The sequence below is a fragment of the Mesorhizobium hunchu genome, assembly GCF_040081975.1.
GTDB classification, from domain to species: Bacteria; Pseudomonadota; Alphaproteobacteria; order Rhizobiales; family Rhizobiaceae; genus Mesorhizobium; species Mesorhizobium hunchu.
Window position 1 is genome coordinate 53,218 of the sequence record NZ_JBEBMG010000003.1, and the last position, 56,350, is coordinate 109,567.

Sequence of the window (56,350 nt, forward strand, 5' to 3'; positions counted from 1 at the left end):
ACTTCCCGCCGATCAGCAGTCGCCCGGACGCCCGTACCGCATCGACTGCGGCCCGGTATTCGTCCATCAGTCTTTCGGCCCTGGGCGGCGGCTTGCGCTGGCCAGAGCGTCGCGCCGCCATATAGGCGAATTCGAAACGCACGGTGCGGATGCCCTGTCCAGCCAAGTGCCCGGCCACGGCCTGCATCCAGTTCGAGTCCATCGGCGCGCCGGCGCCGTGGGCAAGCAGGAGGGTGGTTTCGGCGTCGCTAGGGCCTGAAAGGAGAAAATCGGGCATTATGGCTCCCCTTTCGTCTCCCCCGAAGGGAGAGGCGAAAGCCGCGTCACCGCCGCAGCACCGCGCTCAGCACGTCCCGCACCCCGATCGCGCCGACGAAACCGGAGTGGTCGTCGAACAACGCCACCGGCGCCGTCTGCGAGCGATGGATCGCCAGCATCACGGTCTTCAGCGACGTGCCGGGCGTCGCCCAGAACACCTGCCCGCCGTCGGCGGGCCGCTGCTCGATATCGTCGCACGACACCCAGTCGACCGGCTTGCCGTCGCGCTCGGCCGCGATCACCAGGCCATGACCGTCGAGCTTGAAGCGCGTCGTCTGGCGCCGGTCGAGCCAGATCCAGCCGTCGCCGTCCTTCTTCAGTTCGTGCAGGGCGCGCATCACGTTCCATGCCGTCAGCACCGAAAGCGGGTTCACGTTGGAGATGAACTCGCGCACATAGTCGTTGGCCGGCTGCAGCACGATGTCCTCGGGCGTGCCGGTCTGGACGATGCGGCCGCCTTCCATGATGGTGATGTGGCTGCCGATCTTGAGCGCTTCCTCGAGATCGTGGCTGACGAAGACGATCGTCTTCTTCAACTCCGCCTGGAGTTGCAGCAGCTCGTCCTGCAGCTTGGTGCGGATCAGCGGATCGAGCGCCGAGAACGGCTCGTCCATCAGAAGGATCGGCGCCTCGGTGGCGAAGGCGCGCGCGAGGCCGACGCGCTGCTGCATGCCGCCGGATAGCTCGTGCGCGTATTTCTTCGCCCACGGATCGAGATTGACCAGCTTGAGCTGCTTGGCGACTCGCTCCCGGCGCTCGGCCTCCGGCACGCCGGCAAGCTCGAGGCCGAAGCCGACATTCTCCTCCACCGTGCGCCACGGCAGCAGGCCGAACTGCTGGAACACCATCGCCACCTGCTTCTGGCGCAGGCGGCGTAGCGTGGCGTCGTCGCAGGTCACGACGTCGACCATGCGCTCGCCGTCCCTGACCAGCACCTCGCCGCGCGAGACCACATTGAGGCGGTTGACGGCGCGCAGCAGGGTGGACTTGCCCGAGCCGGACAATCCCATCAGCACCGAGATCTCGCCCTCGTTCACCGTCAGGTTGGCACCGGCGCAGCCCAGCACGTTGCCGGTCCTTTCCAGGATTTCGGCGCGCGAGGCGCCGGCATCGACCATTTTAAGCGCTTCGCGCGTGTCGGACCCGAAGACGATGTCGACATTCTTGAAATCGACCGCGACGCTCATTTCTTGCCTCCCACGCCGATACGGGTCATGCGGTCGAGCACGATGGCGAGCACGACGATGGCGAGGCCGGCTTCAAGCCCGAGGTCGATCTTGCGCGAACCGAGCGCGCGGTTGATTTCGGTGCCCAGCCCGCCGGCGCCGATCAACGCCGCGAACACCACCATCGACAGCGACAGCATGATCGACTGCGTCAGCCCCGCCATGATGGTCGGCAGGGCGGAAGGCAGCTCTACCTTCCACAGGAGCTGGCGCCTTGTGGCGCCGAAAGCCTCGCCCGCCTCGATGATGGCCTTCGGCACCGACGTGATGCCGAGATGGGTCAACCTGACCGCGGTCGGAATGACGAAGATGATGGTGACGATCAGGCCCGGAGCGTTGCCGAGGCCGAAAAGCGTCAGCACCGGAATGAGATAGACGAAGGTCGGCAGCGTCTGCATCAGGTCGAGGATCGGCTGCATGATCCTGTAGACCTTGGGCTTGTGGCCGGCCCAGATGCCGAGCGGCACGCCGATCAGCATCGAGAAGAAGGTGGCGGCCACCACCAGCACCAGCGTCTGCACCGTCTGCTTCCAGAGCCCCTGGTTGAGGATGAAGACCAGGCCGATGAAAACGCCGAATGCCAGCGTCTTCGATTTCTGCAACCACCAGGCAAGCAGCGCGATCAGCGCGGCGAGCAGCACCGGCGGCACGACGAGAAGTCCGCTGACCGCACCGTCGAGCACCGCGTTGAGGCCGCTCGAAATGCCTCGGAAAAACGTATCGAAATGGTCCGTCAGAAAATTGAAGAAGTCCTTGCCCCAAGTCCCGATCGGGATCTTCCAGGCGGCCAGGAATTTTGAAACCGGATCCATTACGCCCCTCTCCACCGCTTGCTGCGGTCGTCTTGTTCAGGTCCGTCATCCATTCGACGGACAAAGGGCGGCCCGCGACGGAGCCGCCCTTGCTTCGATCTCATGCAGCCGGCATCCGACTCAGCTTCCGAGCGCGGTCTTGATCGCCGCAGCGGCATCGCCACCGTCGAAGGTGGTCACGCCCTGGAGCCACGGCCCGACGACGTCGGGGTGCTTCTTAAGATAGTCGGTGGCGGCCGTGTTGGCGTCGGCGCCGTCGAGGATCGCCTTCATCATCTCGCCTTCCATTTCGAGATTGAACTTCAGGTTCTTGATGAAGGCGCCGGCATTCGGGCATTCCTGCAGATAGCCCTTGCGTACGTTGGTGTGGACGGTGGCGGCGCCGAAGCCGGAATCGCCCATGCCGTCGAGATAGGTGATCTTCATGGCGCCCATCACCGGGTGCGGCGTCCAGCCGAGGAAGGCGATCCACTCCTTGTCCTTCATCGACTGCTCGGCCTGGGTCAGCATGCCGGCCTCTGAGGACTCGACCAGTTCGAAGCCGGAGAGGTTGTCGGCCGGGTTCTTGATCATGTCCAGGATGATGCGGTTGCCGTCATTGCCGGCCTCGATGCCGTAGATCTTGTGATCGAACTTGTCGGCGAACTTGCCGATGTCGGTCAGCGTCTTGACGCCGGCGTCCGCCACATAAGTCGGCACGACGATGCCGTAGCCGGCGCCCGACAGGTTCTCGCTGATCGTCTCGACCGAGCCGTCGGCGGTGTAGTCCTTGATGTCGTTGGTCATCGACGGCATCCAATTGCCGAGGAAGACGTCGAGATCCTTGTTCTTCAGCGAGGCGTAGGTCACCGGCACGGAAAGCTGGATGACCTGCGGATCGTAGCCCAGCGCCGTCAACAGCACGGAGGCGACGCCGGTGGTGGCCTGGATGTCGGTCCAGCCGACGTCGGAAAGGCGCACCGTCTTGCAGCTTTCGGCATCGCCCGCGAAGGCGCTTCCCGTAGCCAGTCCTGAAGCCAGGAACGTCGCCACGCCCAGGCCGGCGACGAAAGTCTTGAAACTCGACATCGATTGTTCTCCCATTGTGATGGCTCCGCAGCGGGGCCGCTGCGCGATTCTTCTCAGGCTGTCCGCCTTCGTCTTCAGCCAAACACCATTTTGGTGCTCTTTCAAGAAGCGCAACTGCACGAGCGGCGGCGCCGGCTGGCCGAACAGCGACACGCCTCTTCCTTTTTGGTGGATGGCCTGGGCGTGCCTCTCCCCGCCGCCGTCCGCTTGCGCTTAAAAGGACGGATGGCCAAGCTCTACTTCCATTACGCGACGATGAACGCCGGCAAGACCACCATGCTTCTGCAGGCGTCCTACAATTACCGCGAGAGCGGCATGGCCACCATGCTGTTCGTCGCCGGGCACTACCGCAAGGGAGACCGCGGCCTGATCTCCTCGCGCATCGGCCTGGAGGCGGAGGCGGAAATGTTCCGCGATGGCGACGACCTCTTTGCCCGTATCGCCGAGCATCATGAGCACACAAGCATCCACTGCGTCTTCGTCGACGAGGCGCAGTTCCTCGAGGAAAACCAGGTATGGCAGCTCGCCCGTATCGCCGACCGCCTCGGCATTCCCGTCATGTGCTACGGCCTGCGCACCGATTTCCAAGGCAATCTGTTCTCGGGTTCGCGCGCGCTGCTGGCGATCGCCGACGATTTGCGCGAGGTGCGAACCATCTGCCGCTGCGGACGCAAGGCGACGATGGTCGTGCGGCTCGGCCCCGACGGCAAGGTCGCCAGGCAAGGCGAGCAGGTGGCGATCGGCAAGGATATCTACGTGTCGCTTTGCCGCCGCCATTGGGAAGACGAGATGGGCAGGTCGCGCCCGGAAGATATGATCGGATTCGCCAGGCCTTAGCAGGGATTTCCTATAACCTGCTGTGAACGCTAGGAAAATCCGTCAAGACGTGAAAGTTGGCTAACGTTAGCCTATATAACCCGCAGGGTGACGATGGCCGCTTTCGCGGCCTGTTTTGTTTGCACCCAATCAACCGAGAAGGAGAACGAGAGCATTGCGGGTACTGGTACGCGATAACAACGTCGAGCAGGCCATCAGGGCGCTGAAGAAGAAGATGCAGCGCGAAGGCATATTCCGTGAAATGAAGGCGCGCCGCGCCTATGAGAAGCCGTCCGAGAAGCGCGCCCGCGAGAAGGGGGAAGCGGTGCGGCGCATGCGCAAGGCGGCGCGCAAGCTGGCCGTCCGCGAAGGACTGATCGCCGGCCCGGTCAAGAAGCCGCGCCCGGCGGCCGCTCCACGCAAGCCGCAGTCCGCGGCCTGACGAGACCTACGGCCTCTATCGGAACAAGGAAGGCTGGCGCGGTGCGTCCGGCTCCGGACGATGTCCGGGCAGAACGACGTCGTCGCACCGCCTCCCTCCGTCTGCACCCATCGTCCTGTCGGCCAGGTTTGCGCGGACAGTTCCAAGCAGGGCGCCAGGCAGCGCCGTGACCTTGCCGCGTTGAACTTTGCTTCCCTTCACCGTATGGCCTCCCTATATTCGCGGTCGCGCGCCGCGCGCGGGTGACATTCAAACGGAGGGGTGCCATGGCGACGTTGCAGAATTTCGATACCGAGATTGCCAGGACCAAAAAGGTCGTCGAGGACATGCGCTCGAAGATCGAGCAGTCCGGCACCGTGCTCGATACGCTCGCCGACGCCGACAAGGCGATCGGCAACGCCAATTTCGACATCGAGAACGCCCGCATCCAGGACGTGCTGGCCCAGCAGAAGACGATGGAGGCGAACATCGCCGACCTCATCATCGGGCTGGAGGACGCCACCAACGTGTTCGGCGCCGAATTCGAATCGATGAAGAACTACACGGGCTGGGAAAAGTTCGTGGGCATCTTTTCCAAACAGCGCCAGCAGCGCCTGCGCACCGACCGCGTGCGCAACATGAGCCTCGCCGGCAATCTCCAGGAACTGCTTTCCAAGTCCGACACCATCGTCGGCATCCTCAAGGCGCAGAAGGACATTCTCGACCAGCGCTACAAGACGTCCGAGACCAGCCTCGGCCAGGTGATCGAACGCCGCAAGGCGACCATCGAGACCCTGACGGCCACGCAGAAGCGCATCGAGGAACTCAACCCTCTGCTGCTCGACATCGAGAACAAGATCGCCTCTTCGACCAGCCAGACCGAACGCACGCAACTGGAAGGCGAGCGTTCCAAGATGGCGACCGAATACAACGAGAAGCAGGCCAAGGAGCAGGAGCTTCTGGCCGAGAGCCAGACGCTGGAACGCTACACCTCGATGTTCCAGACCTTCGTCGATTCGCTCAACAACCAGATCGCCGCGCAATCGACGCTCATCAACAAGCTGACCATCGACACCGAGCAGCGCATCGTCCTCTACAAGGCGCTGGAGGATTCGCTGAAGACCGCCGCCCAGCAGGATGTGGCGCACAAGATCAATACGCTGGGCTCCAAGGTGGATACCACGGCCGAGGAGACGATGGCCGGCATCGGCGCGGCATCGCAGAAGCACATCGGCGACCTGCTCGAACTGCACGAGAAGAACATGGTGGCTTCCGCCGACATCCAGCGCCGCAAGAAGCTGGCCGACGACGCCTTCGCCCGTCGTTTCGAGGAGGTGATGAGGAAGCACAACGCCGCCGACTATGTGAGCCAGTCGTAGTCCGTGCAAGTGCAGCAAGCGTTGCGCTCTTCCATGACCCCCGCCGACGATCCCGCCGAGCGCTATTTCGCCGCCATTACCGCGGCGCTCGCGGGCCTCGAGATCTTCATGCGCGACGACCGCTCGCCGCTCTACCGCCACGGCATCGTGGCGCGGGTCGTGGCCGAATACATCGCGCGGCTGGAAAAGTCCTTCGCCTGCTGGCGCAACCGGCTGGGGTTCATTGACACGTTCCGCATCTCGCGCGCCGAAAGCGGCTTCCCCGTCTTCCAGAACCTGCTCGAGCTGGAGAACGACCGCCGTCAGGCCGACCAGCGGCTGGCAAACATCCCCCAGCCGGCCGAGCTGCGCGCGGAGATGGCCGACTTCATCCTGCGTCACAAGGAATTCCCAGCCGCGCTCCAGAAGTCGATGGCCGAGCGCCTCTACCTGGAAGACATAAAAACCGGCGCGACCTTCGGTCCCTTCACGCTGGCGCAGACCGCCAAGGTGTCGGTCAATCCGAAGACCATGCGGCCCTACTACCTTGTCCATTGGGCGACCTTCGACGGCACCGCCAACCTGCCGCTGGTCTATATGGTGACCGTGGAGGACTCTTCCGAAGGATTGGTGGGACAACTCGTCGACGCCAACGGCAAGCTCAACGAGAAAGTGGAAATTCCCCTGCCCGTGGATGGCTTGCTCAATCCGGAGCTGGCGCATCGCTTCGACGATTTCACCGAGAAGAACTCGGCCTATTCGCTGTCGCCGCTGACGATCGCGATGAATCTCGACAAGGACTTCCCCGACCTTCACCCCAAACAGTTGCGCCGCGTCGTGCTGGGGCCTTTCTATTCGGCGGGCATCACCCAGAACAATTCGGTCGTGGCCGACGTGCTGGCGAAAGTGCGCAAGCCCGAAAACGCCTGGCTGCTCACCTGGACGATCCAGGAAGTCTATTCCAAGGCGGAGAAGCCCGGCCGCAAGGGACTGTGGTCCAGCCAGCCGGCCGAGGAGGAATTCTTCATCGACACCGACGACCTGGAAGCCACGCGTCAGGGCGTCTCATCCTACGAGAACCACGCGCTCGTGCCGCACGAAGCCTACCAGGCGCTCTATGCCGCCGGCGAGGCGCAGAAGACGTTCGCCGGCTACAAGGTGCACATCCTGTCGAATGGACAGGTGATTAGTGACGTGTGAGCAGGGAAATACCCCCTCCACCATGCTTCGCATGGTCCCCCTCCCCCGCTTCGCAGGGGCGGATCCAGCGCCGCCGAGTATCCTCCCCCGTTCACGGGGGAGGTGGCCCGAAGGGCCGGAGGGGGTATTTCGCTACTTGGGGCGGAGGAAAACATGGATACCGGCCTGACCACCATTCCCGAAGCGGCGATCGAGAAGCACCGCGCCACCGCGCAGAGCTTCATCACCCGCGTCGTCGTGCTGGAAGACCCCGCGCGCGAGTCGGGCACCGCTCTTGCCGGCACCAACCGCCGCTTCGTCTCCACCGTCTCGACCGGCTCCGTGCGCCGCACGCGCGAGGTGGAACTTTCGAAGGCCGTCCAGGCGGTTCACCCCGACGACCAGTTGCTGACCATCCCGCAACACACCCTGCTCTACCGCGCCCGCCGCGGCATCCAGGTCGCGCTTGCGGTCGCCGACACCTTCGCCGAAGGTACCGATCTCGAAAGCCTGCAGGCGAAGAACGCCCGCGCGCCCTTGCAGGGCGACGAAGCGGCCGCCTTCAAGAAGCTGCTCACCGCTTCCGGCTACATCGCCGCCTTCGCGCTGGCCGCCTATCTCTTCCAGTTGATCGATTCCGACGGAGAGGCACCCAACGATACACCCGAACCGGATTTCCTGTTCGACACGCCGCAAGACGCGGTGAAATCGCTGGTCGCCGGGCTCGACAGCGCCATTGCCGGCTCCAAGGACGACGCCGATCTCCTCACCCGTGCACGCGCTTTCGCCCGCACGGCGATCGACGGCCTGCTCCAGCGCAAGGCCCGCTTCGACGGCGCGCTCGGCGCCTTCGAGAACACCCACATCCGCATCGACGGCGACGATTTCACCCTCGACGGCTTCGACGTCGCACCGGGCAAGAAATCGAAGCCCTTGGTGATGACCTTCAAGAAGCCGGAAGAGGTCGTCGGCAATCACATCGCCAAGTACCAGTCCGTAAAACTCGCCAAGATGCTGATGGCCTACGACTTCGACCGTCAGATGAACCCGTTCGTGGAACTGGGCGGTTTCCTGTTCACCTTCATCGGCGATGGCGCGCCCGGCACAGGCAAGACGACGCTGATCCAGATGATCGCCGGCCTGCTCGACAATTACTGCAATGTGGCCGGCTACCCTTTCGTCTACGAGAATTTCGGCGTCGACCAGATCTCCTCCTACCAGGGCAAGTCCGGCCAGAACTGCCGCCAATTCATCGAGGATGTGCTCAACCCGCGCGCCATCGGCTTCGGCACCATCGACGACATCGACCAGGTGGCCGCCAAGCGCTCGGACGACCGCGCCTCCGCCGGCCAGCAGGAGATCACCGGCGTGCTGATGGACGCCTTCGCCGGCGCCTCCACCGTGGTGCGCGGCAACTGTTCCTTCGGCATGTTCTCCAACTATCCGGAAAACGTCGACGACGCGCTGCGCCAGCGCGCCGGCGCCCGCTGGCTGGTCGACGGCCCGCAGACGCTCGACGACTACATCGACATCTTCGTGCTACTCGCTGGAAAGAATCACGAAATCCCGCTCGGCGACCACAAGCTTTACGCCGCGCAGGAAATCCAGCGCGCGGTGGCCGAGGAATACGGCTCCTATGCGAAGCCGCATGAAGATGGATTGAGGAAAATCTACGACCGCTTCGTTAATGAGGTGGGAGAACCGAAGACGCTGGCCGACATCGGCAACTACCTGCACCTCATCAAGGAAGCGGAGCCGCGCTTCACCGGCCGCGCCATCAAGAACGTCACCGACGCGATAAAAATGCGGGCGATGGACATCGAACTGCCGGACGAATGGTTCGAGACGCCCGAGACGTTCATGCACAAGCCCTACGACGACAAGAAGGCGATGATCGAGGAATTGCGCGGGCCGTTCGACATGGCAATGGTCATGCAGGAGATCAACCGTTACGCCGACTCCGAGTTCCGCTACGCCGATCGCTCCGACGACACGGCGGTGGACAAGATGCTACGCGACGCCCGACTGCGGGAAAGAGCGGCCAAGGAAATGGAGGAGCTGAAGAAGAAGGGGCTGTGGAATGCATGAGGCGGTGCGACGCCTCTTGCCCCTACCCTCTCCCCGTAGAAAGCTAGGAGAGAAAGTCGCCGACGTTGGCGTTCCCCTCTCCCCGTCCTTCACGGGGAGAGGGTAAGGGTGAGGGGCAATCTTATGCGGGGACCTCGAAAAGCTCGTACCGAACGCGCTCGCTCATTGCGTAAGGCTGACAATGACGCTGAACGTGCACTGTGGTCTGATTTAAGAGGCCGGCAGGTTTGCGGCGCAAAATTCACCAGACAGCTTCCTATCGGCCCGTACTTTGCTGATTTTGCCTGCCGCGAAAACCAGTTGGTTGTCGAACTCGATGGCAGTCAACACGCCGAAAGCACATATGATCGACGCAGAGATGACTTCATGATCGCGGAAGGTTGGTCAGTGCTGCGATTCTGGAACGCCGATGCGCTGAGGGAACGCAACGCGGTCATCAATACGATCATTGCCGCCTTGGAGCGACGACTGGCGCCCGTTGAAGCGCCGGACCTGCGTTTCGTCGCCACCTCAACTTATCGGGAAGACTTCGCATTAGCCGACCGCGTTGCCCCTCACCCCTACCCTCTCCCCGTGAAGGACGGGGAGAGGGAGTCGCCGACGTTGGCGTCCTCTTCTCCCCGCGAACGGGGAGAAGGAAGATGAACCGCTTCCCCCTTCTGCGCGACAACGACCTCATCTACGGCCGCTTGCTGACCGTCGATGAGCCGCATCTCGTCGAGCGCTACAACAAGGCATTGCAGGCCTTCGGCCTGCCGGCGACGAAGCTGAAAAGCTTTGAGATCGACCGCACCGGGTTTTCCCCTCAAGTGGCCGAGGAACTGGACGACGCCAATTATCTCGATCCCAACGAGGTCAACCGCCGCTTCATCATCCTCACGCCGTCGCAGATCAGCCTGCCGGTGGTGCACACCGCTTTCTCGAATACGTCCCAGCTCATGTTCGAGTTCATGAGCGCCAACCAGCGCGCCATCGACGCGCTCACTATCAAGGACGTGATCTACGGCGAGATCGAGGATTCGGTCTCCAAAGTGGAGGACATCGAGGACCTGCTGTCCATCAACCAGGTCGAATTCAAGGTCCTGTCGGCCGAGGACGTGCTGGGCAAGGCGGCGGAACTCGCCACGCTGACCGACCGGCTGAAGCAGGAGCCGGACGCCTGGCGCGACGACGCCATGCTGAAGCGCATGGTGGAACTGGCCAAGGTCTGCGGCGACATCCGCGAGAATGCGCTGGTGCCGGACCAGGTGATCTTCCGCCACAACGCCTATTGGACGTCGCATTTCGGCGGCCTCTACGTCTTCGTCGATCCGGACATGACGACGGTGATCTCGGATCCGGCGGCGCCCGGCTTCCGCCGCTCCCGTCCTTGGCAGGTCTCGTACCTGTCGATCCGCGACGCGGACGCCGTGTTCAGGTTCCTCGCCTCGACCGGCCGCATCGAATTGCCGCGCGCCTCCTGGATCGAGCAGTCCGGCTATCTCGAGCACCGCGCCGAGATGGTGGTGCGCGGCCTGATCCGCGACGCCGAACCGAAACGCAACCTTTCCGAAGTGGACAAGGTCTGGTTGCAGACCTGGATCCATGCCCATGCCGACCTCATCGCCCGGGATGGCAACTTCCCCTTCCTCAATGCCGCCAAGCGCGAGATCAAGCAGGTCGGCCAGTTGAAGATCGACGACGTCGCGCCGGCACAGCGCTTCCTCGTCGTGCGGGCGAAGCCGGATCACCCGGATGCCTGGCTGACCAACCGTCTGATCTCCGATTTCGTGCCGTCGGACTTCGTCTCCCGCTATATCTTCAACAAGCAGGGCTTCTACCGGGACTACGAGGGTTTTTCGCAAGGCTGGCGCGCGCATGTTGTCGATGTGCTCAAAACCACATATCTCAAGGACAAGGTGGGTTTTCGCGCTCGGCTCTACGGCTTGGCAAACTGATTTGAAGAGGGGACGCGTGTGCTTGATCCGGTCGTGAACTTCTTCACCCGCCTGTTCCAGTGGATCGGCCGCGGCATCGGCTTCATCATCGGCGTCGTCCTGTGGCCGTTCATGTGGGCAGGCCGCTGGTACGGCCAGCGCGGCTGGATCCTCAAGGGCGGCATCGGCCTGGTGATCCTCATCCTCCTCGGGTTCTACGGGAGGTTCTTCTACATCACCCAGTGGTGGAACGCCTTCGATCCCGATTATCCGGCCGCCGAGGTCGCCGCCGCCGGCACCGCCGGCGCGGGCGAACCGGTTCAGCCCGAGCAGTCCGGCGATGCGCAGAACCTGACGACGGCAACGCAACCCACGAGCTGCAAGCCGTCGGCGATCGCCGCCGTCGCCGCCGACCTGATCGATTTCAACGTCAACCGCAACGCCTGGATATCCTCGACCCTGCTGTCGAAGGCCGGCCTGTTCGGACTGGACTGGCGCCGCACCCCCTTCTTCGACAACAAGGCCGCCTTCCAGCTCGGCATCAACCAGGTCCTGCGCCGCACCACCACCGAACTCGTCGATACGCTCGGGCGCGTGCGCGGCACCTCGCAGATAGACGAGAACCTGCAGAAGGCGCGCACGGCGCTGGCCTGGGACGAGACCGCCTGGTACATCGGCTGGCGCGGCCCGACCCGGCCGACGCCCAGCGTCTACCGCGAGGCCATAGCGGACCTGCGCACCTTCAACACCAGCCTCGAGCAGTGCAAGGCGACCTTCGACCCGCGCGCCGACAATCTGATGTTGTTCCTCGACCGCATCGCCTCCGACATCGGCTCGACCTCCGACATACTGCGCGCCCGCATCGAGGCGTCGGACGCCGGCTGGTTCGATCCGCGCGCCGATGACCGCTTCTGGTTCGCCTACGGCCAGCTCTACGCCTACTACGGCATCCTGACCGCCACCCAGTCCGACTTCGCCAACGTGATCGCCGAGCGCAACCTGAAGACCCTGTGGGACCGGATGGAAAGCCAGCTGCGCGCCTCGCTGGACGTTCAGCCCTGGATCATCTCCAACGGCGACGAGTCGAGCGCGTTCTTCCCCTCGCATCTGGCGACAATGGGCTTCAACCTGCTGCAGGTCCGCTCGAACATCGTCGAATTGCGATCCGTCCTCGACAGGTGAATGGTGAATGGTGAAAGGTGAATGGTGAATGGTGAATGGTGAATGGTGAATGGTGAATGGTGAATGGTGAATGGTGAATGGTGAATGGTCGGATTGCAGGGTTATCCGACCTGTAAAGCCGAATCTCCCTTCCATTCACCATTTTACCATTCACCACTCACCACCTGCCCTGTCGCTTTTCGCGCATTGCGCGCCTGTTTTGAGACGGCGGCGCATGGTGCTGTCGGGCTTCTATGCGCCACGTCGAGGGCGCCTGCCGCCCCGTCTCGCCAAAACGTCGAAAAATGGGAGCGCCGTCATGGCCGAAGTGAAATCCGACATCGCAATCGCGCGCGCGGCGAAGAAGAAGCCGATCCTGGAGATCGGCGCCAGGCTCGGCATCCCGGCCGAGCAGATGGTCCCCTACGGCCACGACAAGGCGAAGATTTCGGCCGAGTTCATCAAGTCGGTGCAGAAGAACAAGGACGGCAAGCTGATCCTCGTCACCGCCATCAACCCGACACCGGCTGGCGAAGGCAAGACCACCACCACCGTCGGTCTCGGCGACGGGCTGAACCGCATCGGCAAGAAAGCGATCATCTGCATCCGCGAGGCTTCGCTCGGACCGAACTTCGGCATGAAGGGCGGGGCCGCCGGCGGCGGCTATGCGCAAGTCGTGCCGATGGACGACATGAACCTGCATTTCACCGGCGACTTCCATGCCATCACCACAGCGCACAACCTGCTGTCGGCACTGATCGACAACCACATCTACTGGGGCAACGAACTCGGCATCGACACCCGCCGCGTCACCTGGCGCCGCGTCATGGACATGAACGACCGGGCCCTGCGCGAGATCGTCTGCTCGCTCGGCGGCGTCGCCAACGGCTACCCGCGCGAAGCCGGCTTCGACATCACCGTCGCCTCCGAGGTGATGGCGATCCTGTGCCTGGCACGCGACCTCAAGGACCTGGAAAAGCGCCTCGGCGACATCATCATCGCCTACCGCCGCGATAAATCGCCCGTCTTTGCCCGTGACGTGAAGGCCCACCGCGCCATGGCGGTGCTGCTCAAGGACGCCATCCAGCCGAACCTGGTGCAGACGCTGGAGAACAATCCCGCCTTCGTGCATGGCGGCCCGTTCGCCAACATCGCGCACGGCTGCAACTCGGTGATGGCGACCACCACGGCGCTCAAGCTCGCCGACTACGTGGTGACGGAAGCCGGCTTCGGCGCCGACCTCGGGGCGGAAAAATTCTTCGACATCAAGTGCCGCAAGGCGGGCCTCAAGCCGGCGGCGGCCGTTATCGTCGCCACAGTGCGCGCCATGAAGATGAACGGCGGCGTCAAGAAGGAGGACCTCGGCGCGGAAAACGTCGAGGCGGTGAAGAAAGGCTGCCCGAATCTCGGCCGCCATATCGAAAACGTGCACCAGTTCGGCGTACCGGTGGTGGTGGCGATCAACCACTTCCATTCCGACACCGAGGCCGAGATCAAGGCCCTGCAGGACTTCGTGAAGGAACTGGGGGCCGAGGCGGTGCTGTGCAAGCACTGGGCGCACGGCTCGGCCGGCATCGAGGAACTGGCGCACAAGGTAGTCCAGCTTGCCGAATCCGGCGCTTCGCAGTTCGCTCCCCTCTATCCCGACGACATGCCGCTGTTCGAGAAGGTCAACACTATCGTCCAGCGCATCTATCGCGGCTCGGAGGCGATCGCCGACAAGTCGGTGCGCGACCAGCTCCACACCTGGGAACAGGCGGGCTACGGCAATCTGCCGGTCTGCATGGCCAAGACGCAGTATTCCTTCTCGACCGACCCGAACCTGCGCGGCGCGCCGACCGGCCATACCGTGCCGGTGCGCGAGGTGCGCCTGTCGGCGGGCGCAGGTTTCGTCGTCGTCATCTGCGGCGAGATCATGACCATGCCAGGCCTGCCGTCCAAGCCGTCGTCGGAGAACATCTTCCTCAATGAAGACGGCAACATCGAAGGACTGAGCTGACCGTCGGGCGGCCGGCTCCGGCCGGCCTTTCGCCTTGCGCCGGCCACCAGTGTGTCCGGCGCAATGCTGCTTTGCGGTAAACACAGTTGTGGTCCGGCGCGCAAATCGCGAAGAGTGCCGCTTCAATCGATTTGTCGGACAAGACCATGCCGCTGCCCATCCTGGCGCTCGCCATCGCTTCCTTCTGCATCGGCACGACGGAATTCGTCATCATGGGCTTGCTGCCCGAGGTCGCCGCCGACCTCGGCGTCGGCATTCCCGCCGCCGGTCTGCTTGTCACCGGCTATGCGCTGGGCGTGGTCGTCGGCGCGCCGATCATCGCCGTCGCCACGGCCAACATGCCGCGCAAGCCGGTCCTGGTCGCCCTCGCCGCCCTTTTCGTTCTCGGCAACCTCTTGTGCGCCGTCGCGCCCACCTACGGGCTGCTGATGGCCGCGCGCATCGTCACCGCCTTCGGCCACGGCGCGTTTTTCGGCATCGGTTCCGTCGTGGCGGCGAGCCTGGTGCCGCCGGGAAAGCAGGCCAGCGCGATCGCCCTCATGTTCGCCGGCCTGACCCTCGCCAATATCCTCGGCGTGCCCGGCGGAACGGCGCTGGGCGAAGCCTTCGGATGGCGCTCGACCTTCTTTGCCGTGGTGCTGATCGGGCTTGCGTCGGTCGCCGCGATCGCCTGGCTGGTGCCGGCCAATGTGGCCCGCCCGAGCGGCGGCGGTCTCCTTGGCGAAGTCCGGGTGCTCGGCAAGCTCCAGGTCTGGCTCGCCATGCTGATTTCGGCGCTCGCTTCGTGCAGCCTGTTCGCCGTCTTCACCTATGTCAAACCGTTCCTGACGGACGTCTCCGGGCTTTCGACCGAGACGGTCACCTGGGTCCTGCTGCTGTTCGGAGGCGGCATGACCATCGGCAACATCATCGGCGGCCGCCTTGCGGACTGGAAATTGATGCCGACCGTGATCGGCACGCTGCTTCTGCTGGCCGCCTTGCTTGCCAGTCTCGCCCGCTTCGGCGGACATCCCGCCTATGCGGTCGCCGCCGTTTTCGTCTGGGGCATGCTGGTCTTCATCATCATTCCGCCGCTGCAACTGCGCGTGGTCGGGACGGCCTCCGAGGCGCCCAATCTCGCCGCCACCCTCAACCAGGGTGCTTTCAACGTCGGCAATGCCGTCGGCGCATGGGCGGGCGCGACAGCACTCACCGCCGGCGTCACCTATCAGGGCCTTCCTTTCGTCGGCGCGGCCATCGCGCTGATCGCCGTGGCCGTCGCGCTGTTCTCGCAGCGCCTCGACCGGCACTTGCCCGCCACGCCCCTCGCTTGCCCGGCGCAATAGGCCGCCGCGCGTCCTGACGGGCGCGCCGTAACGATCCCCTTTGCTTTACGGCACAGGACGGAAGCCGGGACGCCGGTTCCGGCCGATGCGCGGGCTGCACCGGCAAAGCCCTGCCGCTGGACCACTCGACACCACGCCGCCGAACCGGCAAGTGTTGCCTTCGCAAGATGGAGGTTCGAGATGGAAAAGACGATCGAGAAGCTGACCGGCGACACCGAAGGTGTAAGCTACGAATTTCCGGTCTTCCGCTTTGTCGGTTCGGACAGGGCGGCACCCCGCGCCTATCTGCAGGCCGCGCTCCATGCCGGCGAACTGCCGGGCACCGTCGCCATCGACGCGCTGATGCCGAAACTGGCGAAGGCGGAAGCGGAAGGCCGCATCCGCGGCTCCCTCACCGTCGTTCCCTGGGCCAACCCGATCGGTCGCGCCCAGTACCAGTTCGGCGACCACCAGGGCCGCTTCCATTCCGGCACCCGCACCAATTTCAACCGCGACTTCCCGCTGGTCGACCGTCCCGATCCGGCGCTGATTCCCGAGAGCGATCTAGCCACCGTCGACGAAAAGCTGAAGGCGCGCCTGCTCCAACTCTCGCTCGGTCACGACATCGTGCTCGACCTGCATTGCGACGACGAGGGCGAGCCATATCTCTACGTCCCGGCGGAGTTGTGGCCCGCGATGAGCGATTGCGCGGCTGCCATGGGTGTTGCCGGCGTGCTTCTGTGGAAAGGCGAAAGCGGCGCGGCATTCGAGGAAGCCTCTTTCCATCCGCACCTCAAAGCCGGCACCGCGACCGACAAGCTCGTCGTAACGACAGTGGAATACCGCGGCATAGCTGATGTCTACCGCGTCACCGCCGAAGGCGATGCCGAAGGGCTCTATCGCCTGCTGGTGGCGCGCGGCGTCATCGTCGATCCTGCCGTGCCTACGCCCGGTCCTTTCAAGGGTGTCGTCGCCCCCTTGGAAAACGTCGATATGATGCCCGCGCCGAAGGCCGGCGCCATCCTCTACGACGTCAAACCGGGCGACCGCGTCAAGAAGGGCGACAGGCTCGCCACCATCGTCCACAAGCCGGGCGAGCCTGACGGCCATGCCGAGGTGATCGCACCGCAGGACGGCTTCATCCTGACCCGCCGGTCGCATCGCATCACCCGCGCCGGTGACGATCTCGTCAAGCTCCTGGGCGCCTCCAGAAGCGCCGATGCGCGCTCGGGCGCGCTCGAGGACTGACGGCCGTCACGCACATTCCTCACGGAAAATCGCGGCCGCTTACAATCGCGTGAGCGGCCGGTAACAGAGCGGACCCTGCCGCATTCGCGCCACAAAGCGGGCGATCCTCCGCGACGCACCAAGTCGCCAAGACTTTGCAAAAAAACAATTAATTTCAACCTTTCGCGGGAGGACCCATATGATCCCTGCGCGCTTTCGCTCGCCCTTTTTCAACCCGTCCCGGCCACTGGCCGCAGCCCTTGTGGCAACCGGCCTCGCCCTGGCAGTCCCGGCGCCGGCAAGCGCGCAAACGGCCTCCGCCGACGTGGCGGCCAAGCCGACCGGCATCTGGCTGACCACGCGTTATCCGGAATTCTCGGCGCAGGCCGGCAAGGATGTCAGTGTGGACCTGGACCTCTCCAACCAGGGCCTGCCGCCGCAGCGGGTGCAACTGGGCGTAGACGGCCTGCCGTCCGGGTGGAAATGGGAGATCGACGGCGGCGGCAAGCCGGTCGCCGCGGCGATCGCCGGCGCCGACGGCACGGTCGACCTGACGCTCAAGCTGACGCCGCCGGCGAAGGCCGAGGACGGCAAGCCGGTCGCCTTCACCGTTTCGGCCAAGGGCGACGGCCAGACCCTCACCTTGCCCATGCAGGTCACGCTGACCAGCACCGAACCGGCCAAGCTGACGATGGAGCCGAAGCTGCCGGCGCTGCGCGGCACGGCGAAATCGGCCTTCGACTACGACGTCACCCTCAAGAACGACGGCGAACAGGACACCACGGTCAATCTGCTATCCAAGGCGCCGGACGGTTTCCAGGTTACCTTCAAGCAGGGCTACGGCTCGCAGGAACTGACCAGCCTGCCGTTGAAGGCCGGCGAATCGAAGGACCTGAAGGTCTCCGTGCAGCCGCCCGATACGGCGCAGGCGGGCCAATATCCGGTCACCGTCGCGGCCAGCGCCGGCGACATCTCCGCCGACACCAACCTGCTGCTCGACATCACCGGGCGCCCGACCGTATCGCTGTCGGGACCGCAGGGCCGGCTTTCCGGCGATGCGACGGCGGGCCAGGAACGAACCTTCACCTTCACCGTCGAGAACACCGGTTCCGCGCCCGCGCGCGACGTCGCCATGTCGGCCACGCCCCCCTCGGGCTGGAAGGTCACCTTCAACCCTGAAAAGGTCGACGACATCGAGCCCGGCCAGACCGCCAATGTCGGCGTCTCCATGACGCCCTCGACGCAGGCGATCGCGGGTGACTACATGGTCTCCGTCCGAGCCAACGGCTCCGGCGCCTCCGACAGCGCCAGTTTCCGTGTCACCGTGCGCACCTCGACGCTGTGGGGCGTCACCGGCCTCGCCATCATCGGCGTGGCCGCCCTGATCCTCGCCTTCGCCGTCGCGAGGTATGGCCGCAGATGAGCGCTTCCCCTCAAACGCACGTCATCGAGGCACGCGGTCTGGTCAAGCGCTACGGCAACGCAATCGCCGTAGACGGCATAGACCTTGCCGTGGACAAGGGCGAGGTGTTCGGCCTGCTCGGCCCCAACGGCTCGGGCAAGACCACGACCATCCTCATGATGCTCGGCCTCACCGAGCCGAGCGCCGGCGAGATGCGGGTGCTCGGGCTCGATCCGCTGCGCCGGCCGCTGGCGGTCAAGCGCCGGGTCGGCTACCTGCCCGACCAGATCGGTTTCTACGACCATCTGACGGCGCGCGAGAACCTCGGCTTTTCCGCGCGCCTGACGGGACTCGCCTCGGCCGAGGCCGGCCGGCGCATCGACGATGCGCTGGCCCGCGTCAGGCTGTCCGATGTCGGCGACAGGCGCGTCTCCACCTATTCGCGCGGCATGCGCCAGCGCCTCGGCCTGGCCGAAGTGCTGGTCAAGAACGCCGAGATCGCCATTCTCGACGAGCCGACATCCGGCCTCGACCCGCAATCGACGCAAGAACTCCTGGATCTCATCCGCACCATGGCCGCCGACGGCGTCACCATCGTGCTTTCCTCGCACCTGCTGTCGATGATGCAGACGATCTGCGACCGGGTCGCGCTGTTCCGCAAGGGCAGGATCGGCCTGATCGGCAAGGTCGGCGACCTCACCGCCGATATTCTCGGCGGCACGCATGTCGTCGAGGTCGAGGCGGCCGGCGTCGATCTCGCGGCGGTGCTCGACGGCGCGCCGCATGTCTCGTCGGTGACGGTGCTCAAGCCTGGCCGCTGGCGCGTCAACGCCGACGCCGACATCCGCGCCGACATCGCGCGGCGTGTCGTCCAGGCCGGCGGCGCCCTGTCGCAGATGAGCATCCGGCAGTCCAGCCTCGACGAGGTCTATGTCCATTTCTTCGAGGGAGAGAACCATGATGTCGCGGCGTGAAGGGTCTCCGTTCGCCGGCCTCGCCACCGTGGCGATGAAGGAGGCCGCCGACCACATGAACTCCGCCCGCATCCATCTGGTGATGCTTCTGGTGCTTCTGACGGCGATCGGCTCGGTATACGCCGCTATCGGCCAGATCAAGACGACGATCGGCGAGGACGCCTTCCTGTTCCTCAGGCTGTTCACCACCGCGCAGGCCCCCCTACCCTCCTTCGTCTCCTTCCTCGGCTTCCTGATCCCGCTGGTGGCGATCGCGCTCGGCTTCGACGCCATCAACGGCGAATACAGCCGCCGCACGCTTTCGCGCGTGCTGTCGCAGCCGATCTACCGCGACGCGCTGCTGACCGGGAAATTCCTCGGCGGCCTGCTGGTCATCGCCATCTGCCTGCTGACGCTGTGGCTGCTTGTCACCGGCATGGGCATACTGCTGCTCGGCCTGCCGCCGAGCGGCGAGGAGATCGCGCGCGAACTCGCCTTCCTGTTCGTCTCCTTCGTCTATGCGGGCGTGTGGCTGGCGGTCGCAATGGCCTTTTCCACGGTGGTCAAATCGCCGGCGACCTCGGCGCTCTGCGCGCTGACGCTGTGGCTCCTGTTCACGATCTTCTGGCCGATGCTGGCGCCGCTGGTGGCCGGCTGGGTCGCACCGATCGACCCGCTCGACCCGATGACGGCCGTGCACCAGCTCAACATCCAGCAGGGATTGGCGCGCATCTCGCCCAATATTCTCTACAACGAGGCGACGCTGGCCCTGCTCAATCCGGCGACGCGCTCGCTCGGTCTTCTGTTCGCCTACCAGATGGAGGGCGCCGTCATGGGCGCGCCGCTGCAGCTTTCGGCCAGCCTCGGCCTCGTCTGGCCGCAGATCGCCGGCATGATCGCCGCACTGATCATGCTGTTCACCATCGCCTACGTCGCCTTCCAGCGACAGGAGATAAGGGCCTGACGGGCCGTTCTCTACAGCCGTCTCCAGCGCCGGCGCCGCCCTATCGATACGGCGGCGCCGGCACCCTGTCGCAAGCTCTTCATTGCCGTTCGGGCGATCTCCTTCCATAACGGGCAAGGAAATCGCAACCGAAAGGCGAAGCATGATCTCGAAATGGGCCTGGCTGTGGCACCTCCTGTCGCGGCGCCTGTGGTTCCGGGCCAGCATGATATCCCTTCTGGCGGTCGCGGCGGCGATCCTGTCGCTGATCCTGTCGCCCTACCTGCCGTTCGGCCTGTCCACCAGCGTCGGCGCCGATGCGGTCGACCATATCCTCAACATCATCGCCTCCTCCATGCTTGCGGTGACGATCTTCTCGCTCAGCACCATGGTGACCACCTATGCCACGGCCACCGCCAACGTCACGCCGCGCGCCATCCGCCTGCTGATCGAGGATTCGACCACGCAGAACGTGCTGGCCACCTTCGTCGGCTCCTTTATCTACAGCGTGATGGGGATCATCACCCTGTCGATGGGCGCCTATGGCGAAAGGGGGCGCGTGGTGCTGTTCGCAATGACCCTGATCGTCATCGCCCTCATCGTCGTGACCCTGCTGCACTGGATCGATTATCTCCTGCGGCTGGGGCGCGTCGGCGAAACCACCAACGCGGTCGAGGAGGTCACCATGCAGGCCATGCGCCGCCGCAGGGAAAAGCCCTGTCTCGGCGGCCAAGCGCTCGCCGATCCGGAAAAGGGCATACCCGACGGCGCGCAACCGGTGTTTCCCGACCGCGTCGGCTATGTCCAGCATCTCGACACGGCCGGCCTCGCCGCAACCGCGCGCGAGCGCAACGGTGCCGTGTACGTCGCCGCCCTTCCCGGCGCCTTCGTGGATACGAACCGCCCAATGGCATGGTGCTCGGGCTTCGACGACACGGAAGGTATGGAGGCGGTGCGCGACGCCTTCACCGTCGCCGACGAACGCTCCTTCGACCAGGACCCGCGCTTCGGCGTCTCCGTGCTGACCGAGATCGCCTCGCGCGCCCTGTCACCGGCCACCAACGACATGGGCACCGCCATCGATGTCATCGGCCGGCAGGTGCGGGTGTTGTCGATCTGGGCCGACACGGTGAATCCTGAAGAGCCGCTCTATCCGGAGATATGGGTTCCGGAAGTGAAGGTCGAGGACCTGTTCGACGACGCGTTCGATCCCATCGCCCGCGACGGCGCGGCCATCCCCGAGGTGCAGATGCGCCTGCACAAGGCCTTCGCGGCGCTCGGCCGCATAGACGATCCGCGCTACGCCGAGAGTGCGCTGCGCCATTCGGCGCTGGCGCTGGCCCGCGCCGAGGCGACGATCGGCTTCGAGCCGGACCGCCAGCGGATCAGGCAGGCAGCGGCGCTGGTACGCGCCTGAGCCGCCGAAACCGGTTGCGCGGCCGCCCGTTCGCAGCTATGGAAAATCCATGAGCATTCGTTCGACCAAATCCGTTTGGTGGTGGGCCAGCTAGGAGCGGCCACCCGAACGCGTGCGCGTGAACATCAGGATGGCCGCAGGACAAGTCCGGCGGCCTTTTGTTTTCCAAGGGAACTTCCGGAACTCCGTGCGGCGGAAACGGGGCATGCCCCCAGGAGGCGAGAATGACGGTGGAAATTCTGGAAAACGGCGCGGAGCGCTTCATCACCGCGGGCGGTATCGCCATCACCCGCGAACGCCATGAGCGGCCTTACGCCGGGGCGATCGATGCCTATATCGACGGCCTGGATTCCCGGCGCGGAGCGGTTTTTTCCTCCAATTACGAGTATCCGGGGCGCTATACGCGCTGGGACACCGCCATCATCGACCCGCCGCTGGTGATCTCGGCGCGCGGCCGCGCCATGCGCATCGAGGCGCTCAACAAGCGCGGCGAGGTGCTGCTGCCCGTCGTCGCCAAGGCGATGCTGGCGCTCGACGACGTCTCGCTGACCCAGACGACCAGACAGCGCCTGGCGCTGACGATCGCCGAGCCGAAGCGCGCCTTCACCGAAGAGGAACGCTCGCGCGCGCCTTCCGTCTTCACCGTGCTGCGCGCCATCACCGCGCTGTTCCACACCGACCAGGACGCCAATCTCGGCCTCTACGGCGCCTTCGGCTACGATCTCGCCTTCCAGTTCGACCCGGTGGACTACAAGCTCGAACGGGCCGAAAGCCAGCGCGACCTGGTGCTTTACCTGCCAGACGAGATCCTGGTCGTCGATCACTATTCCGCCACAGCATGGACCGATCGCTACGACTATGCCGGCGACGGCTTCTCGACCGAGGGGCTGGCGCGCGACGGCGCCGAGGAGCCCTTCAAGCCGGCCGACCGCATTCCGCCGCGCGGCGACCACGAGCCTGGCGAATACGCCAACCTGGTGCGCAAGGCGATGGATTCCTTCAAGCGCGGCGACCTCTTCGAGGTCGTCCCCGGCCAGATGTTCTACGAGCGCTGCGAATCCAGGCCGTCGGACATCTCGCGCCGCCTGAAGACGATCAATCCCTCGCCCTATTCCTTCTTCATCAATCTCGGCGAGAACGAATATCTGGTCGGCGCCTCGCCGGAGATGTTCGTGCGCGTCAACGGCCGCCGCATCGAGACCTGCCCGATTTCCGGCACCATCAAGCGCGGCGACGACGCCATCTCGGATTCCGAGCAGATCCTCAAGCTGCTCAACTCCAAGAAGGACGAGAGCGAGCTGACCATGTGCTCGGACGTCGACCGCAACGACAAGAGCCGCGTCTGCGAGCCGGGATCGGTGCGCGTTATCGGCCGCCGCCAGATCGAGATGTATTCGCGCCTGATCCACACGGTCGATCACATCGAGGGCCGGCTGCGCGAGGGCATGGACGCCTTCGACGCCTTCCTTTCGCATGCCTGGGCGGTCACCGTCACCGGCGCGCCGAAGCTGTGGGCCATGCGCTTCATCGAGCAGAACGAGAAAAGCCCGCGCGCCTGGTATGGCGGGGCGATTGGCATGGTGAACTTCAACGGCGACATGAACACCGGCCTGACGCTGCGCACCATCCGCATCAAGGACGGCATCGCCGAGGTGCGCGCCGGCGCCACGCTGCTGTTCGATTCCGTCCCCGAGGACGAGGAAGCCGAAACCGAACTGAAGGCCTCTGCCATGCTCTCCGCCATCCGCGACGCCAAAGCCGGGAACACGACCGCCACCGAGCGCGCCACCGCGCGGGTCGGCGAAGGCGTCAACATCCTGCTGGTCGATCACGAGGATTCCTTCGTGCATACGCTGGCGAACTATTTCCGCCAGACGGGCGCCAACGTCTCCACCGTACGCACGCCCGTGGCGGAGGAACTGTTCGACCGGCTGAAGCCCGACCTCGTCGTGCTCTCGCCCGGCCCCGGCACGCCGAAGGATTTCGATTGCGCGGCGACGATCAAGAAGGCGCGGGCGCGCGACCTGCCGATCTTCGGCGTCTGCCTCGGCTTGCAGGCGCTGGCCGAGGCCTATGGCGGCGAACTTCGCCAGCTTGCCGTGCCGATGCATGGCAAGCCCTCCCGCATCCGCGTCTCGAAGTCGGGAGTCATCTTCTCCGGCCTGCCCAAGGAGGTCACGGTCGGTCGCTATCACTCGATCTTCGCCGACCCGGTCAACCTGCCGATCGAGTTCGAGGTGACGGCCGAGAGCGAGGACGGCACCATCATGGCCTTCGAGCACGCCAAGGAGCCGGTGGCGGCGGTACAGTTCCATCCCGAATCGATCATGACGCTGGGCGGCGACGCCGGTATGCGCATGATCGAAAACGTGGTGGCGCATCTGCCGCGCAAGGCGAAGGAAAAGGCTGCGTGAGATCGCGAGGGTGAGCACCGTGATCGCGGCCGGCATCCCGGGCGAGCGCAAGCGCAGGATCGCCACGCTCGCGGTGTGGTCGATCGTCGTCGCCTTCGTCGTGCTCGGCTTCAAGGCGGCGGCATGGTGGATCACCGGCTCTGTCGCGCTCTATTCGGACGCGCTGGAATCGACGGTCAACGTCATCGCCGCCTTCGCCGCCTATTGGGCCATTCAGGTCAGTCACAAGCCTGCCGACGACGACCATCCTTTCGGGCATCACAAGGCCGAATACTTTTCAGCCGTGCTCGAAGGCGTGCTGATCGTGGTCGCAGCCCTGCTCATCCTGACGGAAGTCTGGCGGTCCTGGCAGAATGCAGCGCCGCTCGAACAGCCATGGAAAGGTCTCGCCGTCAACGGCGTCGCCACCGTCATCAACGCCGTCTGGGCCGGGATCCTGATAAGGGCCGGGCGCAGCGACAAATCCCCCGCGCTGGTCGCCGACGGCCAGCATATCATGACCGACGTCGTCACCTCGGTCGGCGTGTTCGTCGGCCTTGTCGGCGCGGTGCTGACGGGATGGCGCATCCTCGATCCGGCGCTGGCGGTCATCGTCGCGCTGAACATCCTTTGGCAGGGCTGGCACGTCATCGGCTCGTCGCTGAACGGCCTGATGGACCGCGCCGTGGACATCCAGGAGAACATCCGGATCCGCGATATCATCTCGGCCAATTCCAAGGGCGCGATCGAAGTTCACGACCTCAAGACCCGTATCGCCGGCCGCGCCACCTTCATCGAGTTCCACCTCATCGTCGACGGCGACATGCCGGTGCGCGAAAGCCATCTGATCTGCGACCGCATCGAGGATGCGCTGAAGGCCGAAATTCCGTCGGTGCGGGTGGTCATCCATGTCGAGCCGGATGACGAGGCCAAGCTGCCGAGGGGGACGACGGCCGTGCCGTTTGCCTGAGTCGGCGGACGGTCGCGGAAGAGACCGTCCCGAGAATCCGATCTGCAGGCTCCGCGCAACACTCTGGACGGCGGCGGCCGCGTTTGCCAAGATCGCCCCGCGGAGCGGCAAGGAGGCGGAGATGTATGGCCTGATCGGCAAGATGCGCGCGCAGCCCGGCAAGCGGGACGAACTGGTTGGCTTGCTGCGCGAAGCCACCGGCGCCCTGCCCGGTTGCCTGAGCTATATCGTTGCTCGCGACCCCGCAGACACCACCGCCATCTGGATCACCGAGGTCTGGACGGACGCCGACAGCCACAAGGCGTCGCTGACGCTGCCCGACGTGCAGGCTGCCATCGCCAGGGCAAGGCCGATCATCGCCGGCTTCGAGGTCCAGATCGAAACCGAGCCGGTCGGAGGCTTCGGGTTGCCCGAAGCGTAATTGCCGCCGCCCCAGGCGCCTAACGACCTTGGAGCGTGTCTCCCGAAAGTGGTTGCGGTTTCGGGTTCAAAGACATGCGTAAAACCCAAAGCGCAGGAGCGAAGCTGAAAGATCGCGGCGCGCTTGGGCTGCAATCGCTGGAAACATTGCCTTTTTTCCCGGAGGCGGACTTCGCAAGCGCCGACGGCCGGTCTATCACCGATTCATGACGACCGATCCGCAGCCATCGCCGACGGGCCGCCTGGCCACTGTCAGGCGGCCCTTCCAATGGCTCGTGATCCTTGCGCTTTCACTGTTGTTCGTCGCGCTGCTGGAATTGGCGGCGCTGCCGGCCGCCCTGCTCATCGGCCCGATGTTCGCAGGCATCGTCTGCGGCATCAATGGCGCCACCGTCAGGATACCCATCCCTGTGTTCGCCGCCGCGCAGTCCATCGTCGGCTGCCTTATCGCCGCATCGATCTCGCCGGGCATTTTTCCGGTGTTCCTTACCGAATGGCCGCTCTTTCTCGGCGTCGTCGCAGCGACCGTCTTTGCCTCGAGCGTGCTCGGATGGCTCATCAGCCGCTGGCGCGTGCTGCCCGGCACCACGGCGGTCTGGGGCTCCTCGCCCGGCGCCGCCACCGCGATGGTCCTGATGGCCGGTGCCTTCGGTGCCGACCAGCGGTTGGTCGCCTTCATGCAGTATCTGCGCGTTATCTTCGTCTCGATGGCGGCCGCGCTCATCGCGCGCCTTTGGGTCGATACTTCGGGCGTCGAGGTGCCTCCTCTCGTTTGGTTCCCGCACCTGGAGCCGGTGCTGTTCGCAACCACCATCGCGATCGGATTGGGGGGAACCCTCGCCGGACGGCTGCTGCGACTGCCCTCGCCCTATTTCCTCGGCGCCATGATCCTCGGCACGGTCTTGCGACTGGGTGCCGGCATCGAGTTCCAGTTACCGCAATGGCTGCTGGCCGCCAGCTACGCCGCCGTGGGAACGTCGATCGGGCTCAATTTCACCATGCCGATCCTGCGCCATGCCGCGCGGGCGTTGCCGCAGATCGTGGCTTCGATCCTGATCCTCATCGCCATGTGCGGCGGTCTGGCCTGGCTCATCAGCCGCACGCTCGGCATCGATCCGCTGACAGCCTATCTGGCCACCAGCCCCGGCGGCATGGACTCCATCGCCATCATCGCTGCCGCCTCGCACGACGTCGACATCTCCTTCGTCATGGCATTGCAGACGGTGCGCTTCCTCGTCGTCCTGCTGCTCGGGCCGGGCATCGCCCGGCTCGTCGCCCGCGCAGTGAGGGAATAGCGCTCAGGGAACAGCGCCTTCCTCCGTTTCCGGCCCCAACCTCGCCCGCTGGCGCGGCACGCCGAGCCCGGTGTCGGGCGCCTCGCCGGCGGGCGGGCGTTCTTCCTCGATCATATGCATCGTGCGCCAGCGGCCGAAACGGTAATAGAGCAGCCCCAGCACCAGCGAGCAGATCGAGCCGGCGGGAAAACTCCACCACAGCGCGTCCTGTCCGAATTGACCGCGCATCCAGTAGGCGAAGCCGGTGCGCACCAGAAGCACCGAAAACACCAGGATGACGAGCGGCGGCATCACCGCGCCGGTGGCCCGCACGGTGGCGAACAGCACGATGGTGACGCCGAAAAGGACGAACGACCAGGACGCCATGTTGTTGATGTGCACGGCCGTGTCGATGGCCGAGGGATCGCCGATCAGGAACAGGCCGAGCACCGTCCGGTCGAAGAGATAGAGCGCGGCGACGAGCACGCTCGTCAGCACAAGGTTGAAGCCGACGCCCGACGCCGTGATGCGGTCGATCCTGTCCCATCGGCCCGCGCCGACGTTCTGCGCCGCCATGGAGGACACCGCCGCGCCGATCGCCAGCGCCGGCATCTGCACATAGGTCCACAGTTGGGCGGCAATGCCGTAAGCCGCCGCGACCCGCGACCCGTAGGCGTTGACCAGTCCCATGATGGTTAGCGCCGCGACCGAGATGACGATCATCTGCAGCCCCATGGGAATGCCCTTGGCGACGACGATCTTCAGAAGCTTCGGGTCCGGCCGCAGCATGCCGAGGTCGGCGCCGGCAAGCCGCAGCGGATGCCTCCTGGCGTAAAGAAGCACCAGAAGCGCCAGCACGCTCACCGTCTGGCCGACCAGGGTCGAGGTCGCGGAGCCCGCGATGCCCATGCGCGGAAACGGCCCGATGCCGGCGATCAGCAGCGGATTGAGCGCCACGTCGAGCGCCACGGCCAGCAGCATGAAATAGAACGGCGTCCTGGAATCGCCTGCGCCGCGCAGCACCGTCATGACGAAGGTGAGCAGGTTCGCGGCCGGCACCGCTACGAAGATGATGCGCAGGTAGGAGCGCGCCAGCGGCAGCGCGTCCGCCGGCGTGCCCAGCAGATTGAGGATGGCGTCCACCCAGATCCAGCCGCAGATCGCGAACAGGGCCGATATGGCGAAGAAGAAGGTGGCGCTGGTGCCGACGATGCGCCTAGCTTCGTGCCAGTCGCGCGCCCCGACCGATTGCGCCACGAGGATGGTGGCCGCCATGCCGATGCCGAACACAGTGCCGAGCAGCAGGAACAGGACGAGATTGGCGTTGGAGGTCGCCGTCAGCGCCGATTCGCCGAGGAAGCGCCCGACCCAGACCGAATTGACGGAGCCGTTCAGCGATTGCAGCACGTTGGAACCCAGCACCGGCAGAGCGAACAGCAGCAAGGTCCGGCCGATGGGACCGCTGGTCAGGTCGCGGCCGCGCGCTTGTCTGATCGAGGGATTGGCGTCAGGCATGGCTTGAGAATCCGCGACAAGGGTTTCGGGTTCCGGCGGACGCTACCGCACGGCACGTCCTTATGCACGTCGCACGACGGCTCGTCAATATTACCCGGATAAAATTATGAGGCCGGCGTACCATGCCGCCGCCGCCGCCCACACGCTTGCCCGTCAGGAGACTTGCCTGCGTCGCGCCGCTGCTATAAGAGGTCGCGCATGATCACGCGCATCACCGCAACCCGTCGTTCGACCGGCTTCGCCGGCGAGACCTTGCGCGCGCTGTCCTCCACCCTTCTGCTTCTCGGCCTTATCGGCGATCGCCGGGCTCGCTGAAGGAGCGCCCGGCGGTCGATACCGCCAGGGCTTTTGTCTGTCCCGGCCAAGCTCCTCCAAGGCAATTTCAGCGAAAGTGCGAAGCGGTTTTGCGTTCGGAATTGCGTAGAGCAAGACTCACCAAACCGATTGACTTCGCCATGAAGGCGCTGCTTGTGCATTGGCAATGCCGGCCGAGCAGCCGGGAGACGAGACGATGAATACCGTACAACGAAAGATCGTGGAGGCCGACATGCCCCAAGCCGTTCCCTCCAAGGGCATGCCCGACGCCGCCCGCAAATACGCCCCCTACCCCACGGTCGGCCTGCGCGACCGTACCTGGCCGGACAAGGTGATCGAGCACGCGCCGATCTGGTGCTCGGTAGACCTGCGCGACGGCAATCAGGCGCTGGTCGACCCGATGGGGCACGAGCGCAAGGCGCGCATGTTCCAGCTCCTGCTCGACATGGGTTTTCGGGAGATCGAGGTCGGTTTCCCCTCCGCCTCGCAGACCGATTTCGATTTCACCCGCTGGTGCATCGAGCAAGGCAATTTGCCCGACGAGGTTGACCTGCAGGTCCTGGTGCAGTGCCGGCCGGAACTGATTTCCCGCACCTTCGAATCGCTCGAGGGCGCCAAGACGCCGATCGTCCATTTCTACAATTCGACCAGCGAGTTGCAGCGCCGCGTGGTGTTCGAGAAGGATGTCGCCGGCATCAAGCGCATCGCCACCGACGCGGCCAAGATGATCACCGACATGGCCGCCAAGGCGGGAGGCGGATACCGCTTCCAGTATTCGCCCGAAAGCTTCACCGGCACCGAGCTGGAAGTGGCGCTGGAGATCTGCAACGCCGTCACCGAGATCGTCAGGCCGACGCCCGACAACAAGCTGATCCTCAACCTGCCCTCGACCGTCGAGATGGCGACGCCGAACACCTATGCCGACCGCATCGAGTGGATGTGCCGCAACCTCGACAACCGCGAAAATATCATCGTCTCGCTGCACCCGCATAACGACCGCGGCACCGGCATCGCCACCACAGAGCTCGGCCTGATGGCCGGCGCCGACCGTGTCGAGGGCACGTTGTTCGGCAATGGCGAGCGCACCGGCAATGTCGACATCGTCACCCTGGCGCTCAACATGTACACGCAGGGCGTGGACCCGAAGCTGGACTGCTCCGACATCAACCGCATGAAGGACGTCTACGAATATTCCAATCAGTTGACGATCCCGGAGCGGCACCCTTACGTCGGCGAGCTGGTCTACACGGCGTTTTCCGGCTCGCACCAGGACGCCATCAACAAGGGCATGAAGGCCCTCAAGAAGGCGAACAAGGAATTGTGGGAGGTTCCCTACCTGCCGATCGATCCGCAGGATGTGGGCCGCTCCTACGAAGCGATCATCCGCATCAACTCGCAGTCGGGCAAGGGCGGCATCGCCTATGTGCTGCAGGCCGACTACGGGCTCAACCTGCCGCGCAATCTGCAGGTCGAGTTCAGCCAGGCGATCCAGCAGATCACCGACGCCGAGGGCAAAGAGGTACCGGTGAAACGCATCCACGAGCAGTTCCTCGAAACCTATGTCGAGCAGCCCGGTGCGCGGCTGAAATTCGTCGATCACCACACCTATCCCGACACGACGACGAAGGGGCACCGGATCGTCGAGGCGACGATCCTCGACAACGGCCGCGAGACGACGATCTCCGGCACTGGCACCGGCCCGGTCGACGGCTTCGTCGATGCGTTGTCGAAGCATGTCGGCGTGCCGATGTCGGTGCTCGACTATTCCGAGCATTCGCTCCAGCGCGGCTCGAACGCCTCGGCCATCGCCTATGTCGAGATGGAATATCCCGGCGGAAAGCTCTTCGGCGCCGGGATCAATACCAACATCTCCTCGGCCTCGCTCGAAGCGGTGGTTTCGGCCGTCAACCGGATCATCGAAAAGAAATAATGAAATCAGACAGTTGAATCTGATGTCACCCGGCCGGGTTTTTCGGCCGGGTAAATAGTGGGATCAACCCGGTTCGATGCTTGTGCCTTTGCGCCGGCACGCGATATGATCGCTTCCTATTCGTGCCGACTGGAAAGGTCCGACACTTGCAGCATTCCACGCCTGCTGCCCCCGCAGTGCGCGAGACGCTGGAGCGAGTTCTTGCCAGCGAAACATTCGGCCGCTCCGAGCGCGCCCGCAAGCTTTTGCGCTATCTGGTGGAACGCGAGCAGGAAGGCGACGCCGACCGTCTCAAGGGTTTCTCGATCGCCGTCGACGTATTCGGCAAGGATTCGGATTTCGATTCCGCCACCGACGCCGTCGTCAGGGTCCAGGCCGGCCGGCTGCGCGAACTGCTCCAGCAGTATTTCGACACCGAAGGCGCGCATGAGCGCATTCGCATCTCCATTCCGCGCGGCGGATATGTGCCGATTTATGAGGTGACGCCTGCCGGCTACAAGCAAGAACCGGCGTCGATCCTGGCCTCGGATAGTCTCGTCCCGATCGACGGCGCCGTTCCCTTTCCGTCGATCACGCACCAGCTCAGGCTGTTCTGGATGGCGTTCGGCCTGATCGCAGCCATGCTGGCTGTCCTGCTTGTCCGGCAGAACGGCCTCCAGCCGCCCGTTCCGGGCGAGGCGACGGCCTCCGCCGCCGAGGAAACAGGCGCCACCGCGAGCATCAGGCCCGCCAATGCAAGCGAGGCGCTCCCGGTCATCTATCTGGCCGTGAAGAACGACAGCCCGCAGGCAATGCGGGTGGCCGCGGCGCTGCGTGCCGGTTTGCCCGGTTTCGACACGATCGATTTCATCGGCCGCGACATTGAACAGGACCGCGACACGTCCCTCGATCCGACCAGCTTCGTCTTCGACGTACTGTCCGGTTCCGCTTCCGATGACGTGGCCGTGGAGTTGCAGAACGTCGCCACCGACCGCGTCCTGCTGTCGCTCAACCTGACGCCGGCAGAGACCCTTCCCGGCAAGGTCGAGGATCGTGTCGCCGGCATATTGAGCGCCACCGTGCTGGCCTCAGGCACCGTCTACAGCTACATCGAACAGGCTGGTCTCCAGAGCGGCCTCACTCGCTGCCTGCTGCTCGACGAGGCCTATTACCTCGACCAGAATGCCAGGACCCACCAGGCGGCCTATCGCTGCATGGAGACGTTGGCGGATCAAAAAGCCAAATCCCCTTTGGTCTATTCGGAACTGGCCTCCCTGCAACTGGAGGCCGCGACCGACGGCTATGGCTACCCGCCCGACCCCAGCATGGACAAAGCCACGGCCTACGCCCGCAAGGCGATCCTTAGGGGAGCCACCAGCGCGGCGGCGCATCGGGCCTATGGCTACCTGAATGCGCGTAGCGGAAACGCCGAAGAAGCCGTCCGCTGGATGCGCAAGGCGTATGAACTCAACACCTACGACCTGTCGATGACGGCCGCCTACGCGTACAGTCTGATCTTCGCAGGACATTATGCGCAGGGCGCGTCGATCATGGAACGTGCTGTCGATGCGTCCAGCGCCCATCCCACATGGTGGGATTTCGGCCTGTTCCTCGCAGCCTTCATGCAGGACGACATGCACAAGGCCGAACTGGCCGCGTCGGCGCTGACGACCACCGCCGCCAAATCGCATTATCTGGCGGCGCAACTGATTTCCGCCAAGGCGACCGGCAACGAAACGACCCGCCGGACGACGTTGGACGAACTGGTCGACAAGTTTCCCAAGTTCGCCTCCGACCCCCGCGCTGCGTTTCTCAAGCGCAAGTATCCGCCGGACCTGACGGACCGGCTGGTGGCGGCCTTGCGTGCCGCCGGTCTCGGCTCCGGCAGTTGAGCGCGCCTTGAGCGACGCGATCCAATCCGTCCGCGCGGGAACCGGACCGCAGACGCTGGTGCTACTGCATGGCTTCGGCGCAACCCATGCGGCCTGGAACGATCTGCTTCCAGCCCTCTCCGCGACGATGCAGGTCATTGCCTACGACTTACCGGGGCATGGACGTTCTCTCGACACGGCCGGCGCCGGACAGGCCAGGACGATGGCGAAGGCGATTCTCGAAGACCTCGCCGCAACCGGCCTGGATCGCATCCATGTCGCCGGGCATTCGATGGGCGGTGCCGTCGCCGCCCTGATGGCGCTCATGGCGCCCGAGCGCGCGGCGTCGCTGACGCTGCTGGCACCCGGCGGAATCGGGGAGGCCATCAACGGCACGCTGCTGCGCCGCTACACCGCCGCAAGCGACGAGAACGCGTTGAGGGCCAGCCTGCTCGCCATGTCCGGTCCGCAAGCGCATGTCCCGCAGGCCACCCTGCGGCAGGCGCTGGCAATGCGCGCCCGACCAGGCCAGATGGAAAGGCTCGCCGGGATCGTCGCCATGATCGCGCGCGGCGAACGGCAGGGCGTCATCCCGCGCGAAAGCCTGACGGCACTGACCATGCCGGTGGCCGTCCTGTGGGGCGAAAAGGACCCCGTCCTGCCCTTCGCGCAGACGGCCGGCCTGCCGCCGGGTTTCGTCCTGCGTGCGGTCGCCGGGGCTGGCCACATGCTGGTGGAAGAAGCGCCGGACGACGTGCTTCTGGCCATCACGGCCAATGTCGCGCGCGCCACGGCCATCGCGTCCGGACGCAATGAATAGAAACCGGGACAATCCCGTCCTTGATGTAATTCGGCCGCATTTGTGTTAATTCGCTGGTAACCATAGACAGCGAGGCCGCCGATGCAGGATGCAGCCGATACCGTCCCACCCAAGGACTCGTCGCTGGCGGAAGCCATCCGCGACGTGAAGAACGCGCTGGCCGACCGTGACGACGTGGTCGTGGACCTGCGCGAGGCACACCGCATGAGGCTCGATCTCCTGGCCAACGAACTCGCGCCCGTTTTCGCCGACGTGCCGGCCGATATCGACAATTTCGATTTCGCCGTCTCGTCGGGCCTCCAGCCGAGGCTCTGGATCGACGCCGTCGCCCATGTCGCCATGGGTCGCGATCGCCGCACCTACCGCTTCCTGAAGGACACGCGCATCGGCCGCGTCGTGCTCGGCGAATCCACCGACATGAAGACGGTGGCTGGCCAGGTCACCCGCTATGTGGCGGAGCGTGTCGTCGAACGCCAACGGCTCATGGAAGGCGGCGCGGAACCGGCCGCATCCGCATTCGTGCGCGCCGAGGTGAGCGAGGCCGAACCGCCTCCGCAGACCGGATCGGCCGGACGCAAGAGAAGCACGGCCTCGGCGCTTCTGTCGGGCCTTGCGCTGATCGCCGGCGGCGCGCTGGTCGGGCTCGCCGTATCGGTCATCCTGCTGTGGGACCGTCTGTCGGCGATGAAGTTCAGCTTCTGACCATCGACCGCGGCTCCGACGCGAGATCCACCACCTCGATGTCGATGGGCGGGGCGGCTGGCCCGGTCAGCCCGCGCCGGGTCAGCCTTACGCTCCAGGCGCCCGGCTTGCCATCGATGTCGAGGAGATTGTATTGCGCCGCCGCGTGCCGCCCGCCCGTCGCCTGGCCGCCGGCGGCCACGCCCACGACCGGAATGCGGGCCGTGCGGCTGCCGATCCAGTAGAGCGTCGGATCGTGCGAATGACCGTGCAGCACAAGCTCCGCGCCGTGCCGGCCGACGACCTTGTGGAAGCGGCTGATGCCGAACAGGCGCTTGTGCTGCTGGACGGCGCCGCGCACCGGCGGATGATGGATCATCACGACGCGGAACAATCCTCGTTCCGCCGTTGCGTCGAGCAGACGCGAGAGGCGGCCCGCCTGCCCTTCCTCGAAAAAGCCGTTGGCCATGAAAGGCGCCGTCGCGCGCGCGGTGGAAATGCCGATCAGGGCGACGTCTCCGCGCACCCGCAGATAGGGAAAGGCGTTGCGGCCGACCGGTTGGGTCGCGCCGTCGCCGCGCATCCACGGCTCCCAGGCCCGGCAGGCCTTGTCGAAGGAGCCGGGCACATAGGCGTCGTGATTGCCGGGCACGACCGAGACGTCCTGCGGCGGACCCAGCGTCTCCAGCCACAGCCGCGCCATCTCGATCTCGCTGTCCAGGCCCAGATTGACGAGATCGCCGGTGACGGCGACATGGTCCGGCGCGCTCGTCTTCATGTCGGCGATCAGCGTCTCCAGCACGCTGTCGTGCATGTGGCGGCGGCGGTTGCGCTGCCAGTTCACGTAGCCGATGACGCGCTTGGAGGCGAGGTCGCGATAGGATACATCGGGCAAGGGACCGAGATGGATATCGGAAAGATGCGCGAGCCTGAGCATATATCCTCTTTAAGGGAGCGATGCGCCGCTTTCCACTCACGGATTTGCTAGATGCCGGACGATCCGGAAAAACAATTCAGGCAAAGGGGTTGGCCGGCCCTGCGCGGCCGGCTGTTCCATCTCTATTTCCTGCTGCGGCGGCCGATGACGCTGGGCGTGCGCGGCCTTGTCCACGACAGGGAAAACCGCTCCGTTTTCCTGATCCGCCACACCTATGTGCCCGGCTGGCAACTACCGGGCGGCGGCGTCGAGACCGGCGAGACGATGGAGGAGTCGCTGAGGCGCGAACTCGAGGAAGAAGGCAATATCGAGATCGTCGGCCCACCGCGCCTCGTCTCCGTCCATCACAACCGATTGACCAGCCGCCGCGATCACGTCGCCTTCTATCTGGTCGAGCAGTTCCGGCAGACCGGCCCGAAGCGGCCGGACCGGGAAATCGCCGAGGCCGGTTTCTTCCCGCTCGACGCCCTGCCTCGGGGCGCAACGCCGGCGACGCTCAGGCGCATCCGCGAGGTCTTCGAGGACGCAGCGGTCTCGCCGCACTGGTAGGATCGGCTCAGGCCGGTCCGAACCGGCCGCGGTCGTGCGGGGCCGCGTAGTCGAGATCCGGCCCGACCGGAACGATCCCCGTCGGATTGATCGTCTTGTGGCTGCCGTAGTAGTGCGCCTTGATGTGACGGAGGTCGACCGTGCCGGCAACGCCCGGCACCTGGTAGAGATCGCGCAGATAGTTCGACAGGTTCGGATAGTCGGCGATCCGGCGCAGATTGCACTTGAAATGCCCGACATAGACCGGGTCGAACCGCACCAGCGTGGTGAACAGCCGCCAGTCCGCTTCCGTCAGCTGGTCGCCGACGAGATAGCGCTGCGTCGATAACCGCTCCTCCAGTTGATCGAGCGCCTGGAAGAGTTCGCCGAACGCCTCCTCATAGGCCGCCTGCGTGGTTGCGAACCCGGCGCGGTAGACGCCGTTGTTGATCGCCGGATAGACGAGCGCGTTGACCGCGTCGATCTCGGTGCGCAATGCCTGCGGATAGAAGTCGAGGCCGGCGTCGCCCCATTCGTCGAAAGCCGAATTCAGCATGCGGATGATCTCGGAGGATTCATTGTTGACGATCGTCTCCTCCTTCTTGTCCCACAGAACCGGCACGGTGACGCGGCCGGAATAGGCCGGATCGGCCTTCGTGTAGATCTGGTGCAGGAAATCGAGCCCGTAAAGCGTGTCGCCGGTCGCGCCTTCCTCGGCCAGGAAGGTCCAGCCGTTTTCGCCCATGTGATAGTGGACGATGGAGACGGAAATGACGTCTTCGAGCTTCTTCAATGCCCGCAAGATCAGCGTCCGGTGCGCCCAGGGACAGGCCAGCGAGACATAGAGATGATAGCGTCCGGGCTCGGCCCTGAAGCCGCGTGTGCGCCCTTCGGTCGGCGCGCCGTCCGGCGTTATCCAGTCGCGCCATTGCGACTGCGCCCGCACGAACCGGCCGCCGCTTTCCTTGGTGTCGTACCAGCGGTCCTGCCACTTGCCGTCGACCAGAAGTCCCATCGCCTCGTCCTTTCGGTTTCCCGTTCCATGTAGAGCGCAAAAGGGCGCGGCTCAAAGCGCTGGCCTATGAACGGATCGTCACCCGCGCCAAAAGCGTGATTGCGGCAGCGATATTTTGATGCTAGCGGAAGCGCCGCATGATCGATGTCTTTGCCATCATCCGGTTCGACCGACGACGAAAGGACGCCCGCGCCTGAACAGGCGCCGACTGGCGAATGCCGCTGCTTGCGGCGCCCTTTTCTCCCGAACCGGAATGCAAAGACCATGAGCCTTGCCGACGTTGCCTACATGCCGGAAACCCCGGCCCACGACGCTGAAATCGACGCCATCAACGAGGAAGCCTTCGGGCCGGGCCGCTTTGCCCGCGCGGCCTACAGGATTCGCGAAGGCGGCCCGCATGAACGCGCGCTGTCCTTTGTCGCAACGGACGGCGAGACCGTCGTCGCTTCCGTGCGCATGACGCGCATCGCCGCCGGACAGGGCCGCGCCCTGATGCTGGGGCCGCTGGCCGTGCGGCCGGCCTACAAGAACCTCGGCATCGGCCGCAAACTGGTCGCGATCGCACTGGAAAAGGCCAGGGAAGCCGGCCATGCGGCGGTGATCCTGGTCGGCGACGAACCCTATTACGGACCGCTCGGCTTCAAGCGCATACCTTCCGGCCAGATCGCCATGCCGCGCCCGGTCGATCCCAACCGGCTGCTGGCGCACGAGGTCATTGCCGGCGCAGTCGGCAAGCTGACGGGCATGGTCCGCCATGAGGACGGCAGGCAAGCCGTTTCGGCCTGATTGCAGGCGTGGCCCGCATACCTGTTGCGCGACCCGGTTGCGGCCCGTAGCCTGCCGCGACGCAGCCGCCATTGAGGAGGACACCATGAACCCGACCGGTCAGATCGCCATCGTCACCGGAGCGGGGTCGGGCCTCGGCGAGGCGACCGCCCGGGCGCTCGCGGCCAGAGGCGCGCGCGTTGCCGCCGTCGACCTGGACATAGGCCGCGCCGAAAGGGTCGCCGGCGATATCGGCGGGATTGCCGTCCAATGCGACGTCGCCGGCGCCGACAGCGCGGAGGCGGCGGTCGCGCAGGTGTCCGACAGGCTCGGCCACGCCCGCATTCTCGTCAATTGCGCCGGCATCGTCATGGGAGCGAAAACCGTCGGCAAGGACGGCCCCCATCCGCTCGATACGTTTCGAAAGGTCGTCGAGATCAATCTCATCGGCACGTTCAACATGATCCGCCTGTTCGCGGCCCGCGCCTCAGCACTCGAGCCGCTGGAGGGCGGCGAGCGCGGCGTGATCGTCTGCACCGCCTCGGTCGCCGCCTTCGACGGCCAGATCGGGCAGGCCGCCTACGCGGCTTCCAAGGGCGGCATCGTCGGAATGACCCTTCCGGTGGCGCGCGATCTCGCCCGCTCCGGCATCCGCGTCTGCACAATCGCGCCCGGAATCTTCAAGACGCCGATGATGGCCGGCATGCCGCAGGACGTGCAGGACTCGCTCGGAGCCGCGGTCCCCTTTCCGCCGCGCCTCGGCGAACCGTCGGAATATGCCGCGCTGGCGCTTCACATCGTCGACAACCAGATGCTCAATGGCGAGACGATCCGCCTCGACGGCGCGATCCGCATGGCCCCGAAATAGGTCGGGAAATCTCCGTTTCCCTTTGCGGGCGGCGGGCAGCGCTTGCCAAGCAGCGGGCGTTTCGGCGATAAGTATACTTCTATAGTCATATTTACCGGAGACGCTGCCTTGGCCGAGACGAAGGACGTGATACGCAAGACGGATGCAGACGCCATCCGGCTGGCGAAAACGCTGTTGCGAACCGCCCGCTACGGCGCGATCGCCGTTATCGATCCTTCGACCGGCGCACCGCTGGCGAGCCGCGTCGGCGTCGCCACCGATCTCGACGGCGCGCCGCTCATCCTCGTATCGGGGCTGTCGGCGCATACAGCCGGCCTGCTGGGCGAGTCGCGCTGCTCGCTTCTGGTCGGCGAGACGGGCAAGGGCGACCCGCTCGCCCATCCGCGCATGTCGATTGCCTGCCGCGCGCAGCGCCTCGAACGTGGAACGCCCGAGCACGAGCGGGCCGAGCGGCGCTATCTCAATCGCAATCCCAAGGCATCGCTGTACGCCGGCCTGGGCGATTTCTCGATCTTCCGCCTCGAGCCGCAGGGTGCCAGCCTGAACGGCGGCTTCGGCAAGGCCTATGTGCTGGAACGATCCGATCTTCTGGTCGAGGGACCGGTCACCGAGGCGCTGGCCGCCAGCGAGCAGGGCGCGCTGGATCATATGAACGCCGACCATCGCGATGCGATCCAGGCCTACGCGCATCATTACGCGAAGGCGCGGGGCGACGGCTGGATGCTGGCTGGCATCGATGCCGAAGGCATGGACCTGCTTGCGGGCGACGAAGCGCGGCGAGTGTTTTTTCCCCAGCCGCTGGCGGCGGCGCAGGACCTGCGCAAGGTGCTGGTCGAGATGGCGCGCGCGGCGCGCGACGCTGGTGCGGCCGTGGCGGGTCATGAGGGAAACGACCACATGGGCGCCTGAGACAGATGGCGCTCGAGACAGATGGGCGCTTGAGATTTGGGCGGAATGTTTTTACGCTAACCATGCAGCCTCTGATTGCAGGACCTGCGCACAAGCTTTGGACTACCCGGAAGCCATTGCCCCCATGGCGACCGGGCACACGAGGATGGGGCAGCGATGATTTCCAGCAAGCGGATCGCCGACACGGAGGCGGCTGCGGTTTTTCTCACCCTGATGGGCAATGAGAAGCGGCTCGCCATCATGGGGCACCTGATCGACGACGAATTGTCGGTCGGCACCATTGCCGAGCGGGTGGACCTCAGCCAGTCCGCCCTGTCGCAGCATCTGGCGAAACTGCGGGGCCTCGGACTGGTCCAGACCCGTCGTGACCGGCAGATGATCTACTATACGTGCCGGTCGGACGCCGTCCGGCGTCTGCTCACCCTTCTTTCCGACCTGTTCGACGACGAGAACGGCCTGGCCGACGATCCGCCGGTCGCCCGCGCTGCCGAGGCTTGACGCAAGCCGCGCCACGCCGCAAGTGCGGTTGCGAAAGCGTGGCCTGCATGACCCTGATCCACATAGACGACCCGGACGATCCGCGGGTTTCGCCCTACCGCGACATACGCGAGCGCGATCTCGTCGGTCGCGAAAACCACTTCATCGCCGAAGGCAGGGTCGTTCTCGACGCGCTCCTCGCATCGCCGCGCTTCGAGGCCGAGTCGCTGCTGCTCCTGGAAAACCGCGTTCCCGGCCTTGAAGCGACCTTGAGCAAGGTGCCGCCCGGCCTGCCCGTCTACGTCGCTTCGCGCCAGGTCATCGACGCCATAGCGGGATTTCCCCTTCACCGGGGCATAATGGCGCTCGGCCGGCGCAAGCCGGTTCCGGACGCGCTCGAATTGCTTGCCGCGATGCCGCGGCGCGCGCTGGTTCTGGTCCTCGTCGGCATCGCCAACCACGACAACATCGGGTCGATCTTCCGCAACGCCGCCGCCTTCGGCGCCGATGCCGTCTTCCTGGACGCCAGTTGCTGCGATCCGCTCTACCGCAAGTCCATCCGCGTTTCGGTAGGTGCTGCCTTGCGCGTCCCCTATGCGACTTTCGCCGGCGAGCATGATTTCCATGCCGGCCTCGCCGCGCATGGTTTCGACGCCTTCGCGCTGTCGCCGCGCGGCGCGCGCGACCTCCGCGAGGTTGCCCAGGGCGAGCGGACCGCCCTCTATCTGGGCACCGAAGGCGCCGGCCTTCCCGGCGCGTTGCTCGAGCGCATGACCACGCTGCGCATCACCATGCGCGACGGTTTCGACAGCCTGAACGTGGCGGCTGCGTCAGCAGTGGCGATGCACCATTTCTTCAGGGAATGACGAGACGAACCATCAGGACGATCTCTGCAACGCCTTGATCCGGTCGGCGAGACTGACGGGGCCGGCGGCCGTTCCCGACGCCGGCGTGGCGGCTTGTAGCGCCTTGACGGCAGGAGATCCCTGGCCTTCCAGCCGGATCACTATGTCGGTGACCCTTGCCGCGAGGTCCTGCATCGTCTCGCGCATCGCCGCATCGCCGCTTGCCGCGGTGCCGTTTGATGCCCTGGGCGCGGTTTTGCGCTCCTCGCGCAGCCGCGTCAGCTCGCGTTCACGGCGCTCGATCTTATCTTCCCGGTCGGCCAGCGTGGCCATCAGCCGCTCGAGTTTCTTGTCGAGATCGGCCGTTTTCTTCCGCTCCCCGCGCAGCCGCGTCAGCTCGCGTTCACGGCGCTCGATCTTATCTTCCCGGTCGGCCAGCGTGGCCATCAGCCGCTCGAGTTTCTTGTCGAGATCGGCCGTTTTCTTCCGCTCCCCGCGCAGCGCTTCGCGGGCGGAACGCGTCTCCGTCTCCGCTTCCTTGCGCAAGCGCTCCGCCTCCTTGCGCCCGGCGCGCAGCGCGGACAGATCTTCCTTGATCTGCTCCAGTTCCGATTCGCGCGCCACCAGTTCGATCTGTCGGTTGGAGGAGGAGAAACTCGCCTCGTCATACATCTGGCCGAGCTTCTCCATCTCCGCCGAATGCGATTCGATGGTCTTCTCCGCCGAAGCGAGGCTCTGGGCGAGTTGCTGAAGCCGGCTTTCGCGCTGATCGAGTTCTGAGCGCAACGCGCTGTTGCCCGCCTCGGATTCGGCAACAGCCGCTTCGCCTTGGGCGCGCTTTTCCTCGACCTGCCTGATGGCTTCCTGATGCCGGGTGATCTCGACCGCCTGCCCGGCGGCCTTGTCGCGCAGCGCCTTGAGCTCCATCTCGAGCCTTCGCGTTTCGATGGCATACTGGGCGCGAACGCCGTCTCGTTGCGCCTCGATCTCTTCCCTTTTCAGCGGGATCGTCGCCTCAATGCGCCGCCGCGTGAGCCGGGCGGTCCGCCGCAGCGTGGCGGGCGCGAAGAGCACGACCACGAAGCCGCAGGCGAGAACGCCCAGCACGAAGAACAGCAAGGACTGGATCAAGACGCCCTACCCGTCGTTACGGCCTTTGCCGCCACCGATAATCACGCCATCGCATGGCCCAAATCCGCCGTGCCGGCAAGGGGCGAGATTCCGTTACGCCCTCAGAACGGGTTCCAGGTCGGCGACTGGGTAAGCTTGAGGTAGCCCAGGTTGACGCCGAGCCGGGCACCGACACCGGTGCGGATGGGCACGAGCACGATGTTGCCGGCCTTGAGCGCGTTGAAGCCCAGGCCCGCGACGAGGTAAGCGGAACCGGCCACGCCGCCGAAGCGGTTGTAAAGGCTGTTCACGTCATCGAGGTTGTAGACAAGCATCATGACGCGTGAGCCCTCGCCGCCGAAATCCCATCCGAGCGACGGACCCTGCCAGAACACCTTATGGTCGCCGGCGTTCTTGGTGTAGAGCGTGCCCTCGCCATAGGTCAGGCCGCCGATGAGCGCGCCCGAACCCTCTTCGCCCAGAAGGTAGCCGTTGGGCAGGCCATAGGTCGCGAAAATCTTCTCCACGACGGTGGCAAGCCCGCCGGACGTCGCACCGAAGAAGCGATGGCCCGAATCGACAATTTCCTGCGCGGTGTACTCCTGTGCCTGCGATCTGGCCGGAGCCAGGACGACAAAGCCGGCGAAGGCGAATGTCAGGAATAGAGCGCGGACCAGCCTGGAGCCGCAAAATCGGGAAAACATGCTTCCAATCTCCGTCAGGGAGCACTTTCGCCGACGCCTTCGCACCTCGCGGCTCTTTCCGGCCGCTTCAATGCCTTACGGGCAAACTATGCCGTAATCCTTTTTCAACCATTAAGCTTTCACATGAAGATGGCAGTTCGAAGGCCGCTCGGCTTTTCGCGGTCGTAACCGTTCATTCCTTAAGACCCGTCTGGGTCGGGTGCAAATTCCGGATTTCTTGCCGCATGAAGCGACACTCTGTATCACCGTGCATGCGGACGGTTGCAGGATTCGACGGCGGAGCGCGATGCACCGCACTCCACCTCATGTTGATTGATTTTTGCAGGGACACATATTGATGCCAGACCTGTTTTCCCTCTCTCCGGCCGATCTTGCCGCGCTGCTGTGCAGCCGGGTCTGCCATGACATCATTTCTCCGGTCGGCGCGATCAACAACGGGCTCGAATTGCTGGATGAAGGCGGCGCCGACGAGGACGCCATGAACCTCATCCGCCAGAGCGCACGCAACGCGTCCGCCCGGCTGCAGTTCGCCCGAATCGCCTTCGGCGCCGCCGGTTCGGCCGGCATGCTGATCGACACGGGGGATGCGGAAGCCGTCGCCACCTCGTTCCTGAAGAACGAGAAACCGGAATTCACCTGGATAGGCGCCCGCGCGCTGCTGCCGAAGAACAAGGTCAAGCTGCTGCTCAATCTGATCCTGGTCGCGAACGCGGCCATCCCGCGCGGCGGCAAGCTGACCGTCAAGCTGGAAGACCTCGAAGCCAATCCGCGCTTCACCCTGTCGGCGAGCGGGCCGATGCTGCGCGTTCCGCCGAAGTTCCTCGAACTGCATTCCGGGCACAAGCCCGAGGAGCCGATCGACGCCCATTCCGTGCAACCCTATTATACGCTTCTCCTGGCGCGCGAGTCGGGAATGGAAGTGTCCATCCATGCCACCGCCGACGAGATTGTGCTGACCGCGGCCTGACGCTTTCGCATCGCTCGCGTCCATGCCGCAGGATGGCGGGCGCGAACGGCTGCCGAAGATGAGGCGTCGGCGGTTTCTTTGCAAAAATTTTACCCAACCGCTTTTCGGCTTCTTTACCGAAACGGCCTACAGTCGGGGTGCTCGAGGCTTCCGGCGCGCGGGCGGTAGAGGGGAACCCGGACATGAAACGATGCCTGCTCGTCGACGACTCCAGCGTCATCCGCAAGGTCGCCAAACGCATATTGGGAACGGAGATGGCTGTCGCGGAAGCTGAAAACGGCCTCGACGCCCTCGAAATGTGCGCTTCCGACATGCCGGACATCGTCGTCGTAGACAGCAGCCTTCCCGACATGGAGGCAGAGGATTTCATCCGGCGCCTCCGCACCATCGAAGGCCCGGTCACGCCTCAGATCCTCGTTTCGCTTGTCGAGGTCGATATCGGCGCGATCATGCGGGCCAAGCGTGCCGGCGCGCAAGGCTATCTGCTGAAGCCTTTCAACCGTCCGCAACTGCTGGAACGTTTCCGCTCGCTGCCGGACGCCGCGTGATCAGGCCAACAGCGAAAATAGCGCGTCGCGAATAGGAAAAAGACGAGAGACGACCAGACGATCGTCCCGATACCTTCCCTATTCGCGACGCGCTAATTCTCTATCCGATTGATTTTACGCGCTTTCGCGGATCTCTTCCGGCTCACGCAGCACGTAGCCGCGGCCCCACACCGTCTCGATGTAGTTCTGGCCACCCGACGCCGCATCAAGCTTCTTGCGAAGCTTGCAGATGAAGACGTCGATGATCTTCAGTTCCGGCTCGTCCATGCCGCCATAGAGATGATTGAGGAACATCTCCTTGGTGAGCGTCGTACCCTTGCGGAGCGAAAGCAGCTCCAGCATCTGATATTCCTTGCCGGTCAGGTGCACGCGCTGGCCGCTCACCTCCACCGTCTTGGCATCGAGGTTCACGATCAGTTCGCCGGTGGCGATGACCGACTGGGCGTGGCCCTTCGAGCGGCGCACGATGGCGTGGATACGGGCGACCAGTTCGTCCTTGTGGAAGGGCTTGGTCATGTAATCGTCGGCGCCGAAGCCGAGGCCGCGCACCTTGTCCTCGATACCGGCCATGCCGGAGAGGATCAGGATCGGCGTCTTGACCTTGGACAGGCGCAGCGTGCGCAGCACCTCGTATCCCGACATGTCGGGGAGATTCAGGTCGAGAAGGATGATGTCGTAGTCGTAGAGCTTGCCGAGATCGACGCCCTCTTCGCCGAGATCGGTCGTATAGACGTTGAAGCTCTCGGATTTCAGCATCAGCTCGATGCTCTGTGCGGTCGCACTGTCGTCTTCAATCAGCAGAACACGCATTTCATTCCCCTTTTCTGCTGCCGATCCATCTCAAGACCCGTCCGGGACCGGAGCAGCGATTGCCTGAACCGAGGCTGGCACCAAATGGTTAACAAAAACTGATTCCGCTTGGCAAGCGATATCAGATTTTTTAACCCCATTCCACACCAGCTTGAATCAAAAGATGAATCCGACACCAAGATCGTTAATGCACCACATTAGAAATTTCCGCTAAGCGACTCTACCGAATCGCTCCTTTGGTCTGAATTTGGCGGGCGGATTTTTACCCGCCCTTAAGTCCTCGCCCGTATGATTAACAATGCCCGTAAACGAATGGTTACCGGCGTTAAAAAACTTTAGGGAATCGTTTCCCATAGTTTGGACAATGCCGGGGGAAAACAGCCGGGAACACGGGCGCAGACAGGCCTTGCGAGGCGGATAGAACGGTATGTGCAGGTACGCGTGTGAGGGAGTATCGAATCATGAAGTCACGTGAGAACCTCGTGCGGCTGAAGCAGTTCCAGGTGAATGAAAAGCGCCGGCAGCTCCTTCAGCTCGACATGATGATCGCCGAGTTCGAACGCATGGCCTCCGAACTGGATCTCCAGATCGTTGCCGAGGAAAAGAAGGCCGGCATCACCGACATCAATCATTTCGCCTATCCAACCTTCGCCAAGGCCGCACGCCAGCGGCGCGACAACCTGCAGAATTCCCAGGCCGACCTCGCACAGCAGCGCGATGCTGCCGAATCACTACTCGCTGAAGCTGAAGCGGAGCTTTCCAAGGCGGAAATGCTGGAATCTCGCGATACCCGCGTTCGCGACGACGCCGGCAACCGCAGCGCCATGATCGGCTGAGCCCGGTCGCCGCTCGATTTGCACTGACGTCGCCTGACGCCACGCGCTGAATCCGCCCCGCCGTTTCCTGCCGCCATGTTCGGGCGGCAAAACCGTAATCGGCGCCGGCAGCCCACGCCGATAGAGTCCCGAAATCATTTGATCAGCGCGCGCAGGTCGTCAACGCAATCCCACCATCAAGCGCATCACGATTATCGGGGACCGCTTTAGAAAACATGGCGTTCCGCGCTGTCGGCTCGCGCACATGCGTCCGGAAGCCCTGTCTGTCGGGCGCCCAGTTCTTTACGCTTCGGCACAGATAGGCAGGAAGGCCGCTGTTTTCAGCAACGCCTCGACTGGCCGGCAAGTCCCGCCACGCATCGGCGGACGCCGCACAAAAAAGGCGCGGTCCTGCGCACCTTTTCTCCTTCGTCGCCTGTCGGCTAGTGCCGGTATTGCTGGATACGCGTCGTGCGCAGCCCGGCCAGTCCGTATTCGTCGATGGAGGCTTGCCAGGACAGGAATTCCTCGGTGGTGAGCTTGTAGCGCTGGCAGGCTTCCTCCAGGCTGAGCAGGCCGCCCCGCACGGCCGCGACCACTTCGGCCTTGCGGCGGATCACCCAGCGTCGCGTATTCGTAGGCGGCAGATCGGCAATCGTCAGCGGACTGCCGTCCGGTCCAATAACATATTTGACTCGCGGTCTAACCAGATCGGTCATCTTACTCTCTACTGAAACTCACAGACCCAATCACCGTGACGTTACCGCCGCAGCTTTAAAATTTGCCTAAGCGTTCCCTAATCGTTAGGTAACGATCGTGAACGTCGCGTTAGGACTTTCACCGGCCTTTGAGGCAAATGCCCGCAGTTCGCTGTCAGGCCCGCAGCAAAGCCTTCGGCTGGCGCGCCGGCGAGGCTTGACTTATATTCGCGGCAGATGCGCCGTCCTTGGACGGCATGAGCGCAGACCTTGGATACGCATACGATGAACAGCCTGGACCTTCCGGCCCCTCCAGCGGCGACCCGCGTGGTCGTCGCCATGTCGGGTGGCGTCGATTCTTCCGTCGTCGCCGGCCTGCTCGCCCGCGAAGGCTACGATGTCGTGGGCGTCACGCTGCAGCTCTACGACCACGGCGCGGCCACACACCGCGTCGGCTCCTGCTGCGCCGGCCAGGATATCGACGACGCCCGCCGCGTGGCCGAAACCATCGGAATTCCCCACTACGTGCTCAACTACGAGGAACGCTTCCGCGAGGCGGTGATCGATCCTTTCGCCGAAAGCTACGTCGCGGGCGAGACGCCCATTCCCTGCGTCTCCTGCAACCAGACGGTCAAATTCGCCGATCTGCTGGCGACCGCGAAGGATCTCGGCGCCGACGCGCTGGCGACCGGCCACTATATCCGCTCCAGGGCCAATGGGGCGCACCGGGCGCTGTACCGGCCGGCGGACGCCGACCGCGACCAGAGCTACTTCCTGTTCGCCACCACCCAGGAGCAGATCGACTACCTGCGCTTTCCCCTCGGCCATCTGCCGAAGCTGCGCGTGCGCGAACTCGCGGCCGAGATGGGGCTGGTGGTGGCCGACAAGCACGACAGCCAGGACATATGCTTCGTGCCGCAGGGCAAGTATTCCGACATCATCTCGAAGCTGAAGCCGACGGCCGCCAACCCCGGCGACATCGTCCACATCGACGGCCGCGTGCTCGGCCGCCACGACGGCATTCTGCGCTATACGATCGGCCAGCGCCGCGGCATCGGCGTCGCGTCCGGCGAGCCGCTCTACGTGGTCCATCTCGATGCCGAGAACGCGCGCGTCGTCGTCGGTCCGCGCGAGGCGCTGGAAACCCGCAAGGTGCATCTGCGCGACATGAACTGGCTTGGTGACGGCGCGCTGAAAGACCTGCCGGCCGACGGCATGGAGGTGTTCGCCAAGGTGCGCTCCACACGCCCGCCGCGCCCGGCCCGGCTTCATCATCGCGACGGTGCGACCTGGGTGGAGCTTGCCGAAGGCGAGGCCGGCGTGGCACCGGGCCAGGCCTGCGTGCTCTATTCGGACGAAGGCGACGACGCGCGCGTGTTCGGCGGCGGCTTCATCCGCCGCTCGGAGCGCGGCGCCGAGGCCGAGGCACTGCTGGCCGACCTCGGGCGTCGCCTTTCCCCGCTCGCAGCGGAATAGCCCAAATCTGGAGCGCCTGACCGGCTGGCGGAATCCGGTTTTCGGAAAATTCGATACCAAAAAAGACAGATCGCCGTCTTGCGTCCAGTAAGAACCGCTTGGCGGCCCCTATTCAGACCCGGTTATGGGTGACGGTTCCCGCAGTCAGGATGCGCAACACGCGGATCGCCTCTTCGCCGTCCGTGCGCGGTCGCTGACGCGTTTCGATGCAGTCGATGAAATGCTGCAATTCGCGCGTGAGCGGCATGTCCTGCCGGATCGGCACATAGGACGGCTCGTTGGCGGTGAAGGCCCAGTGGCCGCTGTCCTGCCAGACCGCATGGCGATAAACGGCAAGCTTGCGCTCCCAGGGCTCGACGTCGTCGAACACGGCCATCGCCTTGGTGCCGACCACGGTGAGCCGCCGCTCGCGATAGGGGTTGAGCCGCGACGCGAACAGATGGCCGCGGATATTGTTGGGAAAATGCATGTGGAGATGCGCGAAATCGCTCAGGCGATCGAGCAGCGCAGCCCCCTCGCCGCGCACCTCGTCGGGCTCCGTGCCGGTGATGGCGAGGATCATCGACAGATCGTGCGGGGCCAGGTCCCACAAGGCGTCGTTCTCGGTATGGAATTTGCCGAGACCCAACCGGTGCGAGTGGATGTAGCGAACCTCGCCGAGCTCGCCGTCATCGACGAGCGCCTTAAGCTTCTCGAAGGCGGGATGAAAGCGCAATACATGGCCGACCATGAAAACCCGGCCGTTGGCCTCGGCGAGGGCCACCTCGCGCTCGGCATCCTCGACCGTCAGCGCGACGGGTTTCTCGACAAGCACGTCCTTGCCGTTTTCCACCGCCCTGGTCGCCGCCTCCGCATGGAACTGCGGCGGCAACGCCATGACGATGGCGTCGACATCGTCGCGAGTGAACAGGTCGTCCGGCGCGATCGCCAGGCATTCCTGCTCGCTGGCGAAGCCTTCCGCTCGGGCGGGATTGGCATCCGAAACCGCGTGAAGCGCACCCAGCCCTTTCAGGGTGCGGATGTGGTTGGAACCCCAGTATCCGCATCCGAGGACTGCAATGCGCGGTTTCATCAAAGGAATGAACTCGAAGATTTCGTGGCTGACACATAGCGGCGCACCGGAGCGAACTCAACCCCGGCGCCGAGAAATGCGCCCGCAGACGCGCAAGCAGCTTTCGGAGACGCGCAAGCGACTTCGGCGACAAACCCGCAAGGCCCGCCCCTTCCCGTAAATTCGCTCCTGCTAGGCGCCGGCCGCGCTTGACAGCTTTGCAGGGTCCCCCTTATATCCGCGCGACCTCGATGAAGGCTGGAAGCGCAACGCGCCCGACGGCCTTCGTTGCGTGGCGGAGTAGCTCAGTTGGTTAGAGCAGAGGAATCATAATCCTTGTGTCGGGGGTTCAAATCCCTCCTCCGCTACCAACGCCACAGCCCCCAAGGGTTCATGGCCTGTCCAAGGCTTACCGTCCTTCTGAAGGAACGGGGTCAGGTAGCCCTCAACTTCGATGCCGATGCTGCCGTCATCATCCTTGTGCAGGGTGATGGAGTGGATCAACTCCCGGATGATCGGGCCAAGCTCGCCCATGTCGTCCAAGGCGGTCATCGTCATTTCCAGCTTGGCGCGATTTGAGCGGAGCGGATCGGAGTTCCGCGCAAGCAGCTTCTTGGCAAAAGCCTTGATGGCTGCTGGGTGCAGGATGACGTTGCTGCCCTGCGGGAGACGGGAAAGCTCCAATTCGATCCGGTCGCGTTCCTGTCCGTTCTCCTTGGTGATCGCGCCCAGCGTCTTCGTGTCCGCCCCGTCCTGAAGCATGAGCTTTACAAGGCGCATGTTCTCGGCTTCGATCTGGGCTAGACGCTTTTGCATGTCCGCCCGCCTGCGGTGATTGTCACGGTCTTCCTTGAACCGGCTTTCGATGTAACGGCGGGCGTAAAACTCGATACGTTCCAGGGTCGCGAGTTCTTGCGCCAGTGAGCTAATCACCAAGTCCTCCACGCCCTGAAGGTAGTACGTTTTCGGATCGGGGCATGACCGGCTGTTTGTGTGCCTTGAACAGCGCAACCGCGTCCGTCCCGATTTATCGACACCGGCCACGGCCATGCCCGAACCGCACGCGGCGCACTTCAGAAGGCCGGACAGGAGCCGCTTGGGCCTGTTGTTGGCCCCGATGCGTCCTTCCTTCGCAACGTGAGCACGGCTCACAAGCTGGGCCTGCACGGCGTCAAACAAGTCGTTGGGCACGATCTGCAATTCTGGAGCTTCGGCGGTATGCCACTTATCCGGTGGGTTCGGTCGCGACAGGCGCTTGCCGGTGTAGGGTTCTTTGACCATGCGGACCTTGTTCCAGACGATCTTGCCGACATAGATGTGATTGCGCAGAATACCGGTGCCACGGGACTTGAAGCCGACAAGGGCGGACGGGGACCACTGTTCGCCCCGTGGCGGGCGAACGCCCTCCCGCGTGAGTTGATGGCAAATGGCCTTCGGGCTAGTGCCCTTGGCGTATTCCTCAAAAATGCGCAGCACGATAGCGGCTTCGTCGGGTACGATCCTGGGCTTGCCACGGTTCGCTGGGTCAGGCTCATAGCCATAGGCTTTGCCGCCAGCGGACAATCCCTGTTTGATTTTACCGCCCATGCCGCGCCGGACCTTGTGCACGTTATCCTCGCGGAATAGCTGGGCAAAGATAGCCCGCATGCCCACTGTGAGGGTGTTGGCTTCGCCTTCGTGCACGGCGATGATCTTGATGCCAAGGAATTGCATCTGCTTGTAGATCGTTGCCATGTCCGCCATGTCTCGGGACAGGCGATCCAAAGCTTCGACAATCACCACGTCGAACTTGCGGGCGTTGGCATCGGCAAGCAGGCTGAGAATGCCAGCCCGGCCATGCAGCGATGCGCCCGACTTGGCTTCATCTTTGTACGCCTGCACGACGTGGAAGCCCTCGCGCCGGGCAAAAGCCCGGCACAAGTCGATTTGATCTTCGGCGGATTTCTCGTTCTGAAGGTCCGTCGAAAACCGGGCGTAAACCGCTGCCCGGCGCGGCTTATCTTGCAAAAGATGGTTGGTCATCAAGAGTTCCCTTCGGCAGCGTCGGCAAATGAATGAATGGTCATGTCGATTATTCCTTACAGTTCGACGGTGCCGGGGGTGCCGGACGGATTGGCGAAGCGTTCAAAGCCGGACCCGGTCTCCTCGCCCTCGCGAACGGCGGTAAGAATGGCCACGACCTCGGCACTAACGCTGCGGTGATTGCGGATCGAACGGGTTTCCGCCCACTGTTTCAGGTCTTCGGGAAAGCGGATGCTCGTTGGGCTGTTGCTCATTTCAGTGATTGCTCCATAGCCGATTTGTAATCTAATAGATTACAATGTAATACATAGAGCAGCACATAGTCAGGCGCAAGCCGGTCGTGTTAGACAGGGTTAATGGCAAACCGATCTGACCCCCTATCCCTGCGTCTCCCGGATGAGTTACGCGAGGCGCTACAGCAAGCCGCCAATCAGGCAGGCCGGTCCCTGAATGCCGAAATCAGGATGAGGCTTGAAGCATCGTTGGTGCCGGACTTCACCAGGCCAGCCGATTGGGAACTAGGGGAATTACGGCAAGAAATTCATGGCCTCAAAGTTCGCGTTGTGGCGCTGGAGAGCAAGGCATAGGTCGATGTATTCTGCAGATGCATTGAAAGAGCTATCCGAAGGCAAAAAGAAATGGTCATCGTCCGCTAACGATTTGTTCCTTCGCTTTCTAGGCCGCAAGTACAAAACCGATGCAGCGTCCGAGTACGCAAAGCACGGATTGTCCCGCCGCATTCAGGCATTGGTGCATTTGACGGATCGCGTGTTCGCAATCATTCCGCCAAACTCCGAGAAGTCACCCTCCAAGGAGGTACGTCACGACGCCGAAGCCTTCGTTCAATCGTTTCTAGTCAACGTCTATGGAGCGATAGACAACATGGCCCGGATTTGGTGCGTGGAAACCGATCTTCGGAATAAGAAGGGCGTCCCGATTTCCGATGGGGTGGTCGGGTTTGGACCCAAAAACCTTCGTGTACGTGAGAGCTTGCCCGCCGAACTTCGTGACTATCTGGTCAAATGTGACCCGTGGTTTGGGTATCTCAAAAATTACAGGCATGCGGTGGCGCATCGCATCCCCGTCTATATCCCCCCCGCCACCCTTAATGACAAAGATGCCGAAGAGTACCGCCATATAGAGGATGAAATCGGCAAGGCTATACGAGAACGCAATTTTGAGCTCTGGGGCGAGTTGATGGCGAAGCAAAGAGCACTTGGGACGTTCAAGCCGGTAATGATGCATTCCTATGGCGAGAAGGCTCGCCCGGTCACAATACATGGTCAGATGATTTGCGACACTGCTACGGTCGTGGAGATTGGGGAGCATTTGTTGAAGGCGCTCCCCAATTCATAAATTCGATTAAAATTTGAAATTAATTGCACGCGATCAGGAGTTCCGCTTCGCTGCCTGCCGCATATCACCGGTCTGCTTGGTGTGGTGAGCATTTGCCCTTGTGAACGACGGGAGGGGTCGGAAACGGCTTTGAGGACACGATCCACGATGTGATCGGAAGGCGGCATCCTGCCGCTAGAGACATCAGCCGCTGTGAGCATGGACCTTGTCAGCCAATTGATCGGCCAGCTCGCCAATATTCTTTTCGGACACGATCTTGGGCTCCAACGGTGCTGCGCCGATGAAGTCCATGGCTCGATCATAGACAGGCATCAGTGCAGGGTCCGACGGCTCTCCGACGATAAAGTAGGGCTGGAACTGACCCTCGGCGTCTTTCAGACCGACCATGTGCCCGACCCACCGGGCTGCCTTTTCCTGAATTCCCTCGGCAGTCGCCAGATCAAAAGACAGAGGCTGGAAGCAATGCCACTTGCCGTTCTTCCAAGCGTAGTCGAACTCCACCGCGTCGTGTGCGCCGGCGATAATCTTGCTCTGAAAGATGCTCTCGATCCTGCGCTCCAGCAGCAGATCGCGAAATGGCCGCCAGATGTCAGCATCCGACCGGCGAGCAGTCGTCGGCTCGTCGTACTGGGTGACGAACCGCGCATGCAACTCCTCCAATGTCTTGGCAGGATCGCGGGTCAGCCCTGACCCCATCTCGCTCCAGATCAGCGAACTGTCGTCCTTCCCGAGGACGCGGTGAGCGAAGGTTGACGCATTGGGGTTATCGAGCAGATCGCCACCCACATCACCCTTTCCCAGCCGTTGTAACGCGCGCTCGATGTTGATCAGGTCATGGCGTAGCGCCGTGCCATCGACCGACGGGAACAGCTTGGAAATGCGGCCATAGGCGCGTCGAACCACGGCTCCGAGGAAGCCGCTCTTCGCCGCATGAACCACCACGCCGACATTGACCTGCTCTCCGGCAAGCGGGTCGTGGCGGTATCGGAGGATCACATAAGTGTAGGGCTCGCGCGTCATGTCAGCACCCGTTTCAGTTCGGCCAGGCACAGGTCGATGTTGTCCCGTACCTGCTTAAGATGGAGTATCGCCTCGGCCAAAATGGGGCGCGTCGCTTCCCATTCGTCCGGTAAGGTAGCGTCATACTGCGCAAGGCGGGCATCCGACAAGCCGGACCATCGGGTGCGTAGCCCGGTGAAGTCGAGGTCGTCCCGCCGAGCCAACTGCCGCGCAAAGATGTGTTCGCTGTCCTCGCCATAGCGGCGCAGCAATTCCAGATTGCCCATTTTCCACGGTTCGCACCGAGGGAAAAGCCGCATTCGGAAGCCGAACGCCCCCTCGTGGTCTATGATACGCCAGTCCAAGTCACGGACGAGGAGATTGGAGTTCAGGGGTCCACGGTCGCCGTTAGCGACGAAACCGTCGAACGCTATGATGCCCAACGCCAGTTCGACCTGCGAAGCTACGATCTTATCCGAAGGAAGCCACCGTCGCCACTGCTGCCCCGCAGCCCTCGACGCGAAAGCAAGTGGAGAGGAAGCCGTGAGACGCGCACGAATGTCTTCTCGCACCACCGATTGGATAAACTCGGGATCAAGCTCAACGAAGAAGGGCTCGTTGACTGGAAGGCCGAGGTCGGCGGCGAGGAGAGACCCCAGCATCTCGTTCATCAAACCTTCAATGCTGCACTCCTTGCCGGACGAGACTTTCACGAACACCTCGTGCTCGGCGTCGTCGTCCGTCAACACAGTCAGACGTAACGGCTCTGTCCTGCCGTTCTCGGCCGGTCTATCGAACCGGAGAGGGACGGCTCGCCGGATCACTCGGCAGCTTCCCCATTTTCGGCCTGGCGATTTGACAAGCTGTCTTCTGGGAGTTGGTCTATTTCAGATGGGCCCGCACCAGTTCCCCCTCGAACAACGTCGATCAACCTCCGAAACTCGATATCGTCGCTACTACTCTTCCAACGGTTCACAAAGCGGCAGACGATCTGCAGGTTATCCTTTTCGTAGTGACCATTGCTGTCGATCCTATCGAGCGAGCACAGCATCTCCTTATCGTCCTCGTCGCCGTCGTACTGAAGCCGGAGATCGGTGATTGCGCACAGGCCGTCCTGCTCGGCGAGAAGCGCCTCAAGGAATGGCATCAGCTCGTGCTCGGGGATCAGCAGGTCCTTGTTTTTCACTGTCCTCAACACTTGCTGGCCGTTCGAGAAGTCGACCGTTCCTTTCGCTGTAGCTGCCATGCGCCAGATGGCTTTCTGACGAGCGTTGAACGTCGTTCCGGGATTTTTCTGACGGCGGGCGACCTTCGCCCTCCATTCGGGTCGGGAATGCCACGGCCCAAGGTTATCGCCGTCGATCAGTGCCAGCGCGTAGCCCGCATTATCGGGCTTCAATTGCTGAAGCGTTCCTTCGGTGAAGAGAAACTCCTGCGCCTTGGGATGTAGTCCGGCCCATTCAAGCCGGTTGCCCTTACGGTTCTTGTTCGACCAGGGATCACAAGGCTTGTGACAGATGATCACATCGCGACGGTTGTCGACCGTCTCCTTCAGCGGCTCGAAGGCGGCCGGTTCGGGCCGCGAGGTCGTCCACCATAGTTGATCCTTCTCGCGATGCATCCAGATGTCGCCTTCGCTCTCGACGACGGTCGTCATCAGGTTGAACCACCGGGATGCGACGGGAACGGTCGGCGTCTTACCCGCTGCGGTTTTGTGCCGTCGCAGCACGGTCTGGATGTAGCTCTCGCGGTCGCCTGCCACCCAGAAGCCCTGCACCGCGACATCGTTCATCGTCGCGATTGTCCCACGCGCCAGACAGTCGGGCCAAGCGTAGTTCTCGCGACCGAAATTGGCGATGAAGACCTTCAATGTTCCACCCTCACAAGGTGCGCGATCTCGCCAATCCGCTGGACGATGGTCCGGTGCATAGCCAAAATGTCGCGAACGACCACGCATACGTCAGATGCGTCTTGATTACTGACAGCATAGTCGTTGGCGTGAGCGAGATCGTTCCGCAGTTTCTCTATCCGCCTGAACTTCCGAGCAAGCTGCTCTCGATGCCGGACGGGCTCATTTCTGAACAACAATTTGATCAGAATGTCCCGCTTGTCGCAGAACTCCGTAAACAGTAACTCTGTGACGATCCCTTGCTTTTGTCTCGCATCTTCGATCCTTTTTCGGAGGCCGGCCTGTCGCTCGGCGGAAATGCAGTTGATCCAGTTTTTCCCGTCGGGGTCGTCAGCCTGGATTGCCTCGGTCATGGCCATTTCTAAACCGGTCACCAAGCCGAACAGAGCTGCTCGTACCGGCAATTTCTGTAGGTCCGACATGCTGACGAGCCCGACGATGCCTTGATCTGAAACGAGCAAGCGGAAGGGCCGGGTATCAGCCTCTATGACAAAAGACAGGATACTGGCGTCTGCGCCGATCAGGTAACTTTCGTGCAAAGGCTGGTAGCATCCCGAGACGGGGATGTCGGGCGCAGGCGCTTCAAAGTAGCTGTCGAGCTTGACTATGCCGACTATATGGGCATTGCCATCGCCCCGCTGGAGAACCGGCATGAAATCGAATTTGCTCGTGTTCCCTTCAGCGACTGATTGCAGCCTATCGTCGAGGCGGCAGTGGACGAATTGGTCTCGCGCCGTCGCGATCATCTTTACGTTGAGACCCATGTGGAGGGTCTGGAAATCGTCGCGATCCTGATTTTCCATGCCCTCTGACCCTAGCCCGCTGGTCGGCCCCGCTTCGTCTTCGGTACAGCTCCGCGCTCTGCCCTGATCCGCTCCAGCAACACGCTGGCGGGTTCGTCGTCGGGGTCTTGCGGCACGAGTTCGCCCCTAAATGCCTTGGCGAGCACGGCCTGATCGAGACGGTCGATAAGCTTGCGGGCGCTGGTCGCCTCGGAGGCGAGGCGGTCGATCTTGGCGAACGCAGCCTCAATCCAACCGGCAATCGCCAGTTGTTGATCTATTTCAGGATAGGCCCAAGGTGCGGCCATAATGCTTCGTTGATAGATCGCGCACACGCTTGTCGTCGCGCTCTTCACCGAATGAAGGTATGTCCGAAATTGTGGAGAGATCATCTGATAGAAAGCGAAGGCCGGAATGACTTCAGGTTTGAACCGAAGCCTGAGCAGATTGTTATTATAGAGGTAGCCGGATGGCCGCTTACTCCAAAGGGCAACCTTTCCAACAAGTTCAAAACTATTGCGCGTATTGAACAGAAGATCGCCCTCGCGCAGCTCGTATCGAGCCATTTCTTGCGCATCTGCACCTACGAGCGTGAGATCATCCTCATTCCATCGGCCATCAAGATCATAGTGGTTCATCCGAATGTACGGCACGCCGTGGGTAGCGGACTGCTCACTTTTTCCACGAACAAGCCCTATCAGTGCATCAGCCACAACACCTTCGAGTTGAGCGTGCTGCCAACCCGCCATCTCGTGAGGATTAAGAGCCGTCGCCAGCACGGCTTGCTTGTACTTCTCGACGAGGCGGGGAATGTGGTCGAGGTGATCGCGGGCGCGTCTGGATTTGCCGGCGAGGCTGTCGATCTTCGCCACGATCCGCCGCTGCTCGAAAAGCGGAGGAAGCGGGATAGCAGCGGTGGCAACGTCACGGTCGGACACTGCCGGGTACATTGTGCCGTCCTGCGCACCTGAAAGTGTCCCAAC

General features: G+C 63.7%; 53 protein-coding genes, 1 tRNA gene and 1 pseudogene (2 of these 55 running past the window's edge). 36 read left to right on the top strand and 19 right to left on the bottom strand.

The genetic code is table 11. From position 1 onward, the window contains the following. The 4 genes from ABMA46_RS07025 to ABMA46_RS07040 form a co-directional block, all read right to left on the bottom strand. Window positions 1-280: the beginning of an alpha/beta hydrolase family protein gene (locus ABMA46_RS07025; protein ID WP_348998908.1), read on the bottom strand. It extends 365 nt beyond the left edge of the window; 280 of the gene's 645 nt are visible here — the first part of the coding sequence; its start codon is at window positions 278-280; its stop codon lies beyond the left edge, outside the window. A 43-nt stretch (window positions 281-323) separates the two neighbouring features. Then, window positions 324-1,505 (bottom strand): choline ABC transporter ATP-binding protein, encoded by a 1,182-nt coding sequence (choV, locus tag ABMA46_RS07030; RefSeq protein ID WP_348998613.1) that lies wholly within the window; start codon window positions 1,503-1,505, stop codon window positions 324-326. Next, window positions 1,502-2,356: a choline ABC transporter permease subunit gene (choW, locus tag ABMA46_RS07035; protein WP_348998614.1), complete on the bottom strand. Its 855-nt coding sequence runs from the start codon at window positions 2,354-2,356 to the stop codon at window positions 1,502-1,504. Before choW ends, choV begins: the two co-directional genes overlap by 4 nt. A gap of 120 nt (window positions 2,357-2,476) precedes the next feature. Beyond that, window positions 2,477-3,424, bottom strand: coding sequence for a choline ABC transporter substrate-binding protein (locus tag ABMA46_RS07040; RefSeq protein WP_348998615.1), 948 nt, complete (start codon window positions 3,422-3,424; stop codon window positions 2,477-2,479). Window positions 3,425-3,649: 225 nt separating this feature from the next. Between ABMA46_RS07040 and ABMA46_RS07045 the strand changes: the two genes are divergently transcribed. The 19 genes and pseudogenes from ABMA46_RS07045 to ABMA46_RS07135 all read left to right on the top strand — a co-directional run bounded on the left by ABMA46_RS07045 (window position 3,650) and on the right by ABMA46_RS07135 (window position 26,686). After that, the gene (locus ABMA46_RS07045; protein ID WP_348998616.1) at window positions 3,650-4,261 is read left to right on the top strand and encodes a thymidine kinase; all 612 of its coding nucleotides are present in this window, start codon (window positions 3,650-3,652) and stop codon (window positions 4,259-4,261) included. Window positions 4,262-4,415: 154 nt separating this feature from the next. After that, window positions 4,416-4,682 carry a 30S ribosomal protein S21 gene (gene rpsU, locus ABMA46_RS07050; protein ID WP_348998617.1) on the top strand — a complete coding sequence of 89 codons (267 nt, stop codon included), beginning with the start codon at window positions 4,416-4,418 and terminating at the stop codon, window positions 4,680-4,682. Window positions 4,683-4,948: 266 nt separating this feature from the next. After that, the gene (locus ABMA46_RS07055) at window positions 4,949-6,040 is read left to right on the top strand and encodes a hypothetical protein (protein ID WP_348998618.1); all 1,092 of its coding nucleotides are present in this window, start codon (window positions 4,949-4,951) and stop codon (window positions 6,038-6,040) included. Between the two features lie 33 nt (window positions 6,041-6,073). Next, complete coding sequence (locus tag ABMA46_RS07060) at window positions 6,074-7,219, top strand: hypothetical protein (RefSeq protein ID WP_348998619.1); 1,146 nt, start codon at window positions 6,074-6,076, stop codon at window positions 7,217-7,219. 153 nt (window positions 7,220-7,372) lie between these two features. After that, window positions 7,373-9,286 (top strand): AAA family ATPase, encoded by a 1,914-nt coding sequence (locus tag ABMA46_RS07065; protein ID WP_348998620.1) that lies wholly within the window; start codon window positions 7,373-7,375, stop codon window positions 9,284-9,286. A gap of 123 nt (window positions 9,287-9,409) precedes the next feature. After that, window positions 9,410-9,790, top strand: a pseudogene (locus tag ABMA46_RS07070) (endonuclease domain-containing protein); the annotation flags it as partial. Window positions 9,791-9,927: 137 nt separating this feature from the next. Further along, the gene (locus ABMA46_RS07075; RefSeq protein ID WP_348998621.1) at window positions 9,928-11,223 is read left to right on the top strand and encodes a DUF6638 family protein; all 1,296 of its coding nucleotides are present in this window, start codon (window positions 9,928-9,930) and stop codon (window positions 11,221-11,223) included. 18 nt (window positions 11,224-11,241) lie between these two features. Beyond that, the gene (locus ABMA46_RS07080; RefSeq protein ID WP_348998622.1) at window positions 11,242-12,384 is read left to right on the top strand and encodes a DUF2333 family protein; all 1,143 of its coding nucleotides are present in this window, start codon (window positions 11,242-11,244) and stop codon (window positions 12,382-12,384) included. Window positions 12,385-12,682: 298 nt separating this feature from the next. Continuing rightward, entirely contained in the window at window positions 12,683-14,362 is a 1,680-nt protein-coding gene (locus tag ABMA46_RS07085; RefSeq protein ID WP_348998623.1) for a formate--tetrahydrofolate ligase, read from the top strand. A 146-nt stretch (window positions 14,363-14,508) separates the two neighbouring features. After that, the gene (locus tag ABMA46_RS07090) at window positions 14,509-15,687 is read left to right on the top strand and encodes an MFS transporter (RefSeq protein ID WP_348998624.1); all 1,179 of its coding nucleotides are present in this window, start codon (window positions 14,509-14,511) and stop codon (window positions 15,685-15,687) included. A 180-nt stretch (window positions 15,688-15,867) separates the two neighbouring features. Then, on the top strand, window positions 15,868-16,914 hold the full coding sequence (locus ABMA46_RS07095) for a M14 family metallopeptidase (RefSeq protein WP_348998625.1): 1,047 nt from the start codon (window positions 15,868-15,870) through the stop codon (window positions 16,912-16,914). A 178-nt stretch (window positions 16,915-17,092) separates the two neighbouring features. Continuing rightward, entirely contained in the window at window positions 17,093-18,316 is a 1,224-nt protein-coding gene (locus ABMA46_RS07100; RefSeq protein ID WP_348998626.1) for a COG1470 family protein, read from the top strand. Next, a complete protein-coding gene (locus ABMA46_RS07105) occupies window positions 18,313-19,269 on the top strand; it encodes an ABC transporter ATP-binding protein (protein WP_348998627.1) in 957 nt (318 codons plus the stop codon). The genes ABMA46_RS07100 and ABMA46_RS07105 overlap by 4 nt, the downstream gene beginning before the upstream one ends. Next, the gene (locus tag ABMA46_RS07110) at window positions 19,256-20,212 is read left to right on the top strand and encodes an ABC transporter permease (protein ID WP_348998909.1); all 957 of its coding nucleotides are present in this window, start codon (window positions 19,256-19,258) and stop codon (window positions 20,210-20,212) included. The genes ABMA46_RS07105 and ABMA46_RS07110 overlap by 14 nt, the downstream gene beginning before the upstream one ends. Window positions 20,213-20,354: 142 nt before the next feature. Beyond that, complete coding sequence (locus tag ABMA46_RS07115) at window positions 20,355-21,608, top strand: DUF2254 domain-containing protein (protein WP_348998628.1); 1,254 nt, start codon at window positions 20,355-20,357, stop codon at window positions 21,606-21,608. A gap of 224 nt (window positions 21,609-21,832) precedes the next feature. After that, entirely contained in the window at window positions 21,833-24,022 is a 2,190-nt protein-coding gene (locus ABMA46_RS07120; protein ID WP_348998629.1) for an anthranilate synthase, read from the top strand. A 58-nt stretch (window positions 24,023-24,080) separates the two neighbouring features. Beyond that, window positions 24,081-24,971: a cation diffusion facilitator family transporter gene (locus ABMA46_RS07125; RefSeq protein WP_425475711.1), complete on the top strand. Its 891-nt coding sequence runs from the start codon at window positions 24,081-24,083 to the stop codon at window positions 24,969-24,971. 121 nt (window positions 24,972-25,092) lie between these two features. After that, window positions 25,093-25,392 (top strand): putative quinol monooxygenase, encoded by a 300-nt coding sequence (locus ABMA46_RS07130; RefSeq protein ID WP_348998630.1) that lies wholly within the window; start codon window positions 25,093-25,095, stop codon window positions 25,390-25,392. Window positions 25,393-25,597: 205 nt separating this feature from the next. After that, window positions 25,598-26,686 (top strand): AbrB family transcriptional regulator, encoded by a 1,089-nt coding sequence (locus ABMA46_RS07135; protein ID WP_348998631.1) that lies wholly within the window; start codon window positions 25,598-25,600, stop codon window positions 26,684-26,686. A 3-nt stretch (window positions 26,687-26,689) separates the two neighbouring features. Here the strand turns inward: ABMA46_RS07135 and ABMA46_RS07140 are convergent, their stop codons facing one another. Beyond that, the gene (locus ABMA46_RS07140) at window positions 26,690-28,180 is read right to left on the bottom strand and encodes an MATE family efflux transporter (RefSeq protein ID WP_348998632.1); all 1,491 of its coding nucleotides are present in this window, start codon (window positions 28,178-28,180) and stop codon (window positions 26,690-26,692) included. 574 nt (window positions 28,181-28,754) lie between these two features. Between ABMA46_RS07140 and leuA the strand changes: the two genes are divergently transcribed. The 4 genes from leuA to ABMA46_RS07160 all read left to right on the top strand — a co-directional run bounded on the left by leuA (window position 28,755) and on the right by ABMA46_RS07160 (window position 33,797). Beyond that, window positions 28,755-30,425: a 2-isopropylmalate synthase gene (gene leuA / locus ABMA46_RS07145; RefSeq protein ID WP_348998911.1), complete on the top strand. Its 1,671-nt coding sequence runs from the start codon at window positions 28,755-28,757 to the stop codon at window positions 30,423-30,425. Between the two features lie 146 nt (window positions 30,426-30,571). Next, complete coding sequence (locus tag ABMA46_RS07150; RefSeq protein ID WP_348998633.1) at window positions 30,572-32,296, top strand: tetratricopeptide repeat protein; 1,725 nt, start codon at window positions 30,572-30,574, stop codon at window positions 32,294-32,296. A gap of 7 nt (window positions 32,297-32,303) precedes the next feature. Continuing rightward, window positions 32,304-33,095, top strand: a complete 792-nt coding sequence (locus ABMA46_RS07155; protein ID WP_348998634.1) for an alpha/beta fold hydrolase — start codon at window positions 32,304-32,306, stop codon at window positions 33,093-33,095. 81 nt (window positions 33,096-33,176) lie between these two features. After that, a complete protein-coding gene (locus ABMA46_RS07160) occupies window positions 33,177-33,797 on the top strand; it encodes a hypothetical protein (RefSeq protein WP_348998635.1) in 621 nt (206 codons plus the stop codon). On the opposite strand, the gene ABMA46_RS07165 is transcribed toward ABMA46_RS07160, so the two are convergent. Further along, window positions 33,787-34,713: a metallophosphoesterase family protein gene (locus tag ABMA46_RS07165; protein WP_348998636.1), complete on the bottom strand. Its 927-nt coding sequence runs from the start codon at window positions 34,711-34,713 to the stop codon at window positions 33,787-33,789. The two genes, ABMA46_RS07160 and ABMA46_RS07165, sit on opposite strands and share 11 nt — an antisense overlap. 51 nt (window positions 34,714-34,764) lie before the next feature. Between ABMA46_RS07165 and ABMA46_RS07170 the strand changes: the two genes are divergently transcribed. Then, the gene (locus tag ABMA46_RS07170; RefSeq protein WP_348998637.1) at window positions 34,765-35,262 is read left to right on the top strand and encodes an NUDIX domain-containing protein; all 498 of its coding nucleotides are present in this window, start codon (window positions 34,765-34,767) and stop codon (window positions 35,260-35,262) included. Window positions 35,263-35,269: 7 nt separating this feature from the next. On the opposite strand, the gene ABMA46_RS07175 is transcribed toward ABMA46_RS07170, so the two are convergent. Beyond that, window positions 35,270-36,256, bottom strand: a complete 987-nt coding sequence (locus tag ABMA46_RS07175) for a glutathione S-transferase family protein (RefSeq protein WP_348998638.1) — start codon at window positions 36,254-36,256, stop codon at window positions 35,270-35,272. A gap of 264 nt (window positions 36,257-36,520) precedes the next feature. On the opposite strand from ABMA46_RS07175, the gene ABMA46_RS07180 reads away from it, so the two are divergent. From ABMA46_RS07180 to ABMA46_RS07200, 5 genes are all read left to right on the top strand, one after another. Continuing rightward, a complete protein-coding gene (locus ABMA46_RS07180) occupies window positions 36,521-37,042 on the top strand; it encodes a GNAT family N-acetyltransferase (protein ID WP_348998639.1) in 522 nt (173 codons plus the stop codon). Between the two features lie 85 nt (window positions 37,043-37,127). Next, on the top strand, window positions 37,128-37,889 hold the full coding sequence (locus ABMA46_RS07185; RefSeq protein WP_348998640.1) for an SDR family NAD(P)-dependent oxidoreductase: 762 nt from the start codon (window positions 37,128-37,130) through the stop codon (window positions 37,887-37,889). A gap of 108 nt (window positions 37,890-37,997) precedes the next feature. Then, the gene (locus tag ABMA46_RS07190; RefSeq protein ID WP_348998641.1) at window positions 37,998-38,798 is read left to right on the top strand and encodes a HugZ family pyridoxamine 5'-phosphate oxidase; all 801 of its coding nucleotides are present in this window, start codon (window positions 37,998-38,000) and stop codon (window positions 38,796-38,798) included. A 156-nt stretch (window positions 38,799-38,954) separates the two neighbouring features. Next, a complete protein-coding gene (locus ABMA46_RS07195) occupies window positions 38,955-39,296 on the top strand; it encodes an ArsR/SmtB family transcription factor (protein ID WP_348998642.1) in 342 nt (113 codons plus the stop codon). A gap of 47 nt (window positions 39,297-39,343) precedes the next feature. Then, window positions 39,344-40,141 (top strand): TrmH family RNA methyltransferase, encoded by a 798-nt coding sequence (locus tag ABMA46_RS07200; RefSeq protein ID WP_348998643.1) that lies wholly within the window; start codon window positions 39,344-39,346, stop codon window positions 40,139-40,141. A 12-nt stretch (window positions 40,142-40,153) separates the two neighbouring features. On the opposite strand, the gene ABMA46_RS07205 is transcribed toward ABMA46_RS07200, so the two are convergent. After that, window positions 40,154-41,251 carry a coiled-coil domain-containing protein gene (locus tag ABMA46_RS07205; protein ID WP_348998644.1) on the bottom strand — a complete coding sequence of 366 codons (1,098 nt, stop codon included), beginning with the start codon at window positions 41,249-41,251 and terminating at the stop codon, window positions 40,154-40,156. Between the two features lie 101 nt (window positions 41,252-41,352). After that, window positions 41,353-41,934 carry a DUF1134 domain-containing protein gene (locus tag ABMA46_RS07210; protein ID WP_348998645.1) on the bottom strand — a complete coding sequence of 194 codons (582 nt, stop codon included), beginning with the start codon at window positions 41,932-41,934 and terminating at the stop codon, window positions 41,353-41,355. 337 nt (window positions 41,935-42,271) lie between these two features. Between ABMA46_RS07210 and chpT the strand changes: the two genes are divergently transcribed. Together chpT and ABMA46_RS07220 are read left to right on the top strand one after the other, a co-directional pair. Further along, window positions 42,272-42,901: a histidine phosphotransferase ChpT gene (gene chpT, locus ABMA46_RS07215; protein WP_348998646.1), complete on the top strand. Its 630-nt coding sequence runs from the start codon at window positions 42,272-42,274 to the stop codon at window positions 42,899-42,901. A gap of 182 nt (window positions 42,902-43,083) precedes the next feature. Next, a complete protein-coding gene (locus tag ABMA46_RS07220) occupies window positions 43,084-43,449 on the top strand; it encodes a response regulator (protein ID WP_348998647.1) in 366 nt (121 codons plus the stop codon). Window positions 43,450-43,563: 114 nt separating this feature from the next. Here the strand turns inward: ABMA46_RS07220 and ctrA are convergent, their stop codons facing one another. Further along, a complete protein-coding gene (gene ctrA / locus ABMA46_RS07225; protein WP_054311454.1) occupies window positions 43,564-44,259 on the bottom strand; it encodes a response regulator transcription factor CtrA in 696 nt (231 codons plus the stop codon). A 461-nt stretch (window positions 44,260-44,720) separates the two neighbouring features. Here ctrA and ABMA46_RS07230 point away from each other — a divergent pair, with 461 nt between their 5' ends. After that, the gene (locus tag ABMA46_RS07230) at window positions 44,721-45,095 is read left to right on the top strand and encodes a flagellar export protein FliJ (protein WP_348998648.1); all 375 of its coding nucleotides are present in this window, start codon (window positions 44,721-44,723) and stop codon (window positions 45,093-45,095) included. 422 nt (window positions 45,096-45,517) lie between these two features. Here ABMA46_RS07230 and sciP read toward each other — a convergent pair whose 3' ends face one another. After that, window positions 45,518-45,793 (bottom strand): CtrA inhibitor SciP, encoded by a 276-nt coding sequence (gene sciP, locus ABMA46_RS07235; RefSeq protein ID WP_006203587.1) that lies wholly within the window; start codon window positions 45,791-45,793, stop codon window positions 45,518-45,520. A gap of 264 nt (window positions 45,794-46,057) precedes the next feature. On the opposite strand from sciP, the gene mnmA reads away from it, so the two are divergent. Further along, window positions 46,058-47,248, top strand: a complete 1,191-nt coding sequence (gene mnmA / locus ABMA46_RS07240; protein WP_348998649.1) for a tRNA 2-thiouridine(34) synthase MnmA — start codon at window positions 46,058-46,060, stop codon at window positions 47,246-47,248. A 112-nt stretch (window positions 47,249-47,360) separates the two neighbouring features. Here the strand turns inward: mnmA and ABMA46_RS07245 are convergent, their stop codons facing one another. Then, the gene (locus ABMA46_RS07245) at window positions 47,361-48,320 is read right to left on the bottom strand and encodes a Gfo/Idh/MocA family protein (RefSeq protein ID WP_348998650.1); all 960 of its coding nucleotides are present in this window, start codon (window positions 48,318-48,320) and stop codon (window positions 47,361-47,363) included. A 273-nt stretch (window positions 48,321-48,593) separates the two neighbouring features. Here ABMA46_RS07245 and ABMA46_RS07250 point away from each other — a divergent pair. Continuing rightward, window positions 48,594-48,670 (top strand) — tRNA-Met (locus ABMA46_RS07250). On the opposite strand, the gene ABMA46_RS21355 is transcribed toward ABMA46_RS07250, so the two are convergent. Continuing rightward, window positions 48,627-50,321: a recombinase family protein gene (locus tag ABMA46_RS21355; RefSeq protein WP_425475712.1), complete on the bottom strand. Its 1,695-nt coding sequence runs from the start codon at window positions 50,319-50,321 to the stop codon at window positions 48,627-48,629. The two genes, ABMA46_RS07250 and ABMA46_RS21355, sit on opposite strands and share 44 nt — an antisense overlap. 56 nt (window positions 50,322-50,377) lie before the next feature. After that, on the bottom strand, window positions 50,378-50,575 hold the full coding sequence (locus ABMA46_RS07265) for a hypothetical protein (RefSeq protein WP_348998653.1): 198 nt from the start codon (window positions 50,573-50,575) through the stop codon (window positions 50,378-50,380). Between the two features lie 102 nt (window positions 50,576-50,677). On the opposite strand from ABMA46_RS07265, the gene ABMA46_RS21360 reads away from it, so the two are divergent. Together ABMA46_RS21360 and ABMA46_RS07270 are read left to right on the top strand one after the other, a co-directional pair. Further along, window positions 50,678-50,908 carry an Arc family DNA-binding protein gene (locus ABMA46_RS21360; RefSeq protein ID WP_425475704.1) on the top strand — a complete coding sequence of 77 codons (231 nt, stop codon included), beginning with the start codon at window positions 50,678-50,680 and terminating at the stop codon, window positions 50,906-50,908. 4 nt (window positions 50,909-50,912) lie between these two features. Continuing rightward, window positions 50,913-51,677, top strand: coding sequence for a hypothetical protein (locus ABMA46_RS07270; RefSeq protein WP_348998654.1), 765 nt, complete (start codon window positions 50,913-50,915; stop codon window positions 51,675-51,677). Window positions 51,678-51,860: 183 nt separating this feature from the next. Here the strand turns inward: ABMA46_RS07270 and ABMA46_RS07275 are convergent, their stop codons facing one another. The 5 genes in view from ABMA46_RS07275 to ABMA46_RS07295 are tightly spaced (at most 11 nt apart) and all read right to left on the bottom strand, a layout consistent with a single transcriptional unit that may run on beyond the window. Next, window positions 51,861-52,697, bottom strand: a complete 837-nt coding sequence (locus ABMA46_RS07275) for a DUF3037 domain-containing protein (RefSeq protein ID WP_348998655.1) — start codon at window positions 52,695-52,697, stop codon at window positions 51,861-51,863. After that, window positions 52,694-53,500 carry a HipA family kinase gene (locus ABMA46_RS07280; protein WP_348998656.1) on the bottom strand — a complete coding sequence of 269 codons (807 nt, stop codon included), beginning with the start codon at window positions 53,498-53,500 and terminating at the stop codon, window positions 52,694-52,696. The genes ABMA46_RS07275 and ABMA46_RS07280 overlap by 4 nt, the downstream gene beginning before the upstream one ends. Next, on the bottom strand, window positions 53,497-54,546 hold the full coding sequence (locus ABMA46_RS07285) for a hypothetical protein (RefSeq protein WP_348998657.1): 1,050 nt from the start codon (window positions 54,544-54,546) through the stop codon (window positions 53,497-53,499). The genes ABMA46_RS07280 and ABMA46_RS07285 overlap by 4 nt, the downstream gene beginning before the upstream one ends. Beyond that, the gene (locus tag ABMA46_RS07290) at window positions 54,543-55,388 is read right to left on the bottom strand and encodes a hypothetical protein (protein ID WP_348998658.1); all 846 of its coding nucleotides are present in this window, start codon (window positions 55,386-55,388) and stop codon (window positions 54,543-54,545) included. Before ABMA46_RS07290 ends, ABMA46_RS07285 begins: the two co-directional genes overlap by 4 nt. An 11-nt stretch (window positions 55,389-55,399) precedes the next feature. Further along, window positions 55,400-56,350, bottom strand: the 3' portion of a protein-coding gene (locus ABMA46_RS07295; RefSeq protein WP_348998659.1) for a restriction endonuclease subunit S. It continues 369 nt past the right edge of the window; 951 of the gene's 1,320 nt are visible here — the last part of the coding sequence; its start codon lies beyond the right edge, outside the window; it ends in the stop codon at window positions 55,400-55,402.

Bases quoted from the DNA above. Each gene is read 5' to 3' on its own strand.
- ABMA46_RS07040 (WP_348998615.1), bottom strand. From the start codon at position 3,424: ATGTCGAGTTTCAAGACTTTCGTCGCCGGCCTGGGCGTGGCGACGTTC.
- ABMA46_RS07185 (WP_348998640.1), top strand. From the start codon at position 37,128: ATGAACCCGACCGGTCAGATCGCCATCGTCACCGGAGCGGGGTCGGGC.
- ABMA46_RS07270 (WP_348998654.1), top strand. From the start codon at position 50,913: ATGTATTCTGCAGATGCATTGAAAGAGCTATCCGAAGGCAAAAAGAAA.
- ABMA46_RS07130 (WP_348998630.1), top strand. From the start codon at position 25,093: ATGTATGGCCTGATCGGCAAGATGCGCGCGCAGCCCGGCAAGCGGGAC.
- ABMA46_RS07200 (WP_348998643.1), top strand. From the start codon at position 39,344: ATGACCCTGATCCACATAGACGACCCGGACGATCCGCGGGTTTCGCCC.
- ABMA46_RS07290 (WP_348998658.1), bottom strand. From the start codon at position 55,388: ATGGAAAATCAGGATCGCGACGATTTCCAGACCCTCCACATGGGTCTC.
- choV (WP_348998613.1), bottom strand. From the start codon at position 1,505: ATGAGCGTCGCGGTCGATTTCAAGAATGTCGACATCGTCTTCGGGTCC.
- ABMA46_RS21355 (WP_425475712.1), bottom strand. From the start codon at position 50,321: ATGACCAACCATCTTTTGCAAGATAAGCCGCGCCGGGCAGCGGTTTAC.
- ctrA (WP_054311454.1), bottom strand. From the start codon at position 44,259: ATGCGTGTTCTGCTGATTGAAGACGACAGTGCGACCGCACAGAGCATC.
- sciP (WP_006203587.1), bottom strand. From the start codon at position 45,793: ATGACCGATCTGGTTAGACCGCGAGTCAAATATGTTATTGGACCGGAC.
- ABMA46_RS07275 (WP_348998655.1), bottom strand. From the start codon at position 52,697: ATGACGCGCGAGCCCTACACTTATGTGATCCTCCGATACCGCCACGAC.
- chpT (WP_348998646.1), top strand. From the start codon at position 42,272: ATGCCAGACCTGTTTTCCCTCTCTCCGGCCGATCTTGCCGCGCTGCTG.
- ABMA46_RS07265 (WP_348998653.1), bottom strand. From the start codon at position 50,575: ATGAGCAACAGCCCAACGAGCATCCGCTTTCCCGAAGACCTGAAACAG.
- ABMA46_RS07065 (WP_348998620.1), top strand. From the start codon at position 7,373: ATGGATACCGGCCTGACCACCATTCCCGAAGCGGCGATCGAGAAGCAC.
- ABMA46_RS07105 (WP_348998627.1), top strand. From the start codon at position 18,313: ATGAGCGCTTCCCCTCAAACGCACGTCATCGAGGCACGCGGTCTGGTC.
- mnmA (WP_348998649.1), top strand. From the start codon at position 46,058: ATGAACAGCCTGGACCTTCCGGCCCCTCCAGCGGCGACCCGCGTGGTC.
- ABMA46_RS07095 (WP_348998625.1), top strand. From the start codon at position 15,868: ATGGAAAAGACGATCGAGAAGCTGACCGGCGACACCGAAGGTGTAAGC.
- ABMA46_RS07140 (WP_348998632.1), bottom strand. From the start codon at position 28,180: ATGCCTGACGCCAATCCCTCGATCAGACAAGCGCGCGGCCGCGACCTG.
- ABMA46_RS07110 (WP_348998909.1), top strand. From the start codon at position 19,256: ATGTCGCGGCGTGAAGGGTCTCCGTTCGCCGGCCTCGCCACCGTGGCG.
- ABMA46_RS07210 (WP_348998645.1), bottom strand. From the start codon at position 41,934: ATGTTTTCCCGATTTTGCGGCTCCAGGCTGGTCCGCGCTCTATTCCTG.
- ABMA46_RS07060 (WP_348998619.1), top strand. From the start codon at position 6,074: ATGACCCCCGCCGACGATCCCGCCGAGCGCTATTTCGCCGCCATTACC.
- ABMA46_RS07055 (WP_348998618.1), top strand. From the start codon at position 4,949: ATGGCGACGTTGCAGAATTTCGATACCGAGATTGCCAGGACCAAAAAG.
- ABMA46_RS07195 (WP_348998642.1), top strand. From the start codon at position 38,955: ATGATTTCCAGCAAGCGGATCGCCGACACGGAGGCGGCTGCGGTTTTT.
- leuA (WP_348998911.1), top strand. From the start codon at position 28,755: ATGCCCGACGCCGCCCGCAAATACGCCCCCTACCCCACGGTCGGCCTG.
- ABMA46_RS07115 (WP_348998628.1), top strand. From the start codon at position 20,355: ATGATCTCGAAATGGGCCTGGCTGTGGCACCTCCTGTCGCGGCGCCTG.
- ABMA46_RS07100 (WP_348998626.1), top strand. From the start codon at position 17,093: ATGATCCCTGCGCGCTTTCGCTCGCCCTTTTTCAACCCGTCCCGGCCA.
- ABMA46_RS07090 (WP_348998624.1), top strand. From the start codon at position 14,509: ATGCCGCTGCCCATCCTGGCGCTCGCCATCGCTTCCTTCTGCATCGGC.
- ABMA46_RS07075 (WP_348998621.1), top strand. From the start codon at position 9,928: ATGAACCGCTTCCCCCTTCTGCGCGACAACGACCTCATCTACGGCCGC.
- ABMA46_RS21360 (WP_425475704.1), top strand. From the start codon at position 50,678: ATGGCAAACCGATCTGACCCCCTATCCCTGCGTCTCCCGGATGAGTTA.
- ABMA46_RS07135 (WP_348998631.1), top strand. From the start codon at position 25,598: ATGACGACCGATCCGCAGCCATCGCCGACGGGCCGCCTGGCCACTGTC.
- ABMA46_RS07180 (WP_348998639.1), top strand. From the start codon at position 36,521: ATGAGCCTTGCCGACGTTGCCTACATGCCGGAAACCCCGGCCCACGAC.
- ABMA46_RS07220 (WP_348998647.1), top strand. From the start codon at position 43,084: ATGAAACGATGCCTGCTCGTCGACGACTCCAGCGTCATCCGCAAGGTC.
- ABMA46_RS07120 (WP_348998629.1), top strand. From the start codon at position 21,833: ATGACGGTGGAAATTCTGGAAAACGGCGCGGAGCGCTTCATCACCGCG.
- ABMA46_RS07085 (WP_348998623.1), top strand. From the start codon at position 12,683: ATGGCCGAAGTGAAATCCGACATCGCAATCGCGCGCGCGGCGAAGAAG.
- ABMA46_RS07245 (WP_348998650.1), bottom strand. From the start codon at position 48,320: ATGAAACCGCGCATTGCAGTCCTCGGATGCGGATACTGGGGTTCCAAC.
- ABMA46_RS07160 (WP_348998635.1), top strand. From the start codon at position 33,177: ATGCAGGATGCAGCCGATACCGTCCCACCCAAGGACTCGTCGCTGGCG.
- ABMA46_RS07045 (WP_348998616.1), top strand. From the start codon at position 3,650: ATGGCCAAGCTCTACTTCCATTACGCGACGATGAACGCCGGCAAGACC.
- choW (WP_348998614.1), bottom strand. From the start codon at position 2,356: ATGGATCCGGTTTCAAAATTCCTGGCCGCCTGGAAGATCCCGATCGGG.
- ABMA46_RS07175 (WP_348998638.1), bottom strand. From the start codon at position 36,256: ATGGGACTTCTGGTCGACGGCAAGTGGCAGGACCGCTGGTACGACACC.
- ABMA46_RS07165 (WP_348998636.1), bottom strand. From the start codon at position 34,713: ATGCTCAGGCTCGCGCATCTTTCCGATATCCATCTCGGTCCCTTGCCC.
- ABMA46_RS07230 (WP_348998648.1), top strand. From the start codon at position 44,721: ATGAAGTCACGTGAGAACCTCGTGCGGCTGAAGCAGTTCCAGGTGAAT.
- ABMA46_RS07170 (WP_348998637.1), top strand. From the start codon at position 34,765: ATGCCGGACGATCCGGAAAAACAATTCAGGCAAAGGGGTTGGCCGGCC.